The 57,289-nt window shown below is 71.0% G+C and carries 46 protein-coding genes, 1 tRNA gene and 1 rRNA gene (2 of these 48 cut by a window edge); 20 read left to right on the top strand and 28 right to left on the bottom strand.

The annotated features are described in order from the left end of the window. From ACU6WY_RS12585 to ACU6WY_RS12560, 6 genes are all read right to left on the bottom strand, one after another. On the bottom strand, positions 1 to 1,376 hold the 5' portion of the coding sequence (locus tag ACU6WY_RS12585; protein ID WP_483819980.1) for an alpha/beta fold hydrolase. 19 nt of this gene lie to the left of the window's left edge; the window shows 1,376 of its 1,395 coding nt (coding positions 1-1,376); it begins with the start codon at positions 1,374 to 1,376; the stop codon falls past the left edge of the window. Between the two features lie 268 nt (positions 1,377 to 1,644). After that, entirely contained in the window at positions 1,645 to 2,547 is a 903-nt protein-coding gene (locus tag ACU6WY_RS12580; RefSeq protein WP_483819979.1) for an SDR family oxidoreductase, read from the bottom strand. Positions 2,548 to 2,632: 85 nt separating this feature from the next. Further along, positions 2,633 to 3,715 carry a glycosyltransferase family 4 protein gene (locus ACU6WY_RS12575; protein ID WP_483819978.1) on the bottom strand — a complete coding sequence of 361 codons (1,083 nt, stop codon included), beginning with the start codon at positions 3,713 to 3,715 and terminating at the stop codon, positions 2,633 to 2,635. After that, positions 3,712 to 4,815, bottom strand: coding sequence for a glycosyltransferase (locus tag ACU6WY_RS12570; RefSeq protein ID WP_483819977.1), 1,104 nt, complete (start codon positions 4,813 to 4,815; stop codon positions 3,712 to 3,714). The genes ACU6WY_RS12575 and ACU6WY_RS12570 overlap by 4 nt, the downstream gene beginning before the upstream one ends. Next, positions 4,812 to 5,732: an NAD-dependent epimerase/dehydratase family protein gene (locus ACU6WY_RS12565; protein WP_483819976.1), complete on the bottom strand. Its 921-nt coding sequence runs from the start codon at positions 5,730 to 5,732 to the stop codon at positions 4,812 to 4,814. Before ACU6WY_RS12565 ends, ACU6WY_RS12570 begins: the two co-directional genes overlap by 4 nt. Before the next feature lie 74 nt (positions 5,733 to 5,806). Continuing rightward, positions 5,807 to 7,246, bottom strand: coding sequence for an oligosaccharide flippase family protein (locus tag ACU6WY_RS12560; RefSeq protein ID WP_483819975.1), 1,440 nt, complete (start codon positions 7,244 to 7,246; stop codon positions 5,807 to 5,809). A gap of 31 nt (positions 7,247 to 7,277) precedes the next feature. Here ACU6WY_RS12560 and ACU6WY_RS12555 point away from each other — a divergent pair, with 31 nt between their 5' ends. Then, on the top strand, positions 7,278 to 8,600 hold the full coding sequence (locus ACU6WY_RS12555) for an O-antigen ligase family protein (RefSeq protein ID WP_483819974.1): 1,323 nt from the start codon (positions 7,278 to 7,280) through the stop codon (positions 8,598 to 8,600). A gap of 13 nt (positions 8,601 to 8,613) precedes the next feature. Here the strand turns inward: ACU6WY_RS12555 and ACU6WY_RS12550 are convergent, their stop codons facing one another. From ACU6WY_RS12550 to ACU6WY_RS12540, 3 genes are all read right to left on the bottom strand, one after another. Then, complete coding sequence (locus ACU6WY_RS12550; protein WP_483819973.1) at positions 8,614 to 9,762, bottom strand: nucleotidyltransferase family protein; 1,149 nt, start codon at positions 9,760 to 9,762, stop codon at positions 8,614 to 8,616. A 186-nt stretch (positions 9,763 to 9,948) separates the two neighbouring features. Beyond that, on the bottom strand, positions 9,949 to 11,202 hold the full coding sequence (locus tag ACU6WY_RS12545; protein WP_483819972.1) for a D-arabinono-1,4-lactone oxidase: 1,254 nt from the start codon (positions 11,200 to 11,202) through the stop codon (positions 9,949 to 9,951). Between the two features lie 60 nt (positions 11,203 to 11,262). Continuing rightward, a complete protein-coding gene (locus tag ACU6WY_RS12540; RefSeq protein ID WP_483819971.1) occupies positions 11,263 to 12,420 on the bottom strand; it encodes an ROK family transcriptional regulator in 1,158 nt (385 codons plus the stop codon). A 197-nt stretch (positions 12,421 to 12,617) separates the two neighbouring features. Between ACU6WY_RS12540 and ACU6WY_RS12535 the strand changes: the two genes are divergently transcribed. The 4 genes from ACU6WY_RS12535 (at position 12,618) to xylB (ending at position 16,998) form a co-directional block, all read left to right on the top strand. Beyond that, on the top strand, positions 12,618 to 13,103 hold the full coding sequence (locus ACU6WY_RS12535; RefSeq protein ID WP_483819970.1) for a glutathione peroxidase: 486 nt from the start codon (positions 12,618 to 12,620) through the stop codon (positions 13,101 to 13,103). Positions 13,104 to 13,203: 100 nt separating this feature from the next. Continuing rightward, positions 13,204 to 14,100, top strand: coding sequence for a PGAP1-like alpha/beta domain-containing protein (locus ACU6WY_RS12530; RefSeq protein ID WP_483819969.1), 897 nt, complete (start codon positions 13,204 to 13,206; stop codon positions 14,098 to 14,100). 101 nt (positions 14,101 to 14,201) lie between these two features. Then, on the top strand, positions 14,202 to 15,389 hold the full coding sequence (gene xylA / locus ACU6WY_RS12525) for a xylose isomerase (RefSeq protein ID WP_483819968.1): 1,188 nt from the start codon (positions 14,202 to 14,204) through the stop codon (positions 15,387 to 15,389). A 217-nt stretch (positions 15,390 to 15,606) separates the two neighbouring features. After that, positions 15,607 to 16,998: a xylulokinase gene (gene xylB, locus ACU6WY_RS12520; protein ID WP_483819967.1), complete on the top strand. Its 1,392-nt coding sequence runs from the start codon at positions 15,607 to 15,609 to the stop codon at positions 16,996 to 16,998. A gap of 23 nt (positions 16,999 to 17,021) precedes the next feature. On the opposite strand, the gene ACU6WY_RS12515 is transcribed toward xylB, so the two are convergent. Next, the gene (locus tag ACU6WY_RS12515; RefSeq protein ID WP_483819966.1) at positions 17,022 to 17,771 is read right to left on the bottom strand and encodes a hypothetical protein; all 750 of its coding nucleotides are present in this window, start codon (positions 17,769 to 17,771) and stop codon (positions 17,022 to 17,024) included. Between the two features lie 65 nt (positions 17,772 to 17,836). Between ACU6WY_RS12515 and ACU6WY_RS12510 the strand changes: the two genes are divergently transcribed. Genes ACU6WY_RS12510 through araA form a run of 4 tightly spaced genes read left to right on the top strand, consistent with a single transcriptional unit; the run spans position 17,837 to position 22,706 of the window. Next, positions 17,837 to 18,871: a LacI family DNA-binding transcriptional regulator gene (locus ACU6WY_RS12510; RefSeq protein ID WP_483819965.1), complete on the top strand. Its 1,035-nt coding sequence runs from the start codon at positions 17,837 to 17,839 to the stop codon at positions 18,869 to 18,871. A gap of 16 nt (positions 18,872 to 18,887) precedes the next feature. Next, entirely contained in the window at positions 18,888 to 19,607 is a 720-nt protein-coding gene (locus ACU6WY_RS12505; protein WP_292902340.1) for an L-ribulose-5-phosphate 4-epimerase, read from the top strand. After that, entirely contained in the window at positions 19,604 to 21,175 is a 1,572-nt protein-coding gene (locus ACU6WY_RS12500) for a xylulokinase (RefSeq protein ID WP_483819964.1), read from the top strand. The genes ACU6WY_RS12505 and ACU6WY_RS12500 overlap by 4 nt, the downstream gene beginning before the upstream one ends. Before the next feature lie 19 nt (positions 21,176 to 21,194). Then, complete coding sequence (gene araA / locus ACU6WY_RS12495) at positions 21,195 to 22,706, top strand: L-arabinose isomerase (protein ID WP_483819963.1); 1,512 nt, start codon at positions 21,195 to 21,197, stop codon at positions 22,704 to 22,706. A gap of 329 nt (positions 22,707 to 23,035) precedes the next feature. Here araA and ACU6WY_RS12490 read toward each other — a convergent pair whose 3' ends face one another. The 5 genes from ACU6WY_RS12490 to ACU6WY_RS12470 form a co-directional block, all read right to left on the bottom strand. After that, positions 23,036 to 24,538 carry a deoxyguanosinetriphosphate triphosphohydrolase family protein gene (locus ACU6WY_RS12490; RefSeq protein WP_483819962.1) on the bottom strand — a complete coding sequence of 501 codons (1,503 nt, stop codon included), beginning with the start codon at positions 24,536 to 24,538 and terminating at the stop codon, positions 23,036 to 23,038. A 127-nt stretch (positions 24,539 to 24,665) separates the two neighbouring features. Further along, positions 24,666 to 26,987 (bottom strand): beta-xylosidase/alpha-l-arabinosidase, encoded by a 2,322-nt coding sequence (locus ACU6WY_RS12485; RefSeq protein ID WP_483819961.1) that lies wholly within the window; start codon positions 26,985 to 26,987, stop codon positions 24,666 to 24,668. Positions 26,988 to 26,993: 6 nt separating this feature from the next. Beyond that, complete coding sequence (locus tag ACU6WY_RS12480) at positions 26,994 to 27,878, bottom strand: carbohydrate ABC transporter permease (protein ID WP_483819960.1); 885 nt, start codon at positions 27,876 to 27,878, stop codon at positions 26,994 to 26,996. Beyond that, positions 27,875 to 28,897, bottom strand: a complete 1,023-nt coding sequence (locus ACU6WY_RS12475; RefSeq protein WP_483819959.1) for a carbohydrate ABC transporter permease — start codon at positions 28,895 to 28,897, stop codon at positions 27,875 to 27,877. The genes ACU6WY_RS12480 and ACU6WY_RS12475 overlap by 4 nt, the downstream gene beginning before the upstream one ends. An 11-nt stretch (positions 28,898 to 28,908) precedes the next feature. Continuing rightward, positions 28,909 to 30,195 carry an extracellular solute-binding protein gene (locus tag ACU6WY_RS12470; protein WP_483819958.1) on the bottom strand — a complete coding sequence of 429 codons (1,287 nt, stop codon included), beginning with the start codon at positions 30,193 to 30,195 and terminating at the stop codon, positions 28,909 to 28,911. A 170-nt stretch (positions 30,196 to 30,365) separates the two neighbouring features. On the opposite strand from ACU6WY_RS12470, the gene ACU6WY_RS12465 reads away from it, so the two are divergent. From ACU6WY_RS12465 to ACU6WY_RS12455, 3 genes are all read left to right on the top strand, one after another. Next, entirely contained in the window at positions 30,366 to 31,367 is a 1,002-nt protein-coding gene (locus ACU6WY_RS12465) for a LacI family DNA-binding transcriptional regulator (protein WP_483819957.1), read from the top strand. A 186-nt stretch (positions 31,368 to 31,553) separates the two neighbouring features. Then, positions 31,554 to 32,666 carry a glycerate kinase gene (locus ACU6WY_RS12460; protein WP_483819956.1) on the top strand — a complete coding sequence of 371 codons (1,113 nt, stop codon included), beginning with the start codon at positions 31,554 to 31,556 and terminating at the stop codon, positions 32,664 to 32,666. Positions 32,667 to 32,835: 169 nt separating this feature from the next. After that, complete coding sequence (locus ACU6WY_RS12455) at positions 32,836 to 33,345, top strand: MarR family winged helix-turn-helix transcriptional regulator (RefSeq protein ID WP_483819955.1); 510 nt, start codon at positions 32,836 to 32,838, stop codon at positions 33,343 to 33,345. A gap of 50 nt (positions 33,346 to 33,395) precedes the next feature. Here ACU6WY_RS12455 and ACU6WY_RS12450 read toward each other — a convergent pair whose 3' ends face one another. Beyond that, complete coding sequence (locus ACU6WY_RS12450) at positions 33,396 to 33,869, bottom strand: Lrp/AsnC family transcriptional regulator (RefSeq protein WP_483819954.1); 474 nt, start codon at positions 33,867 to 33,869, stop codon at positions 33,396 to 33,398. A gap of 150 nt (positions 33,870 to 34,019) precedes the next feature. Between ACU6WY_RS12450 and ald the strand changes: the two genes are divergently transcribed. Continuing rightward, on the top strand, positions 34,020 to 35,105 hold the full coding sequence (gene ald / locus ACU6WY_RS12445; protein ID WP_483819953.1) for an alanine dehydrogenase: 1,086 nt from the start codon (positions 34,020 to 34,022) through the stop codon (positions 35,103 to 35,105). 250 nt (positions 35,106 to 35,355) lie between these two features. Here ald and ACU6WY_RS12440 read toward each other — a convergent pair whose 3' ends face one another. The 4 genes from ACU6WY_RS12440 to ACU6WY_RS12425 form a co-directional block, all read right to left on the bottom strand. After that, positions 35,356 to 35,913, bottom strand: a complete 558-nt coding sequence (locus tag ACU6WY_RS12440) for a DnaJ family domain-containing protein (protein WP_483819952.1) — start codon at positions 35,911 to 35,913, stop codon at positions 35,356 to 35,358. A 132-nt stretch (positions 35,914 to 36,045) separates the two neighbouring features. After that, positions 36,046 to 36,954 (bottom strand): oxygenase MpaB family protein, encoded by a 909-nt coding sequence (locus ACU6WY_RS12435; RefSeq protein ID WP_483819951.1) that lies wholly within the window; start codon positions 36,952 to 36,954, stop codon positions 36,046 to 36,048. A 39-nt stretch (positions 36,955 to 36,993) separates the two neighbouring features. After that, positions 36,994 to 37,527 (bottom strand): hypothetical protein, encoded by a 534-nt coding sequence (locus ACU6WY_RS12430; protein ID WP_483819950.1) that lies wholly within the window; start codon positions 37,525 to 37,527, stop codon positions 36,994 to 36,996. Positions 37,528 to 37,529: 2 nt separating this feature from the next. After that, positions 37,530 to 37,940 (bottom strand): DUF4383 domain-containing protein, encoded by a 411-nt coding sequence (locus ACU6WY_RS12425; RefSeq protein ID WP_483819949.1) that lies wholly within the window; start codon positions 37,938 to 37,940, stop codon positions 37,530 to 37,532. A 281-nt stretch (positions 37,941 to 38,221) separates the two neighbouring features. Between ACU6WY_RS12425 and ACU6WY_RS12420 the strand changes: the two genes are divergently transcribed. Together ACU6WY_RS12420 and ACU6WY_RS12415 are read left to right on the top strand one after the other, a co-directional pair. Further along, on the top strand, positions 38,222 to 38,650 hold the full coding sequence (locus tag ACU6WY_RS12420) for a YdeI/OmpD-associated family protein (protein WP_483819948.1): 429 nt from the start codon (positions 38,222 to 38,224) through the stop codon (positions 38,648 to 38,650). A 50-nt stretch (positions 38,651 to 38,700) separates the two neighbouring features. After that, a complete protein-coding gene (locus tag ACU6WY_RS12415) occupies positions 38,701 to 39,321 on the top strand; it encodes an asparagine synthase (protein WP_483819947.1) in 621 nt (206 codons plus the stop codon). 39 nt (positions 39,322 to 39,360) lie between these two features. On the opposite strand, the gene ACU6WY_RS12410 is transcribed toward ACU6WY_RS12415, so the two are convergent. The 5 genes from ACU6WY_RS12410 to ACU6WY_RS12390 all read right to left on the bottom strand — a co-directional run bounded on the left by ACU6WY_RS12410 (position 39,361) and on the right by ACU6WY_RS12390 (position 43,469). Further along, on the bottom strand, positions 39,361 to 39,492 hold the full coding sequence (locus ACU6WY_RS12410) for a hypothetical protein (RefSeq protein ID WP_483819946.1): 132 nt from the start codon (positions 39,490 to 39,492) through the stop codon (positions 39,361 to 39,363). 173 nt (positions 39,493 to 39,665) lie between these two features. Further along, positions 39,666 to 41,405, bottom strand: a complete 1,740-nt coding sequence (locus ACU6WY_RS12405; RefSeq protein WP_483819945.1) for a choice-of-anchor G family protein — start codon at positions 41,403 to 41,405, stop codon at positions 39,666 to 39,668. Continuing rightward, positions 41,402 to 42,130, bottom strand: coding sequence for a hypothetical protein (locus tag ACU6WY_RS12400; protein WP_483819944.1), 729 nt, complete (start codon positions 42,128 to 42,130; stop codon positions 41,402 to 41,404). The genes ACU6WY_RS12405 and ACU6WY_RS12400 overlap by 4 nt, the downstream gene beginning before the upstream one ends. Positions 42,131 to 42,141: 11 nt before the next feature. Next, entirely contained in the window at positions 42,142 to 42,783 is a 642-nt protein-coding gene (locus ACU6WY_RS12395; RefSeq protein WP_483819943.1) for a S24/S26 family peptidase, read from the bottom strand. Further along, positions 42,780 to 43,469 (bottom strand): SipW-dependent-type signal peptide-containing protein, encoded by a 690-nt coding sequence (locus ACU6WY_RS12390; RefSeq protein ID WP_483819942.1) that lies wholly within the window; start codon positions 43,467 to 43,469, stop codon positions 42,780 to 42,782. The genes ACU6WY_RS12395 and ACU6WY_RS12390 overlap by 4 nt, the downstream gene beginning before the upstream one ends. Before the next feature lie 367 nt (positions 43,470 to 43,836). On the opposite strand from ACU6WY_RS12390, the gene ACU6WY_RS12385 reads away from it, so the two are divergent. Further along, positions 43,837 to 46,272, top strand: a complete 2,436-nt coding sequence (locus tag ACU6WY_RS12385; RefSeq protein ID WP_483819941.1) for a LuxR C-terminal-related transcriptional regulator — start codon at positions 43,837 to 43,839, stop codon at positions 46,270 to 46,272. Between the two features lie 143 nt (positions 46,273 to 46,415). On the opposite strand, the gene ACU6WY_RS12380 is transcribed toward ACU6WY_RS12385, so the two are convergent. Then, positions 46,416 to 46,488: transfer RNA gene (locus tag ACU6WY_RS12380), tRNA-Arg, on the bottom strand. A gap of 146 nt (positions 46,489 to 46,634) precedes the next feature. Here ACU6WY_RS12380 and ACU6WY_RS12375 point away from each other — a divergent pair. Next, complete coding sequence (locus tag ACU6WY_RS12375) at positions 46,635 to 48,131, top strand: L-serine ammonia-lyase, iron-sulfur-dependent, subunit alpha (RefSeq protein WP_483819940.1); 1,497 nt, start codon at positions 46,635 to 46,637, stop codon at positions 48,129 to 48,131. A gap of 135 nt (positions 48,132 to 48,266) precedes the next feature. On the opposite strand, the gene ACU6WY_RS12370 is transcribed toward ACU6WY_RS12375, so the two are convergent. Continuing rightward, positions 48,267 to 48,698 (bottom strand): MarR family winged helix-turn-helix transcriptional regulator, encoded by a 432-nt coding sequence (locus ACU6WY_RS12370; RefSeq protein WP_483819939.1) that lies wholly within the window; start codon positions 48,696 to 48,698, stop codon positions 48,267 to 48,269. A gap of 239 nt (positions 48,699 to 48,937) precedes the next feature. Between ACU6WY_RS12370 and ACU6WY_RS12365 the strand changes: the two genes are divergently transcribed. After that, positions 48,938 to 53,380 carry a metallophosphoesterase gene (locus tag ACU6WY_RS12365; protein WP_483819938.1) on the top strand — a complete coding sequence of 1,481 codons (4,443 nt, stop codon included), beginning with the start codon at positions 48,938 to 48,940 and terminating at the stop codon, positions 53,378 to 53,380. Positions 53,381 to 53,616: 236 nt separating this feature from the next. Continuing rightward, positions 53,617 to 54,921 (top strand): MFS transporter, encoded by a 1,305-nt coding sequence (locus ACU6WY_RS12360; RefSeq protein ID WP_483819937.1) that lies wholly within the window; start codon positions 53,617 to 53,619, stop codon positions 54,919 to 54,921. Between the two features lie 209 nt (positions 54,922 to 55,130). On the opposite strand, the gene ACU6WY_RS12355 is transcribed toward ACU6WY_RS12360, so the two are convergent. Beyond that, complete coding sequence (locus tag ACU6WY_RS12355) at positions 55,131 to 55,748, bottom strand: histidine phosphatase family protein (protein WP_483819936.1); 618 nt, start codon at positions 55,746 to 55,748, stop codon at positions 55,131 to 55,133. 532 nt (positions 55,749 to 56,280) lie between these two features. On the opposite strand from ACU6WY_RS12355, the gene ACU6WY_RS12350 reads away from it, so the two are divergent. Next, a 16S ribosomal RNA gene (locus ACU6WY_RS12350) occupies positions 56,281 to 57,289 on the top strand; it runs 513 nt beyond the window's last position.

Below are 57,289 nucleotides of genomic sequence, written 5' to 3'. Positions count from 1 at the left end.
GCGATCGTTCCGCCGACACCGGCGGGTTCCCAGTCCTCGCGGCGCCCCAGCTCGAGGTGCACGTACCCCCGGATGGGCAGGGTTCCTCCCGTGGCGAAACCGTCGAAGCCGGTGCGGGCCATGCTCGCGGGGTGGGCGAGCCACTGGCGCACCAGGTCGACACGGGCGTCCTCGAGCCACGCCGCGAGGAGTTCGGCATCCAGGGGGCCCTCGGCGGTGCTTGCGCCCTCGATCGCGGTGCGGAGCACCTCCTCCCGCTCGACGGGGTCGGTCGGCCAGACCGCTGCGAGCGTGGTCAGACCCGCACGGTACGCCTCGGGGTCGGGCGGGAGGCCGTCACGGCGCCACCCGTCGCCGTCGCCGCGCGCGAGCTGCGCGTCGACCCGGGCGGCGATGTCGATCGCGGGTCCGTCCTGGGGCACGACGAGGTCGGCGATCTCGCGCAGGAGTGTCAGCTGCGCGAGATCGAGCACGCGCGGAGCGTAGCCGCGGTCGTCGGGGACGGCCCGGCGGTTCAGCGCGCCGCGCGCGAGGGCGTCCACGCGGTCGCCGGCGATGAGCCGCGCCCAGTCATCGGGGATCGCAGGGCCGGCGAGCACCTCGTCGGTCACGAAGTGGGCGATCGCCGCGGCGGCCTCGGGGGCGCGCTCGAGCGGGATCAGGTGCCCGGTATCGGCGAGGGAGTGGAACCGCGCGCGGGGGTACACACCCGAGAGCAGCTCCGGCTGCGCGGACGCACCGAGGTCGGCGTCGTCCTCTCCCGCCAGCACGAGCACCGGGAGGTCGAGGCGGCCCACCTCGTCACGGGCGTCGATCCGGCTCCCCGTCTCCAGCCACGCCCGCCACGCCGTCGGCGAGGTGCGGCGCAGGTCGGCGAGGGCGAGGGTCTGCGCCGCGGGGTCGAGGGGCCGGGCCGTGTTCTGGTCGATGAAGGTCTCGGCATCCTGTTCCGAGATCGCGCCGTCGGCGACCCACGAGAGCATGAGGGCGCGCCGCTCCTCGTCCATGGGTTCCGGGCGCGGCGGGGACGGCGCCATCAGCACCATGCCGCTGAGCCCGGCCAGCGGCGCCTCGCCCCCGAGGACACGGGATGCCACGAGCCCGGCGATCTTTCCGCCCATGCTGTGGCCGCCCAGCATCCATCGTCCGCCGGGGTGGGCCGAGAGCGCCTCGATGACGTGGTCGGCGGTCTCGTCGAGCGAGGAATCCGGCGCGGTCGCGGCCGATCCGAAACCGGGCAGATCGATCCCGCGCACGCGCACCCGCCCCTCGAGGAGTTCGCCGAGGCGGGCGAAGGAGGCGGAGCTGGCCCCCAGGGCGTGGAGCAGGTACAGGGTGACGGGCGCCTCGCCCGGGGTGGCTTCGTGCGTGGGCATATCCTCACGCTCCCGCACTCGGCGGTGGGGAAGGGGCCGGTTGCGGGAGCGGACGTTTTGCGCAAGGCCCGGCCCGCGGGCGGGTATCCGGTCCGTGCAGACCTGGGCTGTGCGGCGGCCGCCCCGAGTCTGCGGGCCGAACTCCTGAGAATCGGGGCCGTCCCGCCCCGCAGCCGCCGAAAAGGGGCCGCACGAGCGCGGAAGCTCAGGAGTTCGGCCCGCGGCGCGCCGGGTTCGCCGCGGGCACCCGCCCCGCCCCGGCCGCGGCCTACGGCGTGACCATGCCGCCGTTGACGTTCAGCGTCTCGCCCGAGACGTAGCTCGACTCCGCCGAGGCGAGGAAGACGAACGCGGGCGCGATCTCGGCGGGCTGCCCGGCGCGCTGGTACGTGCTCTCGTCGTCGAAGTGCTCCATCTGCTCGTCGGAGACACCCTGACTCACCTGCAGCGCCGACCACGTGGGTCCCGGCGCGACGACGTTGACCCGGATGCCACGGGAGGCCAGCTGCTGGGCGAGCCCCTTGGACAGGTTGTTGATCGCGGCCTTGGTGGCGGCGTAGTCGAGCCGGTCGGGGGCGGGAACATAGGCCTCGAGCGACGCGGTGTTGATGATCGTCCCGCCCTCCGGGAGGTGCGCGAGCGCGGCCTTGGTGATCCAGAAGGGGGCGAACACGTTCGTGCGGAACGTCTGCTCGAACTGCTCGTCGGAGAGGTCATCGACCTTCTCGACCATGACCTGCTTGCCGGCGTTGTTGACGAGGATGTCGAGCCCGCCCAGCGCCTCGACGGCGTCGGCGACGAGGGCACGGCACGCGCCGGGGTCGGTGATGTCGGTCGCGATCGAGACGCCGGTGCGGCCGGCATCCCGGATCTGCGCGAGAACGTGGTCGGCGTCGCGCTGCTCGTCGGGGAGGTGGACGATCGCGACGTCGGCGCCCTCGCGCGCGAAGGCGATGGCGACGGCGCCCCCGATGCCCGAGTCGCCGCCGGTGATGAGGGCCTTGCGGCCGACGAGCCGGCCGAGGCCGCGGTAGGTCTTCTCGCCGAGGTCGGGGACCGGGGTCATGTCGGCCTGCACGCCCGGCTCCGGCTGGTGCTGCACGGGCGGTTCGACGCGGGCGTAGCGGGTGACGGGGTTGTCGAAGGTGAACTGGTCGCGTTCGGTGCTCATGCCCGTGAGAGTAGGGCGCGTCACTGTCGACGGCGGCACCCTTGACGAATCCGGGGATGCCACTCGCCCCGCGTCGATGCCGGCGTCAGGGCAACGGGTGCGCGGGGGCCGCGGCGACGGCGAGGACGTCGTCGAGCACGCGGGAGACCCGCTCGGCCGACGCGCGCCACGAGAACCGGGCGGCGTTGCGCGCCCCCTCGGCCACCAGCCGGTCCCGGACCCGCGGATCATCGATGACCGTGGACATCGCCCGCGCGATGTCATCGACGTCGTACGGATCGACGAACAGGGCCGAGTCCCCGAGGACCTCCGGCATCGACGCGGCGCGCGCGGCGATCACCGGGCACCCGCACCGCTGCGCCTCGAGCGGGGGGATGCCGAACCCCTCGTACAGCGACGGAAAGACGAAGGCCAGCGCGCCGCGGTACAGCTCGGCGAGCTCATCGTCGTCGACGCGACCGAGGAACCGTACTCGCGCGGTGCGGTCGCCGTACTCCTGGCGGGAGAAGCTGCGCGTCTGTCCTCCCACCACCCGGAGCTCGACATCCGGGTGCGCGCGCGAGACCCGCTGAAAGGCCTCGATCATGCGGGCGAAGTTCTTGTGCGCGTTGGGCGAAGACACTGCCAGGAGGTAGCGTCCGGGCGCGGCGTCGACGCCGGGCCCGCGGGGACGGAATCGCTCGTCGGCGGCGTTCGCGACGACGGTGAAGGTCTCGGGTGCGACACCGAAGTGCTGCGCAATCTCGGCCCGGGAGAAGTCGCTGACCGTGAGGAGATGCGCGCTGTGCGCGATCAACCGCGGGACGATCACTCCGTACAGCGCACGGAAGCGCCGACCGAAGCTCTCGGGATGCCGGACGTAGGTGATGTCGTGGTGGGTCGACACCTGCGGCCGGTACCAGACGGGACCGGTGCTGGCGAGGCCGAGGAGGAGCGCACGCCGCCGACGCGCGAACAGCGGCAGGTCGACCTGTTCCCACGCGTGACCGGTGAGCCGCCCCACGCGCTGGAGGGCGGCGGGGTCGAGCCCGGCGAGGTCGATCGTGCCCCGCGGCGCCGCGAGGACGACATCGGATCGGAGCTCGAGGAGCTCGCGCGTGATCTCGGTGGCGAACCGCTGGATGCCGGTGGTCTTCTGCGTGAGGAACCGGGCGTTGACGACGATCACACCGTGCTCGCTCGGGCGTGCTCCGCGGTCCGGCGGTACAGCTCCAGGGAATCGCGGCCGATCGCGTCGTCGATCAGGGCGTGGCGAGCCCACTCCCGCGCGGCGCGCGACATTCGTGCGCGGAGGTCGGGGTGGGCGAGCAGCCGGTCGGTGGCGTCGATGAGCTCGTCGTCGTCGGCGCACACGAACCCCGTGAGCCCGTGCTGCACGCTGTCACGGTTGCCGACGACGTCGGAGACGACGGCGGGGATCCCCTGCGCCTGCGCCTGGATGAGCGAGAGCGACATGCCCTCCCACAGCGAGGGAAAGAGCAGGACGTCGATCGAGTCGATGAGGTCGGTCAGCTGCTCCGGGGAGACCCACCCCGTGACACGGACGGGAGAGTCGGCGAACCACCGCCGCTCGTCGCGCTCGGATCCGCCACCGATCCACACGAAATCGGCCTGTCCCGACAGGGCTCTGGCCGCCGCCGCGAAGCGCCACGGCGCCTTCTGCGCGGTGACGCGCCCGATCATGCCGACGACGGGACGCCGGTCGGGTGCCACCGCGCGCGGCTGTAGACGAATGGAGTCGGAGGGGACGCCGGTGCGCAGCAGGTGAGCGCGAGCGGGGCGCAGATCGCTCTCGGCCAGCGCGTACTCCGAGGGCGAGGTCAGCACCAGAGTGGAGCGGCGCGCGAGCAGGCGCTCCAGGCCCCGGATGCCGTGGCGCACGGGTGCCGGCACATCCAGGCGCAGGAAGGCGAAGCCGTGGGGAGAGTAGAAGACGCGGTCAGCGGGCAGTCTCCGCCGCAGCGCGAGGCGCCCGACCGCGCCGGCGTAACTCGAGTGGAGGTGCACGATGTCGACCTCGGTGGCGCGACGCACCACGGCGGCGGAGAGCGCGCGGAGATCACGGACGTGGCCGCCGGTCGCCACGCGTTCCAGCCCGACGCGAGGGTCGAATCGCGCGCGCAGCACCGCGTCGGTCGGGGTGTCGGGGCGGGGCGCGAAGAGCACGCCGACCTCGGCGCCCTCCTCGGCCTGGCGCCGGGAAAGACTGTCGACCAGACTCAGCACACCGCTGCTCATCGCCTCGGTCACGTGCAGCACACGGGTCATCGCGTCGCCATCTCTTTCCAGGTGTGGGCGATCCCCTCGGCGAGGGTCTGGTCGTCGTCGGCGCCGTATTCTCGGCGGAACCGCGACACGTCGAGAACGACGTGGTCGACGAAGGTCGCGGGCTTGGGAACGACGGCGATCTCGAAGTCGTGGCCGACCACCGTCCGGATGGCGGCGAAGACCTCCGCGACCGAGTGACCGTGGCCGCTGCCGAGGTTGTAGGCCCGGTGCACGGGCGGGGTCTCGACCATCCGGAGGACGCGGGCGACGAGGTCGTCGACGTGGATGTAGTCGCGCACCATGGAGCCGTCGCCCACCTGCACCACCGCCTCGCCGCGGCGGATCCGGTCGAGCGTGAGCGGGATGATGCCCTGGCGCTTGGCCGGGTTGGCGTGCGGGCCGTACGGGTTCGAGATGCGCAGGGCCACGGCATCCAGCCCGGCGGTCGTGGCGTAGTAGTCGAGGTAGCGCTCGACGGTCAGCTTGCCGATGCCGTACGGGGAGACCGGGGCGAGGGGGGTGTCCTCGGCGAAGACGCGTCGCGGCTGCGGGCCGTAGATGGCGCCGCCGCTGGAGGCGTAGAACACCCGCTGGACGCCGGCGGCGACGCACAGGGACAGCAGCTCGATGCTCTGGCTGACGTTGGTGCGCAGATCGACGGTGGGTTCGCTGTCGGCCGTCGCCGGCGTCGTGGTCGAGAGGAAGTGGAAGACGTAGTCCTGGCCCTCGAGCGCGGCGGCCAGGTCGGCCGAATTGAGGAAGTCTCCGGCGATCACCGCGATGTCGGGAGACGAGAACGCGCGGATGCCACGGCTGAAGCGATCGAAACCCGTCACGTCGTGGCCGGCCCGGGCAAGCGCGTCCGAGAGGCGAGCGCCCAGAAAGCCGTTGGCGCCGATCACGAGGCACCGCGCCATCAGCGGCGGACTTCGGCGTCGTCGGTGCGCGGCATGGGAACCTCTCGACGAATCGACTTCACGGGCGGCGCCGATCAGCGACGGCGCGTGAGACCCCCCAGCGCGCGGAGGTCTCGGCGGGCGACGAGCAAGAGCAGCGCACCGACGACGATGGCCCAGGTCGCCCCGGTCGCGAGCAGACGCCCTCCCGCGTCGAGCGGGGTGAAGAAGCACGCATCGACGAGGGATGCCACGGCGCACGACGTGAGGAAGACCGCGACCGGTCGGAGGCCCGCTCGGGCGAGGGTCGCCGACGAGACGCCTGCCCGGGGCAGGAGGAGGAACGCCATGAGCCACAGGACGAACTGGCCGATCGCCATCGCCGTCGCGACGCCGAGGGGCCCCATTGTCGACAGCGTGATCACGAGTCCGATCATCAGGAGCCGGCCGATGGCTTCGCACGCCAACAGCAGCCCCGACCTGCCCGTGGCGACGAACGCCCAGTACTGCGGGTACCCGAGGGTTTGGAACAGGGCGCCGACGGCGAGGACGGGGACGAATACCGCGGCGCCCGTCCACTCCCCGCCCAGCACGACGGTGATGGCGGGTTCCGCGGTGGCCGCGAAGAGGCTGAGGTAGGCCAGAGCCGGGTAGCTCAACAGCGTCTGATACCTCGCCAGTCGGGTGACGAGCGGCGGGGGATCGGTGGCATCCGAAAGGCCCGGGACCACGACACGGGTCAGGGGCGTGATGAGCTGATCGATCGGAAGATTCACCAGCTGAATCGCCCGGCTGAACAGACCGACCGCCTGATCCGTGGTCGTGCGCCCCAGCATCACGATGCCGACGTTGGTGGAGGCGTAGTTCAGCAGGTGGACGACGAACGTGTGGCCCCCGAAGGTCAGGAGGCCGCGCATGTCGGCTCCGCGGCGGGGGCGCCCCGGATGCCACGGTGTCAGCGCCACGACCAGGACGAGCGTGATGAGCGCGGCGACGGTCCCCTGCGAGGCGAGTGCGAGGTACCCGCCCCCGAGGAGCGCGAAGACGATCGCGGTGCCGAGGCCCAGGAGATCCCCGGTCAGTTCCGACGCGGCCAGACGGCCGAGGCGCCCGGAACGGTTGAGCTCGACGCGGAACTGGGCGCTCGCCGACCGCAGGACGAACGCGGGCGCGAGGAGGGCCAGGACGACGACGAGACGGTCATCGCCGACGGCGACGCTGACGGGCACCGCCACGGCCAGCACGAGACCGGCGGCGAGCAGGCCGATCGAGGTATTGGTCCAGAACAGGTTCGTCCGCTGCTGCGCGCTGAGCGCCGGGGCACGCAACGCCGCCATGCTCAGTCCGAAGTCGCCGAGCACGGCGGCCAGCCCGGCGACCGCGGCGCCGATGGCGACGATGCCGAAATCGGCCGGTCCGACAAGTCGAGCCAGCACGACGATGCCGACGATCTGGGACAGATACCGCCCCCACTGCGCGCCGAGCAGGAAGACCGCGCCGCGGCGACGCGGAGAGGCGACGGAACTCGAGGTCATGGCGCCCCTCTCGGGCTGTACGGTGTCGGCCGTGAGCACGCTAGCCAGTCGACGACGCCCCTCCGCTCCGCCGTCCGCCACGGCGAACGGGTTAGTCGACTCCCCGGTGGCGCGGCGGATCATGGTCGTGCTGCTGTGCGCGTACTCCCTCGTCGGGCCCCTCATCGAGACGCTCGTGACGGATCGCTCCCGCTACATCGAGGGAAAGACCGCCACGGCGCCGCTCGCCGCGGCCATCTCCGACGTCGGGAGCATGCTCGTGCCGGTCGTCGCCGCGGCGGCGGCGCTGCTCTTCTTGCTCTTCTCGCGGGTGTCTGGCCCGGGGCTGCTCGTGGTCGCGCTTCCCGGTCTGCTGCTCGCGGCGAACGAGTTCCTGCACGGACGTCCGCCCAGCCTCGGCCTGCTCTTGACCGCTGCCGCGGGGGTCTTGCTGGTGACTGTGCGGGTGAAACCGCGCGATCTCGTCGTCTTGGGGTACGTCGGTGCCGTGGTGGCCGCGGGTTCGATCGTCGTCATGTACCTGTCGCCCTCGACGGTGCTCATCTCGGGTGGCGTCGGGCTGTTCGAGAAGTCGATCACCGGCGCTCCGCTGCTCGCGGGGATCTTCTCGCACTCGAACATCCTCGGGATGTATCTCGCGTTCACGCTGCCGTTCGTGTTTCTCCTCCCGTGGTGGCCGCTCCGCTGGGCCGCGTTCGGGGTCGTTGCGTGGGCGCTGGTGTTGACCTCGTCCCGAACGGCCCTCGTGGGGGCGGGGGTGATCGTCGCCGTGCTGCTGCTCTCGCGCCTGCTCCCGCGTCCGGCGTTCCTCGCCGTCAGCGGGGTCGGTGCGGTGGGGGCGCTGATCACGGTGATCAGCCTCCCTTTCCGCGAGACCGACCCCGAGGCGTACACGTATCGCGGGGCGATCTGGATCCACAACCGCGCCGCCCTCGGCGATCACGGGCTGTTCGGCCTCGGGGCTCACTGGTACGCCGACAACTACGCCGCGCTGCGAGACGCCCTCTCGAGCGCGGCCAGCCACGGCCACAACCTCGTGCTCACCACGCTCGTCCTCGGGGGCGCGTTCGTGCTGGCGGGATGGCTCGTCGTCCTCTTCCTCGCCTTCGCGGGCTCTGCGGGCGACCCGGTGAGATCGACCTCCGTCGTCGGAATCGCATTCGTCCTCGGCCTGCTGGCGGTGGGGGCGACGGAGACGCCCTTTGCTCTCGTCGGATGGGGGCCGCTCTCGGCGTCGGTGCTGATTCCGCTCTTCGTCCTCGCCACCCGCCGGGGGATCGAGCGCGAGGAGGCCGTCGAGGAGGCGCCGCCGACGACGCGGGCGGAGCGGCGCCGTCGGCAGGGCCGTCGCTGATTCGCCGGGCCCGTCAGCGGCGGCGGCGGAGAACGCTGCGCATTCCCCGCGTCAGACGACGCCACCGCGCCGCGTTCGGGCCGGTCTCGGCATCCCCGGCGTGCCGGGCGGAGGCCAGGGCGATGTCGTCCGGCGGCCAGACGAAGCGCCAGAGAACGCGCAGACGCACGCTCGCCGGCTCGTCGCGCAGGGCGTGCCAGTACGCCCGCACCGTGTTCGGCTCGCCGCGCCAGTGCCAATCGTGTGGCCGCGCGGACGCGTGGGCGTCGAGCACCTCGGCGGGGAGGAGGCCGCTCAGCTCCGCCCGCAGGACCGGGACCGCCCCGAGTTCGCACGCCCGTTCCGCGCTGCCGGCGGCGGCGGCGAGCATGGTCGCGGCCGCGGTCGAGGCCGCCGCGGAGCGCGCGCCGGCTCCGATCTCCGGGCGCACCGCGTGCACCGCGGCGAGGACCGCGTGGGTGTCGCGCCGGGGGACGGCGACCTCCACGCCCGCATAGACGACGGCGGTGCACCGTCGAGCGACGGCCTCGAAGGCTTGCTCGTCGTCGAGCGCGAGCCCGGGCACGCGCCGGTGCACGTCGATCTCGCACCCCCACCCCGGGGGCGTCATCGTCGCGGTGTGATGCACCGCGGTGCCGTGCCAGGGATCGGGTTCGCGGCGCCATCCCCACGCGGTGAGCGCCTCGGCGAGGGCATTCCACTGCCGCGGGTGGCACCAGACGTCGACGTCGCCCGAGTGTTCGCGGTCGCGCAGACCCTGATGGTGCAGCGCCGGTCCCTTGACGAAGACGCACGGGATGCCGTGTGCGGTGGCGACGCGCGCCGTGACGGCGTACACGAGCTCATGCATGGGCGAGGACAGCACGGGCACGTCGAGGTGGGCGATCCGCGCCGGATGGTCGGCATCGCGAGCGGCGATGCCGAGCGCGGACATCTCGTCGACGATCGCCCGTTCGCCCTCGTCGAGAACCGTGAGCGGACCGTCCTCGACGAGCCGGCGCCACAGGGCCGCGCCCGCGCCGGTCAGGCACATCGCCTCCCCCGGGATCGCCGGGGCAAGGAGGATCTCGGCTTCGGGTGCGAACAGGGTCGAGCCGCGGACGTCGAGCGCACCGGACGCGACCGCGACCCAGCCTGCACGGGGCGTCGGCTCAGCGGGCATGGGGGCTCTCGGATGATGGGCGGGTCGCCCCCACTCTGGACCGCCCCGGGAGGGCCGCAGCCCCTCGCTCCCCGCGCGCGGGGAGTCCCGTCGGCTCCTTCACCCGTCGGATCGCCCGTTCGTGGCGCTTAGGTCACGCGTCGGCGGGGCGGCTTCCGGCCATGCCCCCGCGGGAACCCCGACGCGTCAGAGCTCCAGCGTGCGCTCGAGGAAGGCGTTGCGGAAGACCCCGCGCGGATCGACCTCCCGGGCGACCCCGGCGAAGTCGTCGGCATGGGTGAGCGTGGCGCGCACGGAGGAACCCGGCAGGGTGAACGCCTTGCCCCAGTGCGGGCGGACGTCGAAGGGGGCCAGCGCTTCCTCGACGTGCGGGAGGACGGCGGCCACTCCCGCGTTGTCGTTGCGCCACGTGAAGTGCACGGCGAGCACGTCGCGCTCGAACGCGGGGCTGAGCCACAGACCATCGGATGCCACGGTCCGAAGCTCGCTCACCAGCAGCTGCTCCGCGAACGACGGGGCGATCTCGCGCACGGCCGTCAGCGCCTCGCGCGCCGCGGAGAGCGGAACGAAGTACTCGGACTGGATCTCGTCTCCGTCGCTCGGCAGCGCATCCGCCCGGAAGTGCGGCAGGCGCGTGTGCCAGGGGCCGGGAGTGCCGATTTCCGTGGTGTTGTTCACCGTGCGGATGCGCCCGAGGTGCAGCGGGCCCTGCAGGGGGCGGGCGCCGAGGCCGCGCAGGAGCGCGTCGGCCTCGTCGCCGTCGGCCGCCTTCGTCCAGACGAGGTCGTCGTCGGGGTCGCCCCAGGTGGTGAAGATGCTGACGCTGCGCGCGCTGGCGAACAGGCGCTCCGGGTCGGCGATGATCGCGTCCCAGGCGAGACCGGTGTACACCTGCGGGGTCACGGTGTAGGTCGGCTCGGTGCGAAGCTCCACCGCCGTGACGACTCCGAGCGCTCCGAGCGAGAGGGCGGCGGCGGGGAACCACGCGTGGTCCTGGTCGATGCGGTGCGCCGTGCCCGTGGCATCCATGATCTCTACCGCGGTCACGGCGCTGGAGAGGTTGCCGTTGCGGGTGCCGGATCCGTGGGTGCCGGTGGCCGTCGCCCCGGCGACCGAGATGTGGGGGAGCGAGCCGAGGTTGTGCAGGGCGCGCCCCTCGGCCTCGAGGACGGGGGCCAGCTGCGCGAAGGTCACGAGACCCTCGACGCGCACGCGCTCGCCCGCGACTTCGATGCTCACCGGCATCCGTTCGAGCGAGACGAGCGCGCCCTCGGTGTCGCCGATGTCGTTGAAGGTGTGCCGGGTCGCCTGCACGCGCAGGGACTCCGCTCCCGGGATCGCCGCGGCCAACTCGTCGAGGTCGGCGGGAAGCAAAGTGTCGGCCGCGCGATAGCGGTGGTTCCCCGACCAGTTCGCTCCGGCAGGTCGTGTCTGGATCATGGGTCCTCCGTCGGTCCGGTTCCATCCTCCCCCCTTCTGGGGCGGGCGGATGCCACGGGCTCAGGGCGTGGGGAACAGCTCCGCCTCGAACACGGCCTCGGCGGCCCCCACGAGCAGGCGATTCTCACCGAGTCCGGCGACGCTCAGGCGCAGGCCCTCCGCGCAGGCGGGCATGGTCTGCGCGCGGACGGAGTCGTCGAGCGCGTCGAGATCGAGCGCCGCGAGCGTGGCGAGGAAGCCGCCGAGCACCACGACCGAGGGATTGAGCACGTTCGCGGCGTTGGCCAGAGCCGTGGCGAGAATGCGCCGTTGGCGCGCGGTCTCGGCCCGCACCGACGGGTCGTGGGAGGTGGCCAGGGCGTCGTCGAGGGTGGCGTCGTCGGCCTCGTCGAGACCGAGGACCGCGAGCAGGCGCGCGCGGCTCACCTCGTCTTCGAGCACGCCGTCGGCGGAGCGCCGGTCGGCCGCGTCGAGGATGCCGGGGCGGTTGCGGCCGAACTCGCCGGCGTACCCGCCCGCGCCGCCCAGGAGGAGGCCGCCGACGATCACGGCGCCACCGATACCGCTCGCGCCGCCGTTGAGGTAGACGACGTCGTGTGCCCCGCGCGCCGCGCCGAACAGGTGCTCGGCGAGGGCGCCGAGCGCCGCGTCGTTGCCCACGCGGGCGGGGATGCCCGCGGCGCCCGAGACGAGGTCGCCGATGGCGGCATCCGTCCACTCCAGGTGCGGGGCCGTGCGCACGCGTCCGTCCGACCCGCGGACGGGGCCGGGGACCGCCACGCCCGCGCCGACGAGCCGACGGCCGCGCAGCGGACCGCGACGCCACGCCGCGACGCGCTCGCCGACGAGGCTCGCGGTGCCCTCGGGGGTGAGGAGGTGGGTCTGCGGGAGGCGTTCGCGGGCGACGAGGGTGCCGTCCAGCGCGAGGGCGCCGATGTCGAGCGCGTCGACTTCGGGGTTGACCGCGATGGCGACCACCCGCGGATCGGGGGCGACGGTCGGCGACGGGCGTCCCACGCGCCCGGCGGGGTCGGGGGCGCGTTCGACGACGAGGCCGTCGCCGACGAGCTCGGCCACCAGATCGGCGATCGTGGAGCGGTTCAGGCCTGTGGCCTCGGTCAGGGCGGCGCGCGACCGCGGACCGTCACGGTGCACGGTGCGCAGCACGAGCGCGAGGTTGGCGCGGCGCATGCCGTCGCCCCTGCTCGCCGTGACCATCCGACCACTGTGCCATGGCCGACGGCGCCGAGGTGGTCAGCGGCGCGCGGCCCGGTGCCGCGCCCCGGTGCCGTCGTCCCACCCTGGGGCGATAAACGCCTGCCGCGCCGGGAAACGCGACGGCGACGCGTGTGCCCGCGCCGGCCGCGTTTATCGGAACGGGCCCTGGCCGGGGCGGGCGGTGCCAGGATCGGAACATGGACCTCTCCGGCATCCCGATCACGACCATCCGCGGCGAGCAGACCACCTTCGGCGCCCTGACCGAGGGGAAGGCGGCGCTCGTGGTCAACGTCGCGTCGCGCTGCGGGCTCGCCCCGCAGTACGAGGCGCTCGAGGCGCTCCACAAGAAGTACGCCGACCGCGGGTTCACCGTGATCGGCTTCCCCAGCAACCAGTTCCTGCAGGAGCTCAGCGACGAAGACAAGATCGCCGAGTACTGCTCGGCGACGTGGGGGGTGACATTCCCGATGTCGGAGAAGGTCAAGATCAACGGCCGTCACGCGCACCCGCTGTACCAGGAGCTGACGCAGACCCCGGATGCCGAGGGCAAGACGGGCCGCATCTCGTGGAACTTCGAGAAGTTCGTCGTCGCCCCCGACGGCCGCGTCGTGCGCTTCAGCCCGCGCACGCACCCCGACGCCCCCGAGGTCGTCGCCGCGATCGAAGACGCCCTGCCGCACTGACGCGCGTGGATCGAGTGTCCAAGACACGCCGCATCGACCGCAGGGCGTACGGCGTGGCTTGAACACTGAACGGACATGCGCGGCTCGGTAGCCTGAGCGCATGACCGATGCCGTCGTCCTCGTCTCCGGCGGTGCCGCCGTCACCCCCTTCACCGACCCCGAGCGGGCCGCGGCAACGGGACTGGCGGCGGGCAACACGATGACCGCCCTTCGCGCCCACCTCCTTGACCGCGGCATCCGGGTCTTCACCGCTCCGGCCCGCATCGGTGCGGGGGAGGTGCACGAGGATGCCGGGTGGCAGGGCTTCTCCGACGTGCCGGTCGTGCTGCCGGCCGAGGTCACCATCAACGCCGTCGGCGACGTCGACGACGCCGGGGTCGCGCTCGCCGCGTTCCTGCGCCGGATCGCGGCCGAGCAGTCGCTCGAGACAGTCGCGCTCGTCGGCCACTCGATGGGGGGACTCTTCTCGCGCGCCGCGATCCGCGAGCTCGGTACCGACGGTCCGCGCGTGGAGCGGCTCGTGACCCTCGGCAGCCCGTGGGACGGGTCGGTGCTGGGGGACTTCCTCGACGGCGAGATCACCGAGGCCGACGCCCATGACGACCCCGCGACCCTGAAGATCTTCGCCGAGGCCCGCCCCTACGCCGCCGCGAACTCGCAGGGCGCCGCCGCCGAGGTGTCGCGCCGGTACCTCCGCGGCTGGAACGACGCGCAGGCGGGGGTGCTCGACGGCATCCCGGTCACCGCGATCGGGGCGGGGTACTTCGCCGCCGCCGACGAGCCGCGCCAGCTCTGGCCCCACGACGGCCTGGTCTCGCTCACCAGCGGCCGGGCCGACGGGGTGCCCGCCTCGGTGCTCCCCGACGTGGCGCGGCACTCGTTCCCCGACCACGTCCACAGCATCTTCTTCGCCGAGGGCTTCGGTTTGCCCTGGGAGCGCGCGCTCACGTGGGACCCCGAGGTTTTCGCCGTCATCGATACGGCACTCTCGATCTGAAGAGCCCCCTGGACGCGGCGGCATCCGGGGTATATGTTGTGAACACCAACAAACCCCGTGCCTCGGCGTTCGACCGTGCGCGTCCATGCGAAGGAGCAGGAATGCCCACCCCCACTCGTGACGACAAGTTCTCGTTCGGTCTCTGGACCGTCGGCTACAACGGCACCGACCCGTTCGGCGGCCCCACCCGCAAGCCCCTCGACGTCGTGCACGTCGTCGAGAAGCTCGCCGAGCTCGGCGCCTACGGACTGACGTTCCACGACGACGACCTGTTCGCGTTCGGTTCCACCGACGCCGAGCGTCAGACGCAGATCGACCGCCTGAAGGGCGCGATGGAGGCCACCGGCATCATCACGCCGATGGTGACCACGAACCTCTTCTCGGCCCCCGTGTTCAAGGACGGCGGCTTCACCTCCAACGATCGCGACGTGCGCCGCTTCGCGCTGCGCAAGGTCCTGCGCAACGTCGACCTCGCCGCCGAGCTCGGCGCGAAGACGTTCGTCATGTGGGGCGGCCGTGAGGGCGCCGAGTACGACTCCGCGAAGGACATCCGCCAGGCGCTCGAGCGCTACCGCGAGGCCGTCAACCTCCTCGGCGACTACGTCACCGACAAGGGCTACGACATTCGGTTCGCCATCGAGCCCAAGCCCAACGAGCCCCGCGGCGACATCCTGCTCCCCACGCTCGGTCACGCGATCGCGTTCATCGACTCGCTCGAGCGTCCCGAGCTCGTGGGCCTGAACCCCGAGGTCGGACACGAGCAAATGGCCGGCCTGAACTTCGCCGCTGGCATCGCTCAGGCGCTGTACCATGACAAGCTCTTCCACATCGACCTCAACGGTCAGCGCGGCATCAAGTACGACCAGGACCTCGTCTTCGGTCACGGCGACCTGCACAACGCCTTCGCGCTCGTCGACCTGCTCGAGAACGGTGGCCCCGGCGGCGTCCCGGCCTACGACGGCCCGCGTCACTTCGACTACAAGCCCTCGCGCACCGAGGACGAGACCGGTGTCTGGGACTCGGTGTCGGCCAACATGAACACCTACCTGCTGCTGAAGGAGCGCGCCGCGGCCTTCCGCGCCGACCCCGAGGTGCAGGAGGCGCTCGAGGCGGCGAAGGTGCTCGAGCTCGCGCAGCCGACGCTCAACGAGGGCGAGACCTACGACGACCTGATCGCCGACCGCTCGGCCTACGAGGACTTCGACACCGACGCGTACCTCGGCGGCAAGGGCTTCGGCTTCGTCCGCCTGCAGCAGCTCGCCACCGAGCACCTGCTCGGCGCGCGCTGAACCGGAGCGGGACCGGATGCCCGTGGGGGGCGTCCGGTCCCGCTTCTCCCGCGGTTCCGGATGCCATGGCATCCGGGACCGCGTCAGCCCGTCAGCCCCGTCAGCCGCTGAGTGTCCAGGACACGCCGCACCCGTCCACCGGGAAACGGCGTGTCCTGGACACTGAACGGACCAGGCGTCGCGCCGGAGTGGTCGCGACGAGAACGAAGGAGTGAGCATGGCGCTCGTCATGGGAGTCGATTCGTCGACGCAGTCGTGCAAGGTCGTCGTGGTCGACGCCGAGACCGGGCTCGTGGTGCGCGAGGGCCGCGCCACGCATCCCGCCGGCACCGCCGTCGACCCCGAAGCGTGGTGGATCGCGCTACAGGATGCCATCGCCCAGGCCGGCGGCCTCGACGATGTCTCCGCGGTCTCGATCGCGGGCCAGCAGCACGGCATGGTCGTGCTCGACACCGAGGGTCGTGTGATCCGTGACGCGCTGCTGTGGAACGACACCCGGTCGGCCCCGGCGGCGCGCGAGCTCATCGCCGAGGTCGGCGCCGAGGCCTTTGCCGGACGCACGGGCTCGGTGCCCGTCGCCTCGTTCACCGGCACCAAGCTGCGCTGGTTGCGCGACGCCGAGCCCGATAACGCCGCGCGCGTCGCGGCCGTCGCCCTGCCGCACGACTGGCTGACCTGGCGCCTGCGCGGCTTCGGCCCGGGCAACGCCCGCCTCGACGAACTCGTGACCGACCGCTCCGACGCCTCGGGCACGGCGTACTGGGGCGCCGAGGGGTACGACCGTGACCTGTTCGTGCGTGCCCTCGGCCACGACGCGGTGCTGCCGCGCGTGCTCGGCCCGTGGGAGAGCGTGGGCACGCTCCCCGGCGGCGCGCTCGTCGCCCCCGGCGCGGGCGACAACGCCGGCGCCGCGCTCGGCCTGGGGGCGGGGCCCGGCGACGTCGTCGTTTCGCTCGGCACCTCGGGCACGGTGTTCGCCGTCGCCGACGACCCGACCCGGGACACCACCGGCACGGTCGCCGGTTTCGCGGACGCCACCGGCCGCTTCCTCCCGCTCGTGGCGACCCTCAACGCCGCCCGCGTGCTCGACGCGTTCGCGAAGCTCCTCGGGGTCTCGCACGACGAGCTCGGCGCGCTGGCCCTGGAGGCCGAACCGGGCGCCGGCGGCATCGTCCTGGTGCCGTGGTTCGAGGGGGAGCGCACGCCCAACCTGCCCGACGCTCAGGCGTCGCTGAGCGGCCTGACCCTGGCATCCACGACCCGTCCGAACTTCGCCCGCGCGGCGATCGAGGGCATGCTGTGCGGCCTAGCCGTGGGGCTCGAGGCCATCCAGGCCCAGGGCGTCGTGGCGCGGCGCGTGTTGCTCATCGGCGGGGCAGCGGCGAACGAGGCTGTCGCGCGCATCGCCGCGCAGGTGTTCGACACCGGGATCGTCGTTCCCGCCGCGGGCGAGTACGTCGCGCTCGGCGCCGCGCGCCAGGCCGCGGGCGTTCTCGCCGGCGGACCCGTCGACTGGCAGATCGCCACGACCCGCGAGGTCGCGCCCGACCACCGTCCCGAGATCCGCGCGCGGTACGACGCGGTCGCCGCGGCGCGCGCGCAGGACTGAGGCGCCGACGCCGGCGCGCTCCGTCACCCGCGGGGCGGCGGCATCCGGATCGGTTCGTCGGCGCCCTGCACGCGCACGTACGACGGCTGCCGCGCCGCCCGCACCCACGTGTACGCGCGGGTGCCCCGGATCGGGTGGCGCACGGTGTCGAAGCGCAGCCCCCGGTCGTCCTGATCGGGGTCGAGACGGAGATCGAGCAGGGCGAACGGATGCCACGCCCCCAGGGGCGTCGCGTGCGCGAGCGTGAGTGTCCAGGGTTCCGTGGGGAGGTCGCCGACCACCTCCGCCGGGTCGGTCGCGGGCGGTCGTCCCGCGCGCGTTCGCGCGCCGAGCAGCACGGGGCCGCGCGGACCGCGATAGGGCAGGACGATCCCGAAGCGCGCGCGCTCGGCCCGCCGGTGCGGCACGAGCGCGAAGCGTGCCGGCAGTCCCCATCCCGTCGAGGCGAATTCGATGTCGCCCGCTCGGCCGTCGGCATCCACGCGCAGAGCGAGCCCGATGATGTCCGGGAGCGGCGCGGGGAGCCCGAGCGATCGGGAGAGTCGTGCCACCACCGGTACGGGCCCGGTCGGTGCAGAGTCGATCCAGGAGATGCCGGACCGGCGGGCGCACGGAATCCAGGTCACGGCACCGCTCAGCACGACGCTCCGGCTGTGGATGGGACGTGGATGCCGCAGCCGCTGGCCGAGGGCGAAGGCACCGCTCAGCAGCCCGCCGATCGACCGCGCGACGGGGGCATCGGCGAGGGGCGGGATGGCATCCGACACGGTCATGCGCCCATCGCACCCCGTCGACCCCGCGCCGCAGAGGGGGGTGCGCGCCGCTACTGTGAAGGACCATGAGCGGCGACGGCGGACCCAAACGCGCCGGCGTGCGCGAGGTCGCCGCCCGCGCCGGGGTGTCGACCCAGACCGTTTCGCGGGTGCTCAACGACTATCCCGGCATCCGAGATGCCACCCGCGAACGCGTGCTCGAGGCCGTCGCCGCCCTGGATTACCGGGTGAACAACGCCGCCCGCGCGCTCGGCACCAGCCGCACGCGGACGGTGGGGGTCGTGGCATCCGATGCCGCTTTACACGGGCCGTCGGCGGGGATCGCGGCGCTCGAGCGCGCGGCCCGCGCTCGCGGCCGCTGGATCACGACGGCCTACAGCGCGTCGGACGACCCGTCCGACATCGACGCGGCCGTGCGGCACCTGCTGGCCCAGGGCGTCGACGGCATCGTGCTCGTCGCCTCCCACGCGCAGACGCCCCTGAGCGGATACGACGTCCCGATCGTGCCGCTGTACGGCGAGTCGGGCGATCAGCAGCGCGCCGCCGTCGCCCTCATCGTCGGGCACCTCGCCGATCTCGGGCACCGACGCATCGCCGAGGTCGCCGGTCCCGCGGACTGGCGGGAGGCCCGCGCCCGTTCCGCGGGGGTGGCGTCGGCGGCCCGGGAGCGCGGCGTCGAGATCGCCTGGCGCGGGGCGGGGGACTGGAGCGCGGCCTCGGGCGCGGCGCTCGCCGACGCCGTGGCGCAGGCCGTGCGCGAGGGCGTCGGAGCCGTCGCGGTCGCCAACGACCAGATGGCGCTCGGGCTCGTCTCGGGGTTGGCCGCGCGGGGCCTGTCGGTCCCCGTGGACGTGTCGGTCGCCGGCTTCGACGACAACCCGGATGCCGCCTTCTACACGCCCGCGCTCACCACGGTCCGCCTCGACGTCGAGGGCGAGGCTGAGGATGCGGTGGCCTCGGTGCTGGGCGAGGCCCCGGTGCCACCCGCGGATCCCGTGCTGGTCGTGCGCGCGTCGACCGCCGGCACATCCGCCCCTCGCGCGCGTCGGATGTTACCGGTAACATCACCCGTGGGCCTGAGCCCGCCACCGCCCGACTGAGTCGAAGGAGACCCGCGTGTCCGACGCCGCCCCGACGTTCACCCCCGAGGTGCAGGAGGCCATCGACGCCGTCCGCGCCGATGTCGCAAAGCTCCACGCCGAGCTCGTGCGCTACAACCTCATCGTCTGGACGGGCGGCAACGTCTCGGGACGCGTCCCCGGCGCAGACCTGTTCGTCATCAAGCCCTCGGGCGTCTCGTACGACGACCTCGCGCCCGAGAACATGATCCTGTGCGACCTCGACGGGAACGCGATCCCCGGTACGCCCGGCAGCGAGCGCAGCCCCTCGAGCGACACCGCCGCGCACGCCTACGTCTACCGGAACATGCCCGAGGTCGGCGGCGTCGTGCACACGCACTCCACGTACGGCGTTGCGTGGGCGGCCCGGGGCGAAGAGATCCCCTGCGTCATCACGGCGATGGCCGACGAGTTCGGCGGTCCCATCCCCGTCGGCCCGTTCGCGATCATCGGCGACGACTCCATCGGTCGCGGCATCGTCGAGACGCTCCGTGGCCACCGCTCGCGCGGCGTCATCATGCAGAACCACGGCCCCTTCACGATCGGCACGAACGCCAAGGATGCCGTGAAGGCCGCCGTCATGCTCGAAGACGTCGCCCGCACCGTGCACATCGCGCGCGAGGCCGGTCCGCTGATCCCGATCCCGCAGGACAAGATCGACGCCCTCTACAACCGCTACCAGAACGTCTACGGACAGAGCACGGACGACCGCCGATGAACGCGCACATCACCGAAGGCCGGGCCTCGCTCGGCATCGAGCTCGGCTCGACCCGCATCAAGGCCTGCCTCATCGGCCCCGACGCCGAGGTGCTCGCCGTCGGCTCCCACGAGTGGGAGAACGTCTACGCCGACAAGCTGTGGACGTACTCGCTGGATGCCGTGTGGTCGGGCCTCCAGGCCGCCTACGCCGATCTCCTCGCCGACGTGCAGCAGCGCTTCGGCGTGACTCCCGAGCGGTACGCCGCGATGGGCGTGTCGGCGATGATGCACGGCTACCTCGCCTTCGACGCCGAGGGAGAGCTGCTGGCTCCCTTCCGCACGTGGCGCAACACGAACACCGGTGTCGCGGCGGCCGAGCTCACCGAGCTGCTCGGCGTGAACATCCCGCTGCGGTGGTCGATCGCGCACCTGCACCAGGCCGTCGTCGACGCCGAGCCGCACGTCCCCGAGATCCGCTTCCTCACGACCCTCGCCGGGTACGTGCACTGGAAGCTCACGGGCGCGAAGGTCCTCGGCGTGGGGGACGCCTCGGGCATGTTCCCGATCGACTCCGCCACCCGCGACTACGACGCCGAGCTCGTCGCGCGCTACGACGCCCTCAGCGCCGGTCGTGTCCCGGCGCTCCGCGAGCTGCTGCCCACCTCCCTCGTCGCGGGCGCGGCCGCCGGTCGGCTGACCCCCGCGGGCGCCCTGCTGCTCGACCCGAGTGGAGCGCTGCAGCCCGGCATCCCGTTCTGCCCACCCGAGGGCGACGCCGGAACCGGCATGGTCGCGACCTGCGCCGTGGCCCCCCGCACCGGCAACGTCAGCGCCGGCACGAGCATCTTCGCGATGGTCGTGCTGGAGCGGCCCCTGGCCGAGGTGCACCACGAGCTCGATCTCGTCACGACCCCGTCCGGCGACGCGGTGGCGATGGTGCACTGCAACAACGGCGCGAGCGAACTGGCGGCGTGGGCGAACATGTTCACGGCTTTCGCCGCCGCGGCGGGCACGCCCGTCAGCCCGGATGCCACGTACTCGGCGCTGTTCGACGCAGCCCTGTCGGGTGAGGCCGACGCGGGCGGGCTCCTGGCCTACAACCACCTCGCCGGCGAGCCCATCGCGGGGCTGGAGGAGGGGCGCCCGCTCGTGGTGCGCACCCCCGACAGCCGCCTGACGCTGCCGAACTTCATGCGCGCGCAGCTGTACGGCGTGTTCGGCACGCTCGCGCTCGGCATGGCCGTGCTGCACGCCGAGGGGGTGCAGCTCGACAAGATGTACGCCCACGGTGGCATGTTCCGCACCGCCGGCGTCGCCCAGCGCTTCCTCGCCGCCGCGCTCGACGCCCCGGTCGCCGTGGCCGAGACCGCGTCGGAGGGCGGGGCGTGGGGCATCGCGGTGCTCGCGGCCTACGTCGCCGACGGCGCCGGTCGCGACCTCGACACGTACCTGCGCGAGGCGGTCTTCGCCGACGCGCCGATCGTCACCGCCGACCCCGACCCGGTCGACGTCGCCGGCTTCTCGTCCTACCTCGACCGCTACCGCACCGGCCTCGCCGTCGAGGCGGCCGCCGTGGCATCCCTCTGAACACCCGAAGGAACGAAAAATGTCCCGCACCCCTTTGAAGAACGACCTCGACGGCTACGAGGTCTGGTTCGTCACCGGTAGCCAGAACCTCTATGGCGAAGAGACCCTGCAGCAGGTCGCCGAGCAGTCGCAGGGCGTCGTGGAGGGCCTCACCGGCCTCCCCGTGAAGGTCGTCTGGAAGCCCGTGCTGAAGGACTCCGACAGCATCCGCCGCATGGCCCTCGAGATCAACGGCCGCGACGACGTCATCGGCGTCATCGCATGGATGCACACCTTCAGCCCCGCCAAGATGTGGATCGCGGGTCTCGACGCCCTGCAGAAGCCGCTGCTGCACCTGCACACGCAGGCCAACGTCGAACTGCCGTGGAACGACATCGACTTCGACTTCATGAACCTCAACCAGGCCGCCCACGGCGACCGCGAGTTCGGGTACATCCAGACGCGCCTGGGCGTGGCCCGCAAGACCGTCGTCGGTCACGTGTCCAACCCCACCGTGCGCCAGCAGATCGAGGACTGGGAGCGTGCCGCCGCCGGCTGGACCGCCGCCCGTACCCTCAAGCTCGCCCGCTTCGGCGACAACATGCGCTTCGTCGCCGTCACCGAGGGTGACAAGACCGAGGCCGAGCTGCGCTTCGGCGTGCAGGTCAACACGTGGGGCGTCAACGAGCTCGTCGAGGCCGTCGAGAAGGCCACGGATGCCGAGATCGATGCGCTCGTGCAGGAGTACGTCGACAGCTACGACGTCGCCGAGGAACTGCTCCCCGGCGGCGCACGTCACCAGTCGCTGCGCGACGGCGCCGCGATCGAGGTCGGCCTGCGCTCGTTCCTCGAGGAGGGCGGCTTCGGTGCCTTCACCACCTCGTTCGAAGACCTCGGTGCCCTGAAGCAGCTGCCGGGCCTCGCGGTCCAGCGCCTCATGGCCGAGGGCTACGGCTTCGGCGCGGAGGGCGACTGGAAGACGGCGATCCTCGTGCGCGTGGCGAACGTCATGGGTGCGGGTCTTCCCGGTGGCGCGTCGCTCATGGAGGACTACACCTACGACCTCGTCCCCGGCAACGAGCGCATCCTCGGCGCGCACATGCTCGAGGTCTCGCCCTCGCTCACCACGGCCAAGCCGCGCCTGGAGATTCACGAGCTCGGCATCGGCGGCAAGGACGACCCGGTGCGCCTGGTCTTCACCGCCGACCCCGGCGCCGCGCTCGTCGTTGCGCTGAGCGACATGCGCGATCGCTTCCGCCTCACCGCGAACGTCGTCGAGAACGTCGAGGCGCCCGACCTGCCGAAGCTCCCCGTGGGTCGCGCGGTGTGGAAGCCGGCCCCCGACTTCGCGACGTCGGCCGCGTGCTGGCTCGCCGCGGGCGCCGCGCACCACACCGTGATGACCACAGCCGTGGGCATCGAGGTGTTCCGCGACTTCGCCGAAATGGCCAAGACCGAGCTCGTCGTCATCGACGAGGACACCACGGTCCGCGGCTTCCAGAGCGAGCTGCGCTGGAACCAGGCGTACTACCGCCTGGCCCAGGGCATCTGATCCCCGCCGCCCCGGGTTGCTTCGTGCCCCGGGGCGGTGCGGCACGTGCGCGTCTCGTTCGGGGCGCGTTCCGTGCACCGGGGCGGCCATCGTGCGCCCCGGTGCACGAATCGTGCCCCGGACCCGCGTCGGTGGTGGGCTGCCGCGGGTCCGGGGCACTTCTGCGTCCGGGCCACTCCTGCGTCCGGGGGTCGGTGACCCTTGTCCCACTTCTGGCGGTGCATGTCCCGGAAGGTGCTGTCTGAGCCCGCGTCAGGTGTCAATAAGTGGGACATAGATCGGGTACTGGGACATGGACCGGGTACCCGGACATGGGCGCCCCGTACGCGCTACAGCCGCTGGCCCAGCGACCACAGGCGGTCGGCGCGGCCCGAGATCGCCTCCGACAGCGTGAACGCCTGGGCGTCGGTGAGGGATGCCACGTAGTCGACGATTCCGCGGGAGCGCGCGAGCGTCTCGGCCTCGGCATCCGAGGGGCGACGCTCGGCCGGGAGCTGGGCGTACTGCTCGCGGGCGAGGGCGATGAGCTCGCGCAGGCGCCGCGGGGTGCGTGCGCGATCGAGGTCGTCCTCGAGCCACTCGCCGAGGGCCCGCACCGACCGGGCGAGGATGCGGCTCATGCCGCGCTGCTGGATCGCCAGGTCGGGGCGGCTCAGCACGAAGCGCTTGTGCACGAACTTCAGCACCTCGACGTGGTGCCAGGCCGACGGCGAGAGGGCGACCGGGCCCGACCGCGGGGTGTCGAGGGGCCGCAGCCGTGCGGACTCCTGGAACCGCCGGATCCACCGGTCGGTGAACGCGGCGAGCCGCCGCTCCGCCGTCAGCGAGCCGTCGAACGGCCGGGCGAGCAGGTCGGTGACCATCTCGGCATCCACGTCGCTCACCGCGGCGTGGAACGCGTCGTCGTCGGCGATCCACGGGTCGTCGCGGCGCATCTTGCGGCGGAGGCGCTCGAGAGCTGCGCCCGGGAGGAGCTCGGCGCGCACCTCGGTGTCGTCGCGCGTCCGCCACTCCCGCGCGTCGTCGAGCCAGCCGCGGAACTCCGCCGCGATCGGGGCGTGGTCGAGGATCCCCGCGCGGTAGAAGTCGTCGACGTCGTGCACCGAGTACGCGATGTCGTCGGCCAGGTCCATCACGGCGCCCTCGATGCTCTGGCGCAGGGGCTCGGCATCCACGCCCGCACGCGCGGCGTCGAGGTCGGCGAGGTCGATGTCGTACGCGGAGTACTTGTGCACGCGGTACGCGCCGTCGGGAGAACGACGGATGCCGCGGGGCGGGCCGATCCGCTCGATCTCGGCCGCGGATACCGCCGGCGACCAGGGGTACTTGGCCGAGGCGGCGCGGACGGCGGCGGTGAGGTTGAGTCCGCGCGGGGCGTTCTCGATCACGTCGAGCGCGGTGAGGATGCGATAGGTCTGGGCGTTGCCCTCGAACCCGTCGGCGAGGCCCAGTTCGGTGCGCGCCAGGCGGTCGAGGGTCGACTCGCCGAGGTGCCCGAAGGGCGGGTGCCCGAGGTCGTGAGCATACGCGGCGGCCTCGACAACCGTGAGGTTGCAGACGTCGCCGCCGCCGGCTTCCCGCGACCGGGTGTTGAGGGTGAGGGCCACCACCCGGGCGATGGCGCTGACCTTGAGGGTGTGCGTGAGGCGGTTGTGCACGGGAGCGCCCGAGATCGAGGGCGACACCACCTGCGTCACGGCCGACAGCCGCGAGAAATACGGCGAGAACTGGATGCGTTCGAGGTCGATCGACCACTCGTCGGCGCGGGTCTCGTCGCGCTCGGGGTACACGCGGGACGCCGTCGCGAACGTGGGCTCGTCAGAGAGCATCATCCGTCCACGCTAACGCGTCGCCCCGGGGTCCCCCCGCCATACGCGAGTGTCCAAGACACGCCGCGACGGCGAAGCCGCCAACGGCGTGTCTTGGACACTCAACGGGGAGGGGAGGGGAGGGGAGGGGTCAGGCGCGACGCACGTCCACCTCGACGACGCGGGCGTCGTCGGGGGTCAACTCGTACGTCGGGCCGGTGATGACGAGCGGCACCGCCTCGTCGGTCTCGGCGCACGACGGGCCGACGCGCAGCTCGACCGTGCCCGGCTCGACGACGCGACGCAGCGCGCGGTCGGTGTACGCCAGGCGAGAGGCCGGCACGGTGAACCGCACGTCGGCGCTCTCGCCGGGCTCGAGCTCGACGCGGGCGTAGGCCACGAGCTGCGCGACGGGGCGCGTCACGCTCGCGGTGGTGCGGTGCGCGTACACCTGCACCACGTCGGCGCCGCGCACCGAACCGGTGTTGGTCACGCGGGTCGACACCGAGAACGCATCCCCGGCTCGCACCTCGGCGGCAGAACCGGATGCCACGGCCCCGTCGACCGCGAGCGCCTCGCGGCGGAACGTGGTGTACGACAGCCCGAAGCCGAAGGGACGCACGGGGGTCGGGTCGGTGCTCGTCACGCCCGAGGGGCCGCCGAGGATCGGGTGCAGGTACGAGTACGGCTGCGCACCGGCGGAGCGGGGGAGCGAGACCGGCAGGCGGCCCGAGGGGGTGGCATCCCCCGACAGCACGGCGGCCAGCGCGGGAGCGCCCTCCTCGCCCGGGAAGAACGCCTGCAGCACGGCTGCCGGACCGTTCTCGCCGTCGAGCGCCCAGCCCAGGGCGTAGGGGCGACCGGTGAGCAGCACCATGATCACGGGGGTCCCGGTGGCCGCGACCTCCTCGACCAGGCGCCGCTGGAGCCCCGGCAGCTCGAGCGAATCGGCGTCGTTGCCCTCGCCGACCGTGCCGCGGCCGAACAGGCCCGCGCGGTCGCCGACCACGACGATCGCGACGTCGGCTTCGCGCGCGACCTCGACGGCGGCGGCGATGCCCGACGCGTCGTCGCCCTCGACCGCGCAGCCCTCGGCGAAGGTGACCTCGCCGAAGCGCGCGGAGAGCGCCTCCCGCACGGTCGGGATCTCGAAGCCCATGGGCGTGCCGGGGTGGTGCGCGAGCACGTGGTTGGCGAACGAGTAGCAGCCCATGAGGCCCTCGGCGCTGTCGGCGTTCGGTCCGATCACGGCGATCCGGCCGGGTGCGGTCAGCGGCAGCGCACCGTCGTTGCGCAGCAGCACGACCGACTCCTCGGCGATGCGGCGGGCCAGGGCGCGGTGCTCGGCGTCGTCGAGGTCGACCGAGGTCGGGACGTCGTCGAAGTCGGCATCCAGAAGACCGAGGTCCTCCTTCTCGGCGAGCACGCGGGAGACGGCGCGGTCGATGACCGACTCGGGCAGCGCTCCGGATGCCACCCGCTCGGCGAGGTGCGGGTAGGCGTCGGGCCCGGGGAGCTCGACGTCGATCCCGGCCTCGAGCGCGAGCTGCGCGGCCTCGCCGAGAGACCCTGCGATCCCGTGCATCGAGCGGAGGAACTCCACGGCGAAGTAGTCGGAGACGACCGTGCCGTCGAAGCCCCAGCGCCGGCGCAGGAGATCGGTGAGCAACTCGGGGGAGGAGGCGACGGGCACGCCGTCGATCTCGGAGTAGGAGTTCATGACCGAGCGCACACCACCGTCGCGCACCGCCATCTCGAACGGCGGCAGGAACACGTCCTGCAGCTCGCGCGGACCGGCGTGCACGGGGGCGTGGTTGCGGCCCGCGCGTGAGGCGGAGTACCCCACGAAGTGCTTCAGGGTCGCGTGCACGCCCGCGGACTGCAGGCCCCGCACGTACGCGGTCCCGATCGTCCCCACCACGTACGGATCCTCGGCGATGCACTCGTCGACGCGGCCCCAGCGGGCGTCGCGGATGACGTCGAGCACGGGGGCGAGGCCCTGGTGGACCCCGACCTCCCGCATCGAGCGACCGATCGCGGATGCCATGAGCTCGACGGCCTCGGGATCGAACGACGCGCCCCACGCGAGCGGGGTGGGGAAGGTCGCCGCCTTCCACGCGGCGAAGCCGGTGAGGCACTCCTCGTGGACGAGGGCGGGGATGCCCAGACGCGTCTCGCTCTTTAGCCGACGCTGCTCGCTCCACAGCCACTCGGCACGTTCGATCGGGTCGACCGGCCGGGTGCCGTAGACGCGGGTGAGGTGGCCGAGGCCGTGCACCGTGGCATCCGCGTAATCGGTCGAGGTGACCTTCTCACCGGACATCGGCGCCACGACCTCATCGCCCTGGTCGACCCAGTAGCCCACCAGCTGAGCGAGCTTCTCGTCGAGGGTCATCTCGGCCACGAGCGCCTGCACGCGAGCCGAGACGCCGGGGGTCAGCGCCGCGCCGATGTCGGTGTTCTGAATGGTCATGGGGGATCAGCCCTTCACAGCGCCGGTGAGGCCACCGACGATCCGACGCTCGAAGACGCTGAAGAACAGCAGAGCGGGAATCATCGAGAGCGAGGTGAATGCGAGCACTCGCGCGGTGTCGACGGAGTACTGCGAGGCGAACGCCTGCGTGCCCAGCGGCAGCGTGTACGAGGCTTCGTTGTTCAGGATGAACAGCGGGAGCATGTAGGAGTTCCAGCTGTTGACGAAGGCCAGGATGCCGACGGTGACGACCGCGGGAACGGCCAGCGGCAGCACCATGCGCCAGAAGAACCCGAGACGTCCGAGCCCGTCGATCGAGGCGGCCTCCTGCAGCTCCTTGGGGATGGCCGCGAGGAACGGCGACAGGATGATGATCGTCAACGGCAGCGCGAAAGCGATCTGGGGAATGATGACGCCCGCGAGGGAGTTCGTCAGTCCGATGTTGCGCACGAGGATGTACAGCGGCGTGATCGCGACGGTCATCGGGAACATGAGTCCGGCGGTGAAGAGCGCGTAGAGTGCTCCGCGTCCGCGGAAGCGGTAGCGCGACAGCGCGTACGCCGCCATGAGCCCGAGGGCCACGACGAACACGGTCGTCGCGATCGCGGCGATGGCCGAGTTTCCGACCTGTCCCCAGAAGACGCCGCTGACGAGCACGTCGGCGTAGTTCTGCCAGTTCCACTGGGTGGGGAAGCCCGAGGGGTCGACCGTGATCTCGGCGTTCGATCGGAAGCCGCCGAGGATGATGTACACCACGGGGGCGAGCATCAGTCCGATCAGCAGCAGGGCGACGAAGCCCACGATCACCGAACTGGAACGGTTCTTGCCGCCGGAGGGGCGGTGGCTCGAGCGCGGCGCCTTCGGCGCGACGAGGGTGGCGGTGGCGGTCACTTGGTGCCTCCCGTGAGGGCGCCGGCCGTGTCGCGACGGAGCACGAACCGCTGATAGATGAGGGCGACGGCGAGGGAGATGAGGAACATCACCACGGCCACGGCGCTGCCGTAGCCGAAGCTGCCGGCGTTGCGGCCGTTGGCGACCATGTAGGTGGCCATGGTGGAGGTTCCCGCCGTCGAGGCGACGTACTGACCCCAGATGATCCAGACGAGGTCGAACAGCTGCAGGGAGCCGATGATCGAGAGGAACGCCCAGATGCGGATCGTCGGGCCCATGAGGGGCAGCACGATGTGGCGCTGGATCTGCCAGAACGACGCGCCGTCGATGGCGGCGGCCTCCGACAGCTCCTCGGGGATTCCCTGGAGGCCGGCGAGGAAGAGGATGACGGCGAAGCCGATGTACTTCCACGTGATGATGATCAGCAGGGTCCAGATCGCCAGCGCGGGGTCGGAGATCCAGTCAGCCTGGAGCGAGCCGAGACCGATCTTCTCCAGGGCGCCGTTGAGCGCTCCGCCGGACTGCAGCATGAGGCCCCAGCCGAGGCCGACGACGACCTCGGAGATGACGTAGGGCACGAAGATCAGCACGCGGATGAGCGACTGCGCACGCATCTTCCGGTTCAGCAGCAGCGCGAGCCCGAGGGCGAGCGGCCCCTGCAGGACGAGCGAGCCGATGACGATGAAGACGTTGTGACCGAGCGCCTCGTGGAAGGCGGGGTCGGTGAGGATCGTGAGGTAGTTGCGGAAGCCGACGAAGTCGGTGGGGGCACCGAATCCGGACCAGCTGTAGAAGCCGTAGAAGGCGGCCAGGGCCACCGGCAGGATGACGAACGAGACGAAAACCACCAGGGCCGGGCCCAGGAGGATCGCGAGCTCGCCGCGGATGCGCCAGTTCTCGCGGCGGCGCCGGGCGGAGGCCGGCCCGGCCGAGGGGGTGCGGGTGGCACCCTCCTCGGCCAGGCGGCGACCGGCGACGTCGTCCGACGCGGTGGCGACGGGATGACGCACGGTGGTCATGGGGAGCCTCCTCAGGAGCGCGATGCGGCGGCGTTGACGGCGTCGACGATGCCCTGCGGGCTGCCCTTACCGGCGAACAGGTCGACCACGGCGACGTTCAGAGCGTTGCCGACGTTCTGGCCGTAGAGCGTGTCGAGCCACACCACGACGTAGGGCGCCTCGGTGTAGGCGGTCAGCGCGGACTGCAGCGCGGGCGTGGTGACGGCGCTGGTCGCCTCGCTGGAGGCGGGGATCGTCTGGAACGCCTCGGCGTACCGCTCCTGGTTCTCCTGGGTCACCATGAAGTTCAGGAAGTCGGTGCACTCCGCGGGCGCGTTGACCCAGCACGCGTACCCGTCGACGCCACCCATGATGGCGCCGGGCTCGCCGTTACCACCGGGAACCTCGGGGAACGGGAACCAGCCGAGGTCGGGCAGCGGCTGCTCGTCGGGGGTCAGCGACGCGATGACGCCCGGGTTCCAGGCGCCCATGAGCTCCATGGCGGCCTGGCGGTTGGCGAGCAGACCCGCCGACGAACCGGCGCCCTGCTGGGCGGCGGTGGTGAGGAAGCCCTCGTTGAACGGCTCCGTGGCGAGGAAGGACTGCAGGTTCTCGCCGGCTTCCAGCCAGCACGCGTCGTCGAAGCTGCGGCTCTCGGCGGCGTCGGCGAGCACGTCCTCGGCGCAGGCGCGGAGGGCGAAGTTGTAGTACCAGTGCGCGGCGGGCCAGGCGTCCTTGGCGCCCACGGCGATCGGGGCCACTCCGGTGGCCTTGATCTTCTCGTCGGCGGCCTCGAGGTCGGAGATCGTCGCCGGTGCTTCGGTCACGCCGGCGGCGGTGAGCAGGTCCTGCGACGTGAAGATGCCCGAGGGGAGCACGGCGACGGGCATGCCGTAGTTCTTGCCGTCGACCTCGAACGCGCCGAGGGATCCGCCGAGGGCGTCCTTGACGTCCGCGGAGATCTTGTCGGTGAGGTCCATGGCCTGACCGGCCTCGACGATGTCGGCGAGCTTGCCGCCACCGCGCGCCATGAAGATGTCCGGCGCGTCGCCCGAGTTCAGAGCGGTCTGGAGCTTGCCGTCCATCTCCTCGTTCTGCAGGGCCTGGATCTCGATGGTGACCCCGGGGTTGGCCTCTTCGAAGGCCGCGGCGGTGTCTTCCCAGTACTGCTTGCCGTCGCCCGTGGTGGAGTTGTGCCAGAACGTCAGGGTGACGCTGCCGTCGGCGTTCTGACCGCCGCCACCGCCGGCGCAACCGCCGAGGGCGAGGGTGCCGGCGACGGCGATAGCCGACGCGGCGAGGATCTTCCTCTTGTTCATGTGATTTCCCGTTTCTCTTCGTCGAGGTGCGTCCCTCGCGGGATGCTCCGGTTTCGGCTGCGATGCCGTTCTTTCACACCGGGTGTGCGGCCCGGGGTTTCAGAAGTGTCGCCCGGGTGGCGACCATCGTCAAACGTTTTCGAAAATGATTTCCACGCTAATCTCAACCCGTGAACAGACGCGCCACCATCCACGATGTCGCCACTGCGGCCGGCGTCTCGGTGGCGACCGTGTCCAAGGCGGTCAACGGCCGTTACGGCGTCGCGCCCGAGACGGTCGCCCGCGTGCTCGACGCCGTCGAAGCCCTCGGCTACGAGTCCAGTCTGGTCGCCAGCAGCATGCGCTCGCGCCGCACCGGCGTGGTGGGCGTGCTCGTGGCCGATATCGAGCCGTTCTCGGCGGAGATCCTCAAGGGCGTCGGGGGCGCGCTCTCCGGTACGGGCTACGACCTGCTCGCCTATAGCGGCTCGCGTCGCGACGGCGAGGGCTGGGAGCGGCGGTCGCTGAGCCGCCTCAGCGGCACCCTCATCGATGCGGCGATCATCGTGACCCCCACGGTGGTGAACGTCGTCAGCGAGGTGCCGATCGTCGCGGTCGACCCGCACACGGGACGCGCCGACCTGCCCACCGTCGAATCCGACAGCTACACCGGGGCGCAGCAGGCCGTGCACTACCTCGCCCAGCTCGGCCATCGCCGCATCGGTTTCATCGCCGGGCGCCCCGATCTGCGGTCCGCGGTGGCGCGTGCCTCCGGCTACCGTGCGGGACTCGCGGCGGCTGGCATCCCGTTCGATCCGGCGCTGGTGGGGGTGGGACGCTACGAGCAGGACGTTGCGCGCGAGACCGCCCACGCCATGCTCGGACTGCCCGATCGGCCGACCGCCGTGTTCGCCGCGAACGACCTCTCCGCCCTGTCGATCATCGAGGTGGCCGGCGAGCGCGGGTTGCGAGTGCCCGACGACCTCTCGGTCGTGGGGTTCGACGACGTGCCCGAGGCGGCGCGCGCCCAGCCGGGCCTGACTACCGTTCGCCAGCCGATGAAGCGCCTGGGGGCCGAAGCGGTGCGGATCGTGCTGGCGCTCATGGCGGGAGAGACACTGCCCGAGACGCACGTGCAACTCCCGACGCGCCTCGTCGTCCGCGCGACGACCGCGCCCCCGCCCGCGCGCTGAGCCCCGCCGTCCCGCTGATGGGGCCGCGGCGGGGCGGCGCGCCGTGCGGCCGGACCGAACTCCTGAGTTCTCGGCCGTGGCGGCGGGGAGCCCGGTGTCGGAACTGTTCGACGTGCGGTTCCTCAGGAGTTCGGCCGGCGCTCCACCAGCGGCGTGCTCCGGATGCCGAGGGGCTAAGGTCGCGGCGTGACCGTTGTGCTTCTCGCCCCCGATGGGTTCAAGGGCTCGATCTCCGCGGCCGATGCCGCCGCGTCGCTCGCCGCGGGGTGGCGGAGCGTCCGGGGCGACGACCGCATCGTCGAGCTCCCGATGGCCGACGGCGGCGAGGGAACCCTCGACGCCTTCCTCGTCGCCGTGCCGGGGGCGCGCCGGATGCCGGTGCGCGTCACGGGTCCGCACGGCCGCGAGGTCGCGGCATCCTGGGTCCTCCTCCCCGCGACGGGGGACGCTCCGCGCGGCACGGGGGTCGTGGAGTTGGCCTCGACCTCGGGCATCGAGCTGCTCGATGGCGCGCTGCGCCCGCTCGACGCCGACACCCGGGGGTTCGGGCAGGCGATCGCCGCGGCGCTCGACCACGGCGTGTCGCGGCTCGTGCTCGCGATCGGGTCGAGCGCCTCGACCGACGCGGGGTTCGGTGTGCTCGGCGCTCTCGGTGCGCGAATCACGGATGCCGACGACCTCGAGATCGCGCCCGGCCTGCGGGGGATGTCGACCGCCGTCCGCCTCGATCGTTCGGGGCTGCGCGCCCTCCCACCCGGCGGCGCGCTCGTGCTGACCGACGTACGGAGCCCCCTGACGGGCCCCTTCGGCGCGGCGGCCGTCTTCGGTCCGCAGAAGGGGATCGGGTCGGACGACATCGCCGCCGCGGACGCCGCGCTCGTCCGGGCGGCCGTCTTGCTCGACACCGACGTCGCCTACCCGGGCTCGGGCGCGGCCGGCGGCACGGGAGCTGCCCTGCGCGCGTGGGGCGCCGAGCTGGTCCCGGGCGCCGAGCGCGTCGCGGACCTCATCGGTCTCTCGGCCGCCGTGGCCGGCGCCGACGTCGTGGTGACGGGGGAGGGTTCATTCGACGCCAGCTCGGCTACGGGCAAGGCCCCGGCGCGCGTGGCGGCGCTCGCTCGCGCGGCGGAGCGTTCGGTGGGACTCGTCGCGGGCCGCATCGCCCCGGATGCCGACCTCTCGGGGTTCGACGCGGCGGTCGCCCTGGTCGAACTCGCCGGGTCGCCCGACGCACCCCTGGTCGAGCCGGGGCGCTGGCTCACCCTCGCGGGCGCGGCGCTGGCCCGCCGCCTCGGCTGAGCGCGGCGTCGGCTGGGCGCGGCGTGGCGGCTGAGCGCGGCATAGGCCGCGCCCCGGGGCCACGGACGTCGCCCCGGAACCCCCTCACGCCCCGACCACCGCGCCGTCCGTGCGGCGACCGGCCGCCGCAGCGCGCCGCATCACGCCCCGGCTCCGGTACCGTCGAGATGTGTCCACCGTCTCCAGCAACAAAGACGACGAAGTCGACCTCCTCATCGACGCCTGGTCGCAGTTGCTGCCCGACGTCGACCTCACCCCCCTCGACGTCATGTCGCGCCTGCGCCGCGCCGCCTTCCATCTGTCGAAGCTGCGCGCTCGCGCCTTCGCCAGCGCCGACATCGCGGTGTGGGAGTTCGACGTGCTCGCGGTGCTCCGCCGCGCCGGCACCGAGCTGAGTGCCACACGCCTGATCTCGGCGACCATGATCGGCAGCGCTGCCATGACCAATCGCCTCGACAAACTCGCCGAGCGCGGTCTCGTGCACCGTCGGCCCAATCCGTCCGACGGTCGGGCGATCCTCGTGGCGATCACGGCCGAGGGCGTCGAGCGCGTGGATGCCGCGATGACCGAGCTCGTCCGCCTCGAGGCCGAGGCCCTGCGCGACGTCAACCGCGCCGACCAGGCGCTTCTCGCCCGCGTCCTGCGGGTGCTCGCCGCCGGCGAGACCCACGAGGCGTGATCGCCCCGGTCGCACGTCGCTCGTGACGCGAAGCTGACCCCCGGCGAGGCTCAGTCGAAGTCGGCTGCCAGGGCGTTGCGGTGGTACTCGAAGATGATGCTGGTGCGCGTGGATGCCACGCTGTGCCGGCCCGAGAGCTGATCGACGACGAAGCGGCGCACCGCCGAGGAGTCGTCGACGGCGATGTGCACCAGGAAGTCGTCGGCCCCGCCGAGGAAGAACAGCTGGATGACATCGGGGTGGCGGCGCACCTCCTGCGCGAACGCACGGATGCTCTCTTGGCGCTGTCCGGCGCGCAGGGTCACTCCCACGATGGCCTGCAGCCCGCGTCCGAGCCGGCTCTGATCGACGGCCGCGTGGAAGCCGGTCAGGATGCCGCGGTCGATCAGGCCCCGCACCCGCGCGTGCGCGGTCGAGGGTGCGACGTCGAGGGCGGCCGCGAGCGCGGCGTTGGTCATGCGCGCGTCGGAGGAGAGCATCTCGATGATGCGCGCGTCGAGCGGGTGAAGGTCGTCGTCGGCCATTGCAGATCCTTCGGTTCGCCGGTCGGAGGAGGGCGTCCTGCCACGACGATACTGCCGTGCTGGAGGAGAGAACCGAAGGATCTGCGGATTTACGACACCGAAACACGGTTTCCTGCGATTCTTCCTGCCACGACCACCGAGGAGAGTCCCATGCGCGTCGCCGTGCCCACCGAGATCAAGAACAACGAGAACCGCGTCGCGATGACGCCCGCGGGCGTGGATGCTCTGGTGCACCGCGGTCACGAGGTGCTGGTGCAGGCCGGCGCCGGCGAGGGCAGCGGCTTCTCCGACGCCCAATACCGCACCGCCGGCGCCGAGATCGTCGCGACCGCCGACGAGACGTGGGCCCGGGCCGAACTTCTCGTGAAGGTCAAGGAGCCCATCCCGCCCGAGTACGCGCACCTGCGGGCCGACCTGACGCTCTTCACCTACCTGCACCTCGCCGCCGACCGGCCGCTCACCCACGCGCTCATGGCCGCGGGCACCACGGCAGTGGCGTACGAGACCGTGCAGACGGCCGACCGCGCGCTGCCGCTGCTGGCGCCCATGAGCGAAGTCGCCGGACGCCTGTCGATCATCGAGGGGGCGCACCACCTGCTGCGCGCCGCGGGCGGACGCGGCCTGCTGCCGGGCGGCGTCCCGGGGACGCCGAAGGCGAAGGTCGTCGTGATCGGCGGCGGCGTCGCCGGCGAGCATGCCGCGGCCAACGCCCTCGGGCTCGGTGCGAACGTCACCGTCGTCGACATTTCCCTGCCCAAGCTCCGCCGGCTCGAAGAACGCTTCGGCGGCGCGATCCAGACGCGCGCGTCGACCCGACTCGAGATCGCCGAGCAACTCGCCGACGCCGATCTCGTCATCGGGTCGGTGCTCATCCCGGGCGCAGCCGCACCCAAGCTCGTCACCGACGACATGGTCGCCGCGATGAAGCCGGGCTCGGTGCTCGTCGACATCGCGATCGATCAGGGTGGATGCTTTGAGGGCTCACGCCCCACCACGCACGACGCCCCGACGTTCCGCGTCCACGACTCGCTCTACTACTGCGTCGCGAACATGCCGGGAGCGGTGCCGCACACCTCCACGCGCGCGCTCTCCAACGCCACGCTGCCCTACATCACGCGGATCGCCGACGCGGGCTGGGAGGCCGCGGCATCCGCCGACCCAGCTCTTGCGAAGGGCCTGAACGTGCGCGCGGGCGTCGTGGTGAACGAGGGCGTGCGCGCGGCGTTCGACCTCTGACCCCGGATGCCGCACCCCGGTGCCCGTCGCGCCAGCGCCGCGCCGCGCGCCGCGCCGCGCGCCGCGCGCCGCCGGGGCGAGGGCACACGTTCCGCACGACGGCATACGTTCCGGACGTCCCGTTCCTGTGCGTTCGACCCGATCGTGTGCTTTCGGTGGCCCACGCGGCGCCCCGGCCCACACGACGCCCCGGCCCACGCGGCGCCCGGCCCACGCGGCGCCCCGGGCCGGGCGCCCGGCGCAGGCGGCGTCAGCGTGAGCGGAACCAGCGCCGTCGGCGCGGCGCGGTCGCGGGCGGTACCGCGGCGACGCGGCGGCGACGCCGCTCGGTCCACGCGGCGACCTCGGCGTCGACGTCGACCGTCGGCGTCACCACGGGCGGACCGCCGAGCAGTTGCCTCCGCGCCTCGATCACGCGGCGGTTGAAGTCCTCGAGCGTTGCGCGCACGTCGGCCTCGAGGGAGATGGCATCCATGCGCTCGGCGAGTTCGGCATGCTCGACCCGCAGGGTCAGCGCGGGTGGACCGAGGCCGGTGAGCTTCTCGGTCTCGATCTTGCGGCGGATCCACCAGTCGGGGTCGTGACCGCCGCCGAGGTCGGGGAGCGGTTTGCCGGCTCCGGGCAGGTCGTCGAAGTCGCCGCGGCGGATCGCCTGCTGGATCGACGTCTCGACGAAGGCGGCCCGCTCGGCGGCCGTGGATCCGCGCTCGGGCGCCGCGGTTTCGGCCTCGCCCGGGTCGATGCCGGCATCGCGCAGCCGTCGATCCAGGCGATAGCGCTCGGCCGCTTGCCGGGGGTCGTCGCTCATACCGCCTCCGCGGGTGCTCGGGTTCCTCCAGGCTAAGACGCCCACAACTCCGGCAGGCCGTATCAGGGAGAGGGGGATGCCGTTGCAGCGTGCGGATCTGCAGGAGTTGTGCGGGCGAGGCGGTGCTGGCGGCTACAGCCCCAGCCGCCGCAACCGCTCCCGGGCCATGTCCTGCGCGCGCGGGCCCGAGCCGAGGGCCCGCTCGGTCGCCCGCAGAATGAGGCGGGTCGCGGTCTTCACCGGCAGCCAGGATCGGCGGACGCCCAGCATCCGGCGCATCCGCGGCGGGATCGTGGCCACGGCCGCGGCGAACAGCACGCGGTAGGCGACCCCCATGACACCGGGGAACGGTGGCTTGCGCAGAAACCGCACGACGTCGTCCACCCGCTCGTCGCGACGCAGCTCGCCGCGGTCGAGGAAGCCGTCGAGCTCGGCGCGCAGAGCCGCTTCGGTCAGCGGGGGGTTCTCGACGCGCATGAGCCGCCCGGCGGTCGCCCAGTCCGCGACGTACGCGTCGGGCCCGCCGGGAATGCGTCCGCCGTACGCCTGATGGCTCGAGAGGAAGGCGTCGGTGAAGGCCAGGTGCACCCACCGGACGAGGTCGCCGTCATCAGCGGTGTAGCCGCGCTCCCCGCCGTCGCCCGCGGTGTACGTGCCCTGCACGCGGCGGTGGAACCGGCCGACACGGGCGGTCTCGGCATCCGCTTGGGTGGTCGACCCGTACGTGAGCGTGATGACCCAGCGCACGGTTCCGGTGAGGCGCCCGATCGGATCCTCGCGGTAGCGCGACCAGTCGTGCACCCCGGCGAGGGCACCCGGGTGCAGCGCCTGCAAGAGCAGGGCCCGGATGCCGGCCACCAGGGTCCCCATCCCGGCATGCACCGTCCACGCGGGGCCGTTCTCGACGAAGTACCCGGCGTCGTCGCCCTCGGCGATCGCCCGCACGTAGGGCGCCATGCCGGTCGAATCACCGGCGAGGGCCGTGAGCAGGCGTTCGCGCAAGCGGGCGACGTGGCGGGGAACGGGGCGGGGGGACGTCACCGTTCCAGCGTGCCATCCCGCAAGCGCGGGAGGGTCGGATCAGTGGCCGTCGTGGGTGATGACAGGGACGGTCCCGTCGTCGCGGAGCAGCACGGCGTTCTGCGCCGACCCGAGGGCGGGGGTGACCACGACGGCGATGACCGCCGCGGCCACGAGCAGACCGACGACACTCATCGGTTGGGGGGTGCGCGCGGGGGCGTCGGAGGAGCGCGCACGTCGGCGCAAGGTCACAGCGGCGGCGGCTCCCACGACGACCAGCAGTACCGCGGCCGCGGCGGCGGCCAGGACGCTGGTGCGAGCGGGTAAGAGGAACATCAGCCCGGTGACGCCGACGAGAGCGGCCACGACACCGGCGAGGGTGGCCCGCGGCGTGACCAGGCGCCCGAGGGCGAGGGCGGCTCCACCCCAGACGAGCGCGGCCACTCCGAGAGCGAGGAGTCCCGCTCCGAGGCCGCGCGAGGCGGCCCCGGAGCCGGGTCCGACGATCGCGCCGGCACCGAGAGCGGCCACGATGAGCCCGGCCCCCCATGCCGACACGGAGGGCCACGACCGCACGAAGGTCGCGGCGTTCACGCTCAGACCGCCGAAGTGCGGGGGACGTTGCGCTCGGTGCCGAGACCGACACCCAGCAGCACCACGGCGCTACCGAGGTGCAGGAAGTGGTCGGGCACGTTCAGCGCGAGGATGTTCGCGGCGGTGCCGACGAGGAAGAAGCCGACGATACCGAGCAGCAGGTAAACGGCGCCCACCGTGATGTTGACGCCCTTGGCGGCGCGAACGTTGGCGAGACCGGCAATGAGAAGCGCGGCACCGATCAGGAGGTGGGCGATGTTGTGCAGCGGGTTGACCTCGAAGATTCCGAGGAGCAGTCCACCCTCGGTGGCGATGAAGCCGACGCCGCCGGTGACGGCGAAGCCGAGCAGACCGACGAGCAGGTAGACAGCGCCGAAGATGGTGGCGACGATGCGATTCGGTGACGAGCTCATAATGAACCTCCCAGAGTTCTGACAGCGACCACTCGGCCGCCTTCCACTCATCTTCGGAGACGATAAGAGATTCGGATTGGGCTTTGCGGCATCCGAGGTGATCGGGTACAAGAGCGCTCTCGTCTGGCCTGTGAACCGGTGCCCAGACATGACAGAAGGCCCCCGAGTACTCTCCGAGGCCCTCCGTACCGGATCAGACAGTACGGACCGCGCGGACCCGGCCGTGGGGGATTGCGATTTCTGCCCTGTTGGCTTATTCGCGCGTCTGTCACACTCGCAAAATGAGGTTCGAGACGACACTGTCGCAGACGGGCAACAACACCGGCATTGAGGTTCCGCCCGATGTCGTCGAGCAACTGGGCGGAGGTAAACGCGCCGCCGTTACCGTCGACGTCAACGGCTACGTGTACTCCAGCACCCTCGGCGTCATGGCCGGTCGGCACCTCATTCCCTTCTCGGCGGACAAACGGAAGGCCACCGGACTCGCGGGCGGCGAACCCATCACGGTGGAGATCACTCTCGACACCGCCGAACGCCCCGTCGAGGTGCCCGCCGACCTGGCCGCGGCGCTCGCCGAAGCCGATGCCCGCGCCGCCTTCGACGCACTCGCCCCGAGTGCCCGCAAGGCGCACGCGGGCAGCGTGACCGAGGCGAAAGCGCCCGAGACGCGCGCCCGCCGCATCGCGAAGATCGTCGCCGCCCTCGAGTGAGCGCGGGCTCGCGCCCGTGGCCCGACCGATAGCCTGGGACGGGAGGTCGCGTGGGCCGGACGAAGGATGCCATTGCCGAGGGGCTGTCGATCGCGACCGCCGCGGCGCGACTTACCGTGCGCAATCACATCCTCGTGGAGACGATCGGCCACGGCGGACACTTCGATGGTGACGTGTTCGCGGACTTCGCGCGGGACACGCTGCGTGCGCTCGCCGACGAACAGGATCAAGCGGCCGACCGGGTCACCCAGCAGCGCAAGCGCGCGTGGGGGCGGTTCTCCGACTCCTCCGGTACCCACGACTACCGCGACCGCGACACGCGTAACCTTCGCCGCCGCGCGCGTCAGTCCCGCGGCGTCGCCAAAGAGCTGCGCACGCTCGCCGAGGATCCGGAGCGGGTCGCAGAACTCGTCGCCGCCGCGCGCGCGGCGGCCTGGGGAGACGTCGAGTCCAATCTGTCCCAGCGTCTCGACGTCGAGGGCATGACGGCGGATGCCGACCCCGACTACGCCACGATGCGTCGCGCCCGCATGGACGCCCTGCGCATGGTGGATCTCGCCCGGCTGGCCTCGCAGGCGAAGAAGCGGGCGAAAGAGCGTGAGGCTGCCGCGGGCGATGCGGCGCCGACCGAGGCCGCGAGCGGCAAGAAGAAGAAGCCGACGTCGGCCTGATTCCCGGCGCGAGGGCGGGGCCTTCGACCGTCTCGCTCGCTAGGGGTGGGTGCCCTCAAGGACTCGCGCGATCGCGTCCAGTGTTCGACCGATCTCGGGCAGCGCGTCCACCGGCGGGATATTGAGGTGTCCATGCGGCATCCCTTCCGCGATCTCGACCTGCACGCTCACATCAATTCCTTAGTCGCAGAAACAATGGGTCGTTGTTGCGCAAACGAGCGCGAACACGATCCGCGGTCAAGGGCGTCTGCGGGCCGCCATCGCCGTCGCGAGTCCGAGACCACGGTGAGCGTGAGGCTTCGACGCGGCAGCGCGCACGCGCGGCGTCGGAAACGAGGGACCCTCTAGGGCAGGGTGGTCGGCCCCGCGGAGCCGGTGGCGAAGAGAACGTGGGCGATGTCATCGGGTGCGGCGACGTCCGCGAGACCGATCCGCAGCGCGGTGACAGCGTACTCGGCTGTGGATCGAGGGCCCGCCGCCACGAACGAGATGCCCGGCGGAGCGCCCGCCTGGTCTGGCTGCACATTGACCATCACCGACAGCACGGCGGGGAGTTCATTCAGCACGCCGGCGAGAACATCGACGACGGGCCCAGCGAGTGCGGAAAGGGTGGCGCCCAGCGAGGTCACTCGATCCATCAACTCGGTGGTGAGGAGGTTCGCCAGCCCGGTGGTCAATGCTCCTCCGGAGCCGCTGAGCGCCGTGAGGACGGAGCTCAGGGTGGGGAGCCCGAGCGCACCGAGTGCGAGGTTGATCGTCCCGACGATGAGGCCGGTCGGCTGGTTGGAGAGACTCACCCCGATCGTGGCGTCGCCATCGAGAACCTGTCCGATCGTCGCGTCCACCCCGAGCCGCACGGTGGCCAACGTGTAGCCGGCCGCCGCCACGGAAGTGGTCAGATCGATCCCGAGCTGCGCGTCGCGGAGTGCTGCTCGCAGTGCGCCGGTGACATCCTCGGCCCAGTCGTCGAGGAGCGTCCCGGCCTCCGCGACGATGTCAGTGATCACCCCGGCGCTCAGCACGAGTTCGGTGTTCGGCCCGGCGCCGTTCAACGGCCCGGTGAGGCGCTCGATATCGACGAGGATCTGGGCGTTCGCGAGATCGATCGCGAAACCGTCGCCCTGCAACGTCACGTCGAGGAGAGGCTCGACCGTTGCGCTGAGATCGAGGCCGGTGATGGCGACATTCCCCGCCATGCTCGCTATCGAGACTCCGGGCGCCGTGAGGCCGAGGGTGGTTCGCAGGTTCTGAGCGATCAGCCCGCCCTGCCCGACGAGTGCGCCGACGGCGGTGTCCAGATCTCCGACCGCGGCGGTGACCGCCCCGGCCAGAGCTCCGACGGCGGGCGCATCGAGGACGACCTCCATGCCGGCGATGCCGTAGTCGCGCTGCGCCACGGCCTGCGATGGCGTGATGCCCCAGATCTGCTCTTGGAGCGCCGCGCATCCGTCGAGTTGCACGCTCGCAGCGACGGCGCCGATCTCCAGAGTTGCCTGGTCCAACCCCGCGACTGCGGGGAGGAGATCGGTGAGATCGATCGTCGCGGGCTGGGGCACCTGCGGTCCCGGTGTCGTCTCGGACACCAGGATGCCGCCGGAATCGGTGATGAGGCCGGACGCTCCCGCGGCGCGCCCGTTCGTCGAACCCTGAGTCCACTGACCCGCCGCGCCCCACGCCGCCCCCGGAAGAGCGACGGAGAATCCCGTGAGGTCCATCCCGACGGTGCCCAGCGCCGTCACGTCGAGCGGGTTCGCGTAGGTAGTGGTGGGGGGCGACGAACCGAGATCGATCGCATCACCGGGTTGCGGGGTGGAGATGCCAGCGGCATCGACCGTCAGGCGCATCTCCTCGAGTTCGGCGATGGCATCCAGATCGACGCCGAAGACCTGCCCGGCAAGAAGCGTGCCGCGAGAGCGAGTGGCGAGCGCCGTCCCGCCGTCGCAGGCGAGGAGGTCCGTCCCGATCGCCTCCCCGTGGGTCCACTCGGTGTCGCCCCAGCTCGCCGTTGTGGCAGTGACCCCGGCAGGGATCACGAGCACCGCTCCGACTGCGGTCGCGATCGTGGCGCGCGTCCACCGGTTCATGAGCGACCTCCCTGGCGAGCGAGGCGCAGCGCCGCGAGCAGACCGAGCAGACCGACGGCGAGCACCCCGGCCCCCACGAGCAGTCCGGGATCGGACCCGGTCGCCGCCAAACGGCTCGGCGGGTGGGCGGGAACGTCATCGATGGAGGTGGCCGTGAGGCCGACCGCCAGGTGGCCCCGCACACCCATCAGGCCTGTGTCCGATGCCGCCTCGGCGGAGTTCTCGACCGCCAGCGTGACCAGGAGATGCTGCCGCGCCGAGGGCGTCAGGGGGCGCAGCTCGAAGGTCGGTGAGGACGAGGTGTAGTCGTCCTCGGGTGTGGCGACGGTGATTTCGCGTGCGCCAGACGGGCAGACGGGCCGGTCGGGGAGACCGGACCACGGGGAGTCGCAGACCTCCATCCGCATGACCAAGCCGCGGGGGGATGCCGCCAGGGGCCCGCTCTTGCGGAGCTCGAGGGCGAGCTCCGCGTGCGTGGCGTCTTCGAGTCGCGCGGTGATCTGCCAGTACGCGGGCTCGCCCGGGCTCAGGTCGAGGAGCTCCGCCGGATACGGGTCGGCGGAGAGGATCAGCCGGCCAGCGGCCCCGGTGGCAGGGACGTCGATCAGCGCGCCGAGGGCGGCGTCCGAAAGGAGCACGCTTCCCGAACCAAGGAAGGCGAGCGAGGCGACCGCCGCGAGCAGGGCGCTCCCGCGTCGGCCCCGGGGGCGTCGGGGGTGCACCATGTGTCTCCTGCTCAGGTTCCGCCGTCGAGATCTCGCTCGTCGTCCGGTTCATCCTCGACGGATTCTGCGCGGACGGACACCGGCCACCACGCCCACGTCACGACGAGGGCGACGACCACGGCTCCGCCCAGCATCACCGCGGGTGTCTTCGCCCCGATGAGGGCCCCACCGATGGCGGGTGCGCCGATGATGACGCGCGCAGCCTCGGTGACTACGTACGGCTGGAGGTCTTCGTCCGTGTTCGCATCACCGCGAAGAACGAGACTGCGCGCGTGAGGGTTCTCGGCGACGACAGCGATGTCGACGATGCGGTGTGTCACCTGGACGTTCGCGTCCGGGCGCCGGACGGTGACGATGTCGCCAATGGCCAGGTCGGCGGCGTCGACGGTCTGGGTGATCGCCGCGGCGCCCGGAGGAAGAGAGGGGGCCATCGAGCCTGTGACGAAGACGATGATTCCCAGACTCCAGATCGCGCTCGCGGCGAGCCAGGCGACGGCGAGAATGCCGACGCATCCGAACACCATGGTCACGGCATCCCGCACGCGTTCGACCAACGGAACCGGTTGATCATCCGATGACCGAGCGGAGTGCCGGCCGGTTGATCGCGCGGCGTGCGCGGCGAACGGGCGGGATGCCGTGAGCGGTTCGGTCACGAGGTGGCCACGAACTCCCAGGCCGGCGCAACCGTGCGACCCATGTAGTCCGCGGGGGCAGCACCGCCGGCCACGGGAACGGGGTCGGGGAGCGTCACTTCGAAGCAGTAGTACTGCACGGAGCCGGAGGCTTCGAGCAGAGTCTGCGTGGCCGATCCTCCCGTGCTCGCGAGCGCGCCGTCGGCGATGATCGTCGTACCGCCGGCAAATGCCGTGGCATCGCAGGCGAACGGCGTCGCACTGGTGGCGACGCGCACGTCGAGAGCTGCGAAGAGAAGGCCCCCCGAGTCAGCGGTCGTGATTCCCGCTGCCGGCGTGGCGGCCTGGAGTTCGACGGCCCCCGCGATCGAGGTCGCCGTGGTGCGCAGTGCCACCGAGGAGTACACGCTCGCCCCCGGGGAGAGCTCGGTGCCGAGAATTCCGGCGGCGGTGAACACCATCTGACCGCCGGGGTTGTCCGGCTCGTCCGTCCATTCCGCGGCATCGAAGTCCGGCGCATCCGTGTTCTGTTCGATCGCAAAGGTGGATGTCCCCACGCCGGGGCCGCCGGCCCCGTCACCTCCGAAGACCCACTCGGTGTCCGTCCACGCCGCAAGGGTCGCCGCGACACCGATACCGAGGACCGCGCCTCCCGCCGCCAGGGCGAAGATTCGGCGTCTGACGTTTCGACGCTTCTGTTGCTCCATGAGAACCCCCTTCATCCGCGATCCGCCTTGCCCATGCTCGGCGGGCGAGTGAGACCCGCGACGGCGAGCCTGCCGATGGAGGTCCGTCGAGGCCAGGGTGCTTGGCGTGAACCAGCGCAAAGATCAGCAGGGCGCGAAGTGGTTCTCCGCAATTCGGATGAAATCCCCGTAGTTTCCCTCACTACCGGATTACGCAACGACGGGGACGGTACGCGTGCGGAGAAGGGCCAGGGGTTTCCCCATCGACTAGCGTGAAATCACAGCGAGCCGAACCACAGTGGGGGTGGGGATGGGGGCGACGTCGGAGTACTCGAGCCGGGATGATTTCGCCGGGGGGAGTTGCCGTTCCGCTGATCCGGACGACATCGTGGATCAGCTGGCGTCCGGTGCCGCCGTTCTGCTCGTCGGGCCCGTCGGCACGGGCAAGACGGTGACGATCACTCGCGTTGCGCGGGCACTCGCACAGCGCAAGACGCCATCACAACTGATTCGCGGCATGGCCCGGATGCAGACGGCGCTCGTGGGGGCACACGCGCCCCCCGCGCCGGGAACCATCCTGCTCGTGGACGACGCGCACGATCTTGATCGCGAGAGCGCCTCTGTGCTGATCGAGGCGGTGTGCCGACAGGGGGTGGCCGTGTGCTTCACGGTGCAGGCTCCGACCGTCGCCGACGCGCCGGCTGATCCGGTGACCGCCGCGCTTCTCGACCTCGGGACGCGGGGATTCGCTCAGCGGATCGATCTCGAACCCCTTGGTGAGGCGGAAGCCCTGTCCTTCCTCCGGGCACGTGGAGCCGGGGCCCTCGACGACGTGACGGTGGACGTGATCGTCTGGCTGGCAAACGGGTCTCGTGCCCTGTTGCGGGAGCTGGCAGACATCGCGCTCGACGCGGAGCGGGACGGACGCGATCCTCTCTCTGCGATCCGGGAGGTGCCGGTGTGGACGCGGCTCGCGGACACCGTGCAGTCGCATCTCGGGGCGCTCAGCGACGAACATCTCTCGACTCTGGTCGCCCTCCACCGGTTCCCCGGACTGGCGTCGTCGCACGCCGCACGCATTCGCCCCGCGCACGAGGTCGATGCCCTGCGAGCGGGCGGCTATCTCCACCGGGACGAGTCTGATGCGGGCGCGCTGTGGGCGAATCCCCTCCTCGCGCAGGGGGCCGCGCGTGTCCTGGGCGCGCAGCGTGTCCACGCACTCGTTGATTCGTCGATCTCGCGCATGCTCGAGGGCGGGGGCCGATGGTGGAGTCCCCCGATCGCCACCGCGTTGGCCGATGTGCTCTTGGGCGGGAGGCCTCTTGCCGCGCCCGTATCGGCCGAGGTGGGTCGACGAGCTCTCCGGGATGCTGCGCGATGGCACAACGACCACGGTCGTTATGCCTCCGCTGAAGCGTATGCCGCGATGGGGATCAGCGGTGGCGCGGACGACGCGGGGCTCCAGCTGGAGCTCGCGCATGCGAGGGTGTCGGCGGGAGAGTCCGGCGCGGAGTCGCTCGTACCCGCTGTCATCTCGGGGGAGGACGACTGCGCTCGAGCGCTAGAGCTCAGCGCGGCATGGGGAGTGCGCGGCTTCGCGTCGAGTGCACAGGAGTTGCGCTCGGCTCTGGAGCGAGGGTCTTGCGCGAGCGAAGATCACCGCCCGGTGTTCGCGATGATCGACGCACTCCGTTTCTCGCTCGAGTGGCGCGAAGCACGAGATGCCGCGCAAGACGCGGCCGGGGCGACAACGGGGCGCTGGCGAGTGTGTGCGTGGCTGACCGAGGCCTACGCGCGAGCGGAGCTCGGGGATGCCGAGGGCGCGGAGCGACTCCTCGCGCGCGTGGACGAATATGTGCTCGATGGGGGGATGCCGGGGCTGGCAACCGCAGAGCGACTGTGGGTTCTCATCGTGCAGCTCGTCACGCATCTCGTGCTGGGCGAGGACGCCCCCGCGGTCCATGAACGCATCGTGCGAGAGAGACGACGGGCTGCTCGCGAGGGGGACGCCCGGGTCCTGGGTATCGCCGGTCTCGCGATGGCGCTCTCCGCTGCCGTCACCGGAGACAGTGATGCGGCCGTGAAGAGCCTCGATGTCGCGCGCACGCGCTACCTGCCGTTGAGGCAAGACGTGGCGGTCGCCAACGTGAAGTTGTGGATCGCGCAATTCCTGGCGAGAAACGGTCGCGTGCAGAATGCACGCGACATCTCGGTGCGCGTCGAGATGGTCTGGGCGGAGGGGCCTCTGGCGTTGCGACACGCCTGTGCCGCAACGCGATCGGTGATCGATGCTCTGGACCAACGGTACGACGAGGCCGCGGGTGCCGTGCGCGAAGCACTCGCGTTATCGAGCGCGCGGCACGCGCCGATGCGGCGGGCTCGCGATCTGTACCGCGCGGTGGCACTTGGTGTAGTCGGAGAGGACTCGCTTCTCGAGATCAGAGGCCTGCTCTTCGACGGGCGAGCCCGGCTGGAGGAGTTGATGTCGCATCCTCCGCCCCGATCGTTTCGAGACCAGCGTCATGCACAACTGCGCGTCGCTTTCCTCCGCACGCTGATTGCCACAAGCCCGTCCGTTTCGACGGTCGAGGCCGCCGCGCTACGACGCCTGGGCGCGGTCGACACATCGCCTTCCCTCACCCGTCGTGAGTGCGAGATCGCAGGCCTCATCGCCGCCGGAATGTCGAACCGGGAGATTGCTGACCATCTCTTCATCTCCGTGCGAACGGTGGAGTCGCACATCTACCAAGCACGGGGAAAGGTCGGCGCGAGTTCCCGGCGCGACCTCGGGGAACACTCTTCCGGGAGCGCGGTCGGAGCCTGACCCCCCGAGACCGCGCCGAGGGATCGCGCTCCGCATCACTCGCAGAGATGAAGTCCCTGTCGGCGCGCAACTCACCCGGGAAATGAGACAAGGCCCGGTCCTGGATTTCTCCGGACCGGGCCTCTTACTGTCTCAACACAGTGTGCGCCCGAAGGGACTCGAACCCCTAACCTTCTGATCCGTAGTCAGATGCTCTATCCATTGAGCTACGGGCGCAGGGCCTCCGCGCGAAACGGCGCGCAGGCCGTGGTCCAGTATAGCCGGGACCCGCCCCGAGGTCTAATCGGCATGGGCGTGCACGTATCCCGGGCGTGGCGAGCGCATGTCCGGCGGGTGACGAACCGGCGACGTACGCTGGATCCATGAGCGCCTACGTCTCGGCGTTCGAGCTGTTCTCCATCGGAGTAGGACCCTCGAGCTCCCACACCGTCGGCCCCCTGCGGGCCGCGGCAGACTTCGCCGAACGACTGCGCTCCACGGGGGCGTTGGCGCGAGTGGCATCCATTTCGTGTGCGTTGTACGGCTCCCTGGGAGCGACCGGGATCGGCCACGGCACCCCCGACGCGATCGTCGCCGGCCTCCAGGGCCTCGATCCCGAGACCGTCGATCCGGATGCCGTGCGCGCGGCGTGGTCTGCCTGGCCCGACGGGCAGACGCTCGCGCTCGCCGGGACCCAGGGTGTCCCGTTCTCGAAGAGCGACGTCGTGTTCGCCCCGCGTACCCGGCTACCCGGGCACCCCAACGCGATGACGCTGTTCGCGCGCGACGCCGACGGGGCGATTCTCGCCGACGAGACCTACTACTCGGTCGGTGGCGGCTTCATCCGCCGCGAGGGCCAGGAACCGCGCGTGGCGGCGACTCCGTTCCCCCTGTCGTACACCGATGCGGCCACGCTGCTGGAGCTGTGCGACGAGCGCGGCATCACCATCGCCGAGGCCGCGCGGCTCAACGAGCAGGCCCTGCGTTCCGACGTCGAGATCGCCGCGGGGCTGGATCGCATCTGGGATGCCATGGCGGCGTGCGTGGATGCCGGACTCCACCACGACGGCGTGCTGCCCGGCATCCTGAAGGTCAAGCGCCGGGCCTCGGTGATTCGCGCCCAGCTCGAGGCGATCGAGGCCGAGGGGCATCGGGAGCTCCCGGGGGAGTGGCTGGGGGCCTTCGCTCTCGCCGTCAACGAAGAGAACGCCGCCGGCGGGCGCGTGGTCACGGCTCCCACGAACGGGGCGGCCGGGATCCTCCCCGCCGTGGCGATGTACTGGTGGCGGTTCCTCGCCGACTCCGGACTCGGCGTCGGCAACGCCGTGACGCCGCACGGCGAGCTCGTCGGCAGTGCCCTGCTCGGATTCCGCGGCCAGGCCACCACGCCGGGGGAGGTCACGGAAGGTGATGACGATGACATCGCCGAGGCCAACCGGCGTCGTGGCATTCGTCGGTTCCTGCTGACCGCGGCGGCGCTGGGGTCGCTCTTCAAGGCGAACGCGTCGATCTCCGGGGCCGAGGGCGGATGCCAAGCCGAGGTGGGCTCCGCGTGCGCCATGGCCGCGGGCGGGCTCACGGCCGTCATGGGCGGGACGAACCGCCAGATCGAGAACGCCGCCGAGATCGCGATGGAGCACCACCTCGGACTCACGTGCGACCCGGTCGGGGGGCTCGTGCAGATCCCGTGCATCGAGCGGAACGCGATCGCGGCCGCGACCGCGGTCACCGCGGCTCGCCTGGCCCTCCGCGGCGACGGGACCCACTACGTCTCGCTCGACGCCGTCGTCGAAACGATGCGGCAGACCGGCATCGACATGTCGACGAAGTACAAGGAGACCAGCGAGGGCGGCCTCGCGGTCAACGTCATCGAGTGCTGACCCCGCGCCGCCCCGCGCCCCCGCTGCGCCGAAAGCACACGTTCGGGCCGAGCGCACACGCTCCGGCCGACCCGAACGTGTGCGCTCGACCCGAACGTGTGCGCTCGACAGCAAGCCGCGCCCGTGCCGAACGGGTCAGCGCGTGCCGCGGAGCTTTGCGGTCAGGGTGCGCAGCTGCGCCAGCTCGGCGTCGTCGAGGCGCGCCATGCGGTCGGCGATCGAGGTGGCGTGCGTGGAGGCGATGCGGCGGAACGCCACCGCGCCCTGCTCGGTCGCCGTCACCAGGGAGCCGCGGCCATCATCGGGGTCGGCGCACTTGGTGAGGAGCCCCCGCGCGACCATGCGCTCGACCAAGCGCGAGACGCTCGGCTGACTGATCAGCATGTTCGCGGTGACGTCGCGCAGGCGCGCGGTCATGCCGCGGCCGCGGGTAACGGAAAGGAGCACGTCGTATTCGGCCTGCGACAGATCGGCGCCGTCGAAGTCGGCCCGCAGTTCTTCGAAAACCTCGTGCTGCGCGCGGAACAGGCTCTCCCAGGCCTGGACGGCGAGACGGCGATCGGTCATGACTTCAGCGTAGAGCCGTCCGACGGTCGCGAGCACCCGCGCGTGTAGCACACGCGGGTTGCGGGCTACGTCACCAGCCGGTCACCTGACGGGTCGATTCGGTTCACTGTTCGCGTCACCCGGGCTTCTAGCGTCGGGGCATCCCCCCGATCGAAGGTGGTTCTGTCGTGCGTTCTCCGCGTCCCCGTTTGCTCTCCGCTGCTCTCGCAACCGCGCTCGTTGCGGGAGGCGCCCCGACCGTGATTGCCCCGGCCGCGTACGCCGCCACGGCGCCCTCGCGCGTGGTGGTGACCGAGATCGTCGCCGACGTCACCGGCGCCGACGACTTCGAGTACGTCGAGATTCACAACATCTCGGATGCCGCGGTGGATCTTGCGGCATCCGGCATCACCTTCGCGTACTCGTACGACGACTCCACCGACCGCACGCGCGACGTCGCCGTCGCGGCGGAGCCGCTCGTGCTGGCCGCGGGCGAGACCGCTCTCCTGTGGGTCAGCTACACCTCCGGTTCCGTGAACGCCGCGGCCAAGTCGTTCGCGGATTTCCGTGCGTTCCACGCGGTCGCGGACGACGTGCAGGTCGTGCGCCTCACGGGGCAGCCCGGCATCGCCAACGGCGGCAACCGCGGCATCCGCGTGCTCGAGAACGGCGAGCTGACGTCGTGGTCGCACGCGCCGACCGGCGGATTCGGCGTCGGTCTCGCGACCCAGTTCCGCCTTGCCGCGGAGGCGGGTCAGGGCCGCCTCGACGTCCTCGGCGTCAACGCCGCGCCGACGCCCGGCACGGTGCTGCCCGAGCAGGTCGCCGGCCCCGCGGGCACGCCCACGCCGACCCCCACGACGACGCCGACGCCGACGCCGACGCCGACCCCGACCCCCACACCGGTCCCGACCACCCCGGCTCCGTCCCCCACCGCGACCACGCCGGGCGACTCGCTCCTCCCCGGGGCGCCGCTGCAGATCACCGAGGTGCTGCCCGACTCGACGAACGTCGGCGGCTCCGACGGCTTCGAGTTCATCGAGGTCTTCAACGCCACCGATGCGCCGATCGACTTCTCCGACTACGCCATCGACTATCTCTACCCGGTCGAGGGCACGGTCAGCCGCTGGCCGGCCGTCCCGTCGGACGTGGTCATCCCGGGCCGTAGCGCGCTGGTGTTCTGGATCAAGAACGGCGCCAACAGCGCCCTCACCGCGGCCGACTTCAACCGCCAGTTCGGAACCGACCTCGTCGCGGGTGTCTCACTCGTCGAGATCTCCTCCGCCGGAATGGCCAACGGCAGCCCGCGCGGCGTGCAGGTCTCCACCAACACGGGCTACGCGGTGAGCACCGCCTTCTACAACCTCGACGGGCGCGACGACACGCAGGCCGACCGTGGCATCCGGTACACCGCGACCGAGGATGCCGGCCTCCAGCGCATCGTCGACCTCGCTCCGGCGACCCCCGGCGCGACGCAGGGTGACCAGGTCGCCGCGGAGCCCGTCCGGACACCGGTCGACACCGCGGCGCCGACGGTCACCGACCGCACCGCGGCGGAGATCGTTCCCGGCGAGGACTTCGTCATCGACCTCGCGCTCGCCGACGACGTGCAGGTGCGCACCGCCACGCTCGAGCTGCGTAACGACGTGGATGCCGAGCCCCTGCGCGTCAACCTGTCCGACGCCGGCGACGGCGCCTTCCGCCACACGGTGAAGGCCGTCGACCTCACCGGCAAGCGCTGGTACGCGTACACCGTCACCGCGACCGACGGGGTCAACACGACCACGACGTCGGAGCGACGCGTGAACGTCGCCGGCACCTCGGATGCTCCCGTGCGCCTCAACGTGACGGATGACCAGTTCGTCCGTGGCGAGACCGAGCTCGTGGCATCCGGAGATTCGTACCCGAGCCCGCTGTCGTTGTCGATCGACGGGAAGACCGTCGAGACCACGCCGAGTCTCGAGGCGCGACCCGTGTTCGTGTTCGAGGTGACGAACGTCAACTACTACTTCAAGAACGGCGTGCGCATCGGCGACGACGTCCTCACGATCTTCGACACGGGCACGGAGGGCTGGGAGACCATCGCGACGCCCATCCCGCTGGAGTACGTCGAGCGCGGGGGAGCGGTGACGGCCAGCGTGTGGGCGGGCACGAAGAAGGCCCCCGAGATCGACCCCGACGAGAACAACGACGACTTCGAGATCCGGGGCCTGCGCCTGGTGCTGCCGGATGGCCGCACCCTCACGCCCGAGGGGTACGACGATCCCGCGTCCGTCCTCCGCATGGGTGACAGCGCCGGCAAGCTCGACTTCTTCGACGCCCGGTTCACCGTGCCCGAAGACGCGTACTCGGCCGTGGCGCACGCCTGGGACACGACGGCGCGGGAAGACGGCCCCGCGGTGATCGCCGCGACCGACGGCGAAGAGGTCGTCACGCGCACGGTCCGGGTCGACAACACCGCGCCGTCGGTGACCTCTCGCATCCAGGACGGCACCGCCTACCGCGGGACGATCGACATCGACGCCGAGGTCGTCGACGTCGGGTCCGGCGTGGCCGAGGTCGTCGCCCGCCTGGACGGCGCCGAGATCGCGCTGCCGTACAAGACCTCCTCGATCGACCTCGCAGCGGGCGACCACACGCTAGAGATCGCCGCGACCGACGCCGTCGGCAACGCCACGACCTGGACGGCGACGTTCGAGACCTACGCGGAGCAGCCGGGCGCCGGCTTCCTCGCCCCCACGGAGGGCGCGGAGGTCACGGCGGGCGACGTGACGTTGCAGGCCAAGGTCGAAGACCCGCAGGGTGACGCCCTCGACGTCACGTTCCTCGAGGGGCGTCGTCTCGACCTCGCGGACGGCGACGTCGCCGTGCAGTCGGGCACCGTCTCCGACGCGGCGGCGGTCGACCGCACGCAGCCGCAGACCCTCTCCCGGGCTCAGGTCGAGAAGCTCGCGGCCGTTGACGGACTGACCGAGGACGTCACGAGCACGGAGGCGTTCCCGTACCAGCTGTTCGAGGTGGGGGTGGATGCCGACGACGCCGGGGCCGATGTGCGCTCGACGTGGTCCGGTCGTGCCAACGCGGGTGCCTCGGTGATCCTGTCGGTGCAGCGCCGCGACGGGTCGGGCTGGGACGAGGTCGACCGTCATGTCTCCACCGCCGATGACGAGGCGTTCGACCTCGACGGGGTTGTCGCCGTCGATGACTACGCGATCGACGGGGCCGTGCGCATGCTGGTCCAGCACTCCGAGGGCTTCGCCGCCCCCGACCGCAGCACCCGCGACAGCGCGGTGACGCCGCACAACCCCGACGACGTCCCGCGCTCGGAGTACGACTTCACGCTGGGCTGGGAGTCGGACACGCAGTACTACAACGAGAACGAGATGCCCGGTGACCCGTACAAGCACCAGGAAGCGATCCACTCGTACTTCCTGGAGCAGCGGGACGACCTCAACCTGCAGTACGTCTTCCACACCGGTGACATCGTCGACGACTACGACGTGATCCCGCAGTGGGATCGGGCCGATGTGCAGTACGACCGTCTGGACGAGGCCAAGCTGCCCTACGGCGTCCTCGCCGGCAACCATGACGTGGGCCACGACGTGGGGGACTACACCAATTACGGCACGTACTTCGGCGAGAACCGGTTCGCGCAGAACCCCTGGTACGGCGGAAGCTACGAGAACAACCGCGGTCACTACGACCTCGTCTCGGCCGGCGGTATCGACTTCCTGATGCTGTACACCGGATGGCTGCCCGACGACGCGTCGATCGCGTGGATGAACGAGGTGCTCCAGCGCTACCCCGATCGCGTGGCGATCGTGGCGCAGCACGAGTTCATCCTGACCACCGGCGGCCTGGGAGCCATCCCGCAGCGCGTGCTCGACGAGGTCGTGGCGCCCAACCCCAACGTGCGCATGGTCTTCTCCGGCCACTACCACGACGCCTTCCTGCGCACGGATGCGTTCGACGACGACGGCGACGGGGTCGACGACCGCACGGTGTACTCGATGCTGTTCGATTACCAGGGGCTGCCCGAGGGGGGCCTCGGGTATCTCCGCCTGCTCCACTTCGACAACGAGGGCGAACGCATGATGGTGCGCACGTACTCGCCGTCGCTCGACCGGTACAACTCCGACGAGCCGAGTCTGCTCGGCCCCGCCGACGACCCGTACGCGCAGCAGGAGTTCGAGCTCACCTACGACCAGCTCCGCATCGAGCCGCACGGCCGGACGCTCGGAACCGACGCGTTCTCGGCCGAAGTTCTCGGCAACACCGAGATCGCCTCGTTCACGGGCGTCGACAGCGGCACGATCCTCTCGGCATCCTGGCCGCTGACCGAAGAGGGCGAGCACGGCTGGTACGTCCGGTCGAGTGACCCCTACGGCGCCGTGGACTACTCGCGCGTCGCACTCTTCACCGTGCGTGCCGCCCCGGTCGAGCCCGAAGAGCCGGGCACGGAACAGCCCGAGCCCGGGCAGGGGGACTCCGGGGACAGCGGTGGCGAGCAGGGTGACGGGTCGGGGTCGGGTCCGACCGGGGCCGACTCCGCGGCGTCCGGCGGTGCGCAATCCGGTCGTTCCGGTGGCGGGTCTCTCGCGGTGACCGGAACGGATGCCGGGACCCTCGTGCCGTGGGCCCTGGGGGCGCTGCTGCTCGCGGCTGTCGGCGTCGTCATCCGGCGCCGGTCCCGGCGCAGCTAACGCGGTGGCGCCGGTGCGACGGCATCGGCGCCACACCCCGTCGTGGATACAGGAAGGGCCGGTCGAAGCGGCATTCGACCGGCCCTCTGCACCAGAGTGTCCTGCAATCACATGTGGGTAGCTGCCACAGCAAAACAACTACCGTGAGAGCACTCTATAACGGTGAGGTAACGAAGCGGAAGGCCCTGTCGTGATCTTTTTGTGATCACCGCAGCCCCCCGTTTTACCCTGAGAACGTGAGTCGATCCCTGAGTCCGAACGCCGGGAGGTCGCCGTCGACGACCGCGTCGGCGTCGCGAAGGATCCTGGCCGGATCCCTCCCGAATCTGGTCCAGTGGTTCAACCTCTACGTCTTCGCCACCTTCGCTCCGTACTTCCGCGGCGAGTTCTTCGGTGCGTCGGATGCGGGATCCCTCGCCGCCGTCTACGCCGTGTTCGCGACGACGTTCCTCGCCCGGCCGGTGGGATCGTGGCTGTTCGGGCGGATGGCAGACCGTCGCGGCCGCCAGCGCGCTCTGCTGATCGCCGTCATCCTGATGTCGGCCTGCTCCCTGGCTCTGGCGATCACTCCCGGCCGTGACCGGATCGGCGACATCGCCGTCGTCATCTTGGTCGGCATCAGTGTCCTTCAAGGAATCGCGACCGGCGGCGAATACGCCGCCGCGACGGTGTACCTGACCGAATCCGCCACTGCCGGACGGAAGGGCTTCTTCTCGTCGTTCCAAGCGGTGACGATCGTCGCGGGTCAAGTTCTGGGTCAGGCATTCCTCCTGATCGTGCTCGTGATCGGAGGACGCGAGGCCGCCTCGACCTGGGGGTGGCGCGCCGCCTTTGCCATAGCGGGCCTGACGGCGATCGCCGCGATCTGGGCACTCCTCCGCCAGCCCGAAGTTCCCGCCCGCCGCGATGCCACGGCCGGCACGCTCGGGCTCCTGATCCGACAGCACGGGATGCCACTGCTGTGGGTCATCGCGATGACCGCGGGCGGCACCGCTGCCTTCTACACCTTCACCGTGACTGTCCCGACGGTGATGCGTGAGACCTTCTTCGCCGCCGACGGCCGCGGTGAGCGATCAGCGGCGCTGATCGTGCTGATCGGTCTGATCGTGCTCATGCTGCTGCAGCCCCTCGGCGGGGCCCTCAGCGATCGCATCGGCCGCAAGCCGCTGCTCGTTTTCACCGCGCTCGGGGGCATCGCCCTCAGCGCGTGGCTTCTGCAGCTCGCGCGCGAATCGAGCGACGTCTTGCTGGTCGGCGCGGCCTACCTGGTCGCGATGATCGTCATCGCGGGGTATCTGTCCGTCAACGGCGTGGCGAAGGCGGAGGCCTTCCCGCCGGAAGTGCGAGCGCTCGGAGTGGGCCTCGGCTACGCGGTCGCCAATTCGTTGTTCGGTGGCACGGCGCCCGCCGCCTATCACGCGGCCGAGGCGGCGGGTGCTCCGGACGTCTTCAGCATCTACCTGGTCGTCTTGCTCGCGGTGACGCTGATCGCGGCGGTGTCGATGCGCTCGCGATCTGCGGCGTCACCCACTGCGGAGTAGACGAAGGGCCGGTCGGGAGATCCCGACCGGCCCTATTCCCTGCACCAGAGTGTCCTGCAATCACATGTCGGTAGCTGCCACAGCAAAACAGCTACCGTGCGAGCACTCTATAACGGTGAGGTAACGAAGGGAAGGGTGGCTCGTTACCTTTTTGTGATTCATAGGTCGCTCATCAGAACCCCGGCCTGCGGGTGTCCTCACCGCTCCGCTCAGTGGCCGCGCACGTGGTTCCACTGCGTGATGACTTCGGCCCCGTGCTCGAAGCCGAGCTCGCTGACCGCCGAGGTGCCCAGAACGAAGTACCGTCCGCCCTCGGCGGTCAGTCCGAGCCAGACGCCCGCGAGGGCCCGGAGGAAGTGCGAGTGCGAGAACAGCAGTACCTGCTGGCCCGCGCGGACCCGCGGCCGGATGTCGCTGAGCAGCGATTCGGCTCGGGCGGTGACCTGCTCGAGACTCTCCCCGGGGGTAGCGCCCGCGGGCGCACCCGCCTGCCAGATCGTCCAGGGATGACCGAGCCGCTCGGTGATCTCTGGTGTCGTGAGTCCCTCGTACGCGCCGTAGTCCCATTCGACCAGGCGCTGCTCGTGTTGCGCCTGCGGGTACCCGGCACGTGCAGCCGTTTCGACGGCACGCTGCAGTGGGCTCGTGAGGACCAGGTCGTAATGGCGCATCGCCAGGAGTGTTCCCGCGAGTTCCGCCTTGTAGGCACCGGTCTCGGTGAGGGGGATGTCGGTGAGGCCCGTGTGGCGACCACTCCGGCTCCACGCGGTCTCGCCGTGGCGCACGAGGACGATGCGTCCGTCGGGATCAGTCAGTTCGTTGTCCATCACCTCCTCATCCTCCCGCCTATGCGGCGTGCGACACGCCCGGGGGGTGTGGTGGATTGGACGGGTGTGGGGGTTCGGCGTAAGTTATTCCTTGTTCGCCCCACAGGGGAGAGCGGAGCGGCCGGAAGGCCCCGCGTCCTCTCACGTGGTGAACCACCTCTTGTCTTGATCTTGTGGGCTTCGGCTTGTGGGTTTAGGATGGGGAATCTGCCACTCGGCGCTTGCATCCACGGTTGGACCTCTTTCGGGGTTTGTTTTGTGTGTTGTGGGGTGTGGGTGGTGGTTGTGAACTTGCCTCACGGGTACGGTCGGAAGATTGGTTCTGTGGGTGCGTCCGTTCCTTGAGAACTCAACAGCGTGCACTTGTCAAATGCCAATTTATTCCTCGTCGGGCCTTCGGGTCTGGTGAGAATTCCTTTGGATCAAAGTCCAACCTTTTTGGTTGGCATCTGGATAGTCAGTTTTGACTTCCTGTTTGGTCAGATTGAACTCGTCTGCCCTGACCTTATTCCGGTTGGGTGGGCTTTTTTCTTTTACGGAGAGTTTGATCCTGGCTCAGGATGAACGCTGGCGGCGTGCTTAACACATGCAAGTCGAACGGTGAAGCCAAGCTTGCTTGGTGGATCAGTGGCGAACGGGTGAGTAACACGTGAGCAACCTGCCCTGGACTCTGGGATAAGCGCTGGAAACGGCGTCTAATACTGGATATGAGCTCTCATCGCATGGTGGGGGTTGGAAAGATTTTTCGGTCTGGGATGGGCTCGCGGCCTATCAGCTTGTTGGTGAGGTAATGGCTCACCAAGGCGTCGACGGGTAGCCGGCCTGAGAGGGTGACCGGCCACACTGGGACTGAGACACGGCCCAGACTCCTACGGGAGGCAGCAGTGGGGAATATTGCACAATGGGCGGAAGCCTGATGCAGCAACGCCGCGTGAGGGATGACGGCCTTCGGGTTGTAAACCTCTTTTAGCAGGGAAGAAGCGTGAGTGACGGTACCTGCAGAAAAAGCGCCGGCTAACTACGTGCCAGCAGCCGCGGTAATACGTAGGGCGCAAGCGTTATCCGGAATTATTGGGCGTAAAGAGCTCGTAGGCGGTTTGTCGCGTCTGCTGTGAAATCCCGAGGCTCAACCTCGGGCCTGCAGTGGGTACGGGCAGACTAGAGTGCGGTAGGGGAGATTGGAATTCCTGGTGTAGCGGTGGAATGCGCAGATATCAGGAGGAACACCGATGGCGAAGGCAGATCTCTGGGCCGTAACTGACGCTGAGGAGCGAAAGGGTGGGGAGCAAACAGGCTTAGATACCCTGGTAGTCCACCCCGTAAACGTTGGGAACTAGTTGTGGGGACCATTCCACGGTTTCCGTGACGCAGCTAACGCATTAAGTTCCCCGCCTGGGGAGTACGGCCGCAAGGCTAAAACTCAAAGGAATTGACGGGGACCCGCACAAGCGGCGGAGCATGCGGATTAATTCGATGCAACGCGAAGAACCTTACCAAGGCTTGACATATACGAGAACGGGCCAGAAATGGTCAACTCTTTG

The sequence above is a fragment of the Microbacterium sp. ZW3a genome (genome assembly GCF_057167165.1).
Note: the sequence above shows the minus strand (reverse complement) of the source record. Positions and strands in the feature narration are given on the sequence as shown.

What these genes read in the sequence shown, in the direction of transcription:
- ACU6WY_RS12580 (WP_483819979.1), bottom strand. Translation starts at nt 2,547, where the DNA reads ATGAGCACCGAACGCGACCAGTTCACCTTCGACAACCCCGTCACCCGC.
- ACU6WY_RS12570 (WP_483819977.1), bottom strand. Translation starts at nt 4,815, where the DNA reads ATGACCCGTGTGCTGCACGTGACCGAGGCGATGAGCAGCGGTGTGCTG.
- ACU6WY_RS12565 (WP_483819976.1), bottom strand. Translation starts at nt 5,732, where the DNA reads ATGGCGCGGTGCCTCGTGATCGGCGCCAACGGCTTTCTGGGCGCTCGC.
- ACU6WY_RS12560 (WP_483819975.1), bottom strand. Translation starts at nt 7,246, where the DNA reads ATGACCTCGAGTTCCGTCGCCTCTCCGCGTCGCCGCGGCGCGGTCTTC.
- ACU6WY_RS12550 (WP_483819973.1), bottom strand. Translation starts at nt 9,762, where the DNA reads ATGCCCGCTGAGCCGACGCCCCGTGCAGGCTGGGTCGCGGTCGCGTCC.
- ACU6WY_RS12545 (WP_483819972.1), bottom strand. Translation starts at nt 11,202, where the DNA reads ATGATCCAGACACGACCTGCCGGAGCGAACTGGTCGGGGAACCACCGC.
- ACU6WY_RS12540 (WP_483819971.1), bottom strand. Translation starts at nt 12,420, where the DNA reads ATGGTCACGGCGAGCAGGGGCGACGGCATGCGCCGCGCCAACCTCGCG.
- ACU6WY_RS12535 (WP_483819970.1), top strand. Translation starts at nt 12,618, where the DNA reads ATGGACCTCTCCGGCATCCCGATCACGACCATCCGCGGCGAGCAGACC.
- ACU6WY_RS12530 (WP_483819969.1), top strand. Translation starts at nt 13,204, where the DNA reads ATGACCGATGCCGTCGTCCTCGTCTCCGGCGGTGCCGCCGTCACCCCC.
- xylA (WP_483819968.1), top strand. Translation starts at nt 14,202, where the DNA reads ATGCCCACCCCCACTCGTGACGACAAGTTCTCGTTCGGTCTCTGGACC.
- xylB (WP_483819967.1), top strand. Translation starts at nt 15,607, where the DNA reads ATGGCGCTCGTCATGGGAGTCGATTCGTCGACGCAGTCGTGCAAGGTC.
- ACU6WY_RS12515 (WP_483819966.1), bottom strand. Translation starts at nt 17,771, where the DNA reads ATGACCGTGTCGGATGCCATCCCGCCCCTCGCCGATGCCCCCGTCGCG.
- ACU6WY_RS12510 (WP_483819965.1), top strand. Translation starts at nt 17,837, where the DNA reads ATGAGCGGCGACGGCGGACCCAAACGCGCCGGCGTGCGCGAGGTCGCC.
- ACU6WY_RS12500 (WP_483819964.1), top strand. Translation starts at nt 19,604, where the DNA reads ATGAACGCGCACATCACCGAAGGCCGGGCCTCGCTCGGCATCGAGCTC.
- araA (WP_483819963.1), top strand. Translation starts at nt 21,195, where the DNA reads ATGTCCCGCACCCCTTTGAAGAACGACCTCGACGGCTACGAGGTCTGG.
- ACU6WY_RS12490 (WP_483819962.1), bottom strand. Translation starts at nt 24,538, where the DNA reads ATGATGCTCTCTGACGAGCCCACGTTCGCGACGGCGTCCCGCGTGTAC.
- ACU6WY_RS12485 (WP_483819961.1), bottom strand. Translation starts at nt 26,987, where the DNA reads ATGACCATTCAGAACACCGACATCGGCGCGGCGCTGACCCCCGGCGTC.
- ACU6WY_RS12475 (WP_483819959.1), bottom strand. Translation starts at nt 28,897, where the DNA reads ATGACCACCGTGCGTCATCCCGTCGCCACCGCGTCGGACGACGTCGCC.
- ACU6WY_RS12470 (WP_483819958.1), bottom strand. Translation starts at nt 30,195, where the DNA reads ATGAACAAGAGGAAGATCCTCGCCGCGTCGGCTATCGCCGTCGCCGGC.
- ACU6WY_RS12450 (WP_483819954.1), bottom strand. Translation starts at nt 33,869, where the DNA reads ATGGCCGACGACGACCTTCACCCGCTCGACGCGCGCATCATCGAGATG.
- ald (WP_483819953.1), top strand. Translation starts at nt 34,020, where the DNA reads ATGCGCGTCGCCGTGCCCACCGAGATCAAGAACAACGAGAACCGCGTC.
- ACU6WY_RS12440 (WP_483819952.1), bottom strand. Translation starts at nt 35,913, where the DNA reads ATGAGCGACGACCCCCGGCAAGCGGCCGAGCGCTATCGCCTGGATCGA.
- ACU6WY_RS12425 (WP_483819949.1), bottom strand. Translation starts at nt 37,940, where the DNA reads ATGAGCTCGTCACCGAATCGCATCGTCGCCACCATCTTCGGCGCTGTC.
- ACU6WY_RS12420 (WP_483819948.1), top strand. Translation starts at nt 38,222, where the DNA reads ATGAGGTTCGAGACGACACTGTCGCAGACGGGCAACAACACCGGCATT.
- ACU6WY_RS12405 (WP_483819945.1), bottom strand. Translation starts at nt 41,405, where the DNA reads ATGAACCGGTGGACGCGCGCCACGATCGCGACCGCAGTCGGAGCGGTG.
- ACU6WY_RS12400 (WP_483819944.1), bottom strand. Translation starts at nt 42,130, where the DNA reads ATGGTGCACCCCCGACGCCCCCGGGGCCGACGCGGGAGCGCCCTGCTC.
- ACU6WY_RS12390 (WP_483819942.1), bottom strand. Translation starts at nt 43,469, where the DNA reads ATGGAGCAACAGAAGCGTCGAAACGTCAGACGCCGAATCTTCGCCCTG.
- ACU6WY_RS12375 (WP_483819940.1), top strand. Translation starts at nt 46,635, where the DNA reads ATGAGCGCCTACGTCTCGGCGTTCGAGCTGTTCTCCATCGGAGTAGGA.
- ACU6WY_RS12370 (WP_483819939.1), bottom strand. Translation starts at nt 48,698, where the DNA reads ATGACCGATCGCCGTCTCGCCGTCCAGGCCTGGGAGAGCCTGTTCCGC.
- ACU6WY_RS12355 (WP_483819936.1), bottom strand. Translation starts at nt 55,748, where the DNA reads ATGGACAACGAACTGACTGATCCCGACGGACGCATCGTCCTCGTGCGC.